Below are 56,011 nucleotides of genomic sequence, written 5' to 3'. Positions count from 1 at the left end.
TTCAGCTTGCGGCGGCTGTCCTGGTTCATTTTGCCGTCGCGCGTCAGGATGTGGAGCTCTTTCAGGAGTTCGACAGACTGGTTCGGACGGATTTCGTAAGTCTTGCTGGACATCGGCGTGGCTTGGAGAAAGGTGTCGAGTCGCGCGAAACGTGCGACAGGCGACAGAAGGGATCTGGAATATCTGTCATTTTACGAAAAAAGCTGGTCAAGGCCGTCGAACCCTGAAGAACGGCCCGTGTCGTAACTGCGTCCGGCACGCTGACCCACGTGCGGACAGGAGGGAGGGGTTGAATAGAAGAGACACGAGGATTTTCGTCCCCGATGCCCAAAAAGGACCAAAGCGTAGCGCTGCCGGCCGGCTATGTACCGGATGGCGCGCATTGGGAGGTCGTACCGGGTTCGCCGGTTGCGATAAATCAGGCTGGCGCAGCCCCCGCTGCGCGAAGAGCGCACGACGCTGTACGGCCTTGCATGGGGCATGCAATGAATACGATACCTGACGGCAACGCAGAACAAAAATTCCAGGAACTGCTTACGAAACTCGTCACGGTTCCCGACTGGACGGAAAAGCAGCAACTGGAGCTGGAAATGGCGCGCGACATCTCGGTGGAGATGCTGCGTGTTGCGGAAACCATGCGTGACGGGCCATCGGATCTCGAGACCTGCCTGATACTGCTGAAGTACGCGAAGGTTCTCGACTTCGTGATGTCGGCGCTCGCGTCGCGTCGCGACATCAAGCCGCAAACCCTGCGCGTGATCTTCAAGCTCGCGGGCCTCAAGGTCGACGAGGCCTATCCGGGGTGACGCCGAAGTGAAGCCGATGTAAAACCGATACAAAACCGATATAAAGCCGGATCGCCGGCGCGGCGGTTGCGCCGCCAGCGCCGACGATCGACACCGACACGGGCCGCCTGCGGCCTGCCCGCTTCTTTTTGCCGGCGCGTTCCCCTACCTCCGGCTCACTCGGGCCGCACCTTCAAACGCCATAGCGACGTCACTTCGGCTGCGCGCGCGCGGTAGAGCGGATCGTTGGGATCGGAGGCCTTGGGGTGCCGCGGCCGGATGTCCTCGCGCCCTACCACTTCCAGCCCGGCCTGCACGATCATCTCGACGAGCGCTTCGCGCGTGCGCAGCCCGAGATGCTCGGCGAAATCGGACAGGATCAACCAGCCCTCGCCGCGCGGTTCGAGGTGATCCTTGAGACCGCCAAGAAAGCCGCGCAGCATGCGGCTGTCCGGATCGAACACCGCGTATTCGATAGGCGACGCGGGCCGCGCCGGCACCCAGGGCGGATTGCAGACGACGAGCGGCGCGCGCCCCGGCGGGAACAGATCCGCCTCGACCACCTCGACCTGCGCCGCGTAGCCGAGGCGCTCGAGATTCTCGCGCGCGCAGGCCAGCGCGCGGGCGTCCTGATCGGTGGCGACCACATGCTTCACGCCACGCGAGGCGAGCACGGCGGCAAGCACGCCGGTGCCCGTGCCGATATCGAAAGCCTTTTCGAGCGAAGGCAGCGCCGTGCGCGCGACGAGATCGACATACTCGCCGCGCACCGGCGAGAACACGCCGTAGTACGGATGAATGCGCTCGCCGTCGAGCGCCGCGATTTCGACGCCCTTCTTGCGCCACTCATGCGCACCGATAAGGCCGAGGATCTCGCGCAGCGAAACGACCGAAGCCTCGCCATTGGGCGCGCCCCACGCCTCCTCACACGTGAGCCGCACGTCGGGCGCGCGGCGCAGGTTGATGCCGTAATCGCCTTCGAGCGGAATCAGCACCATGCCGAGCGTGCGCGCACGCTGGGCCTGTGCCTGGCGGTGCAGGTGAAACGCTTCGAGCGGCGTGGCGGGCGCCTTGGGCGCCGCCGCGGCCTTGCGCGGCTTGCGCTCCGCACGGCGCCCCATGGCCAGCAAGAGCTGACGCGCGTTTTGAAAGTCGCCCTGCCAGAGCAGCGCGGTGCCTTCACAGGCGAGACGATACGCCGCGTCGGCGGTCGTGCTGTCGTCGGCGAGCACCACGCGTTTGGGCGCGGGCACGCCGGCCTCGGAGCGCCAGCGCACCGTGCGCGGGCCTTCCGTGTCGGGCCAGGTGAGAGTGGGATGTTCGGTCATAGGTCGAATGTGCAATGCGGCGCCATCATATAGGAGAGCGACGCGGCGCGGTCCGCCGTATCGCCATTGCCGCGATCATCGCTCAGGCGGCCATGCGCGTCGACCCGGCCAAACGGCATAGGACGAAAGCGCACGCGAAAACACGAAGCATGCGGCAGTAAAATGGGCGCCGACCGGGCCTTCGCCCGCCCCCTGAAACCATGCCCGAAACGACCCAGCAGACGCGCCGCGCGCGCAAACCGCGCACCCGCCGCGCCCGGGCGGGCGCGGGGCTCGACGAAGGGTTTTACGCCGAGTTGCTGCATATCGTGGGGCTGTGCGAAAGCACGACGGGCGCGCGGTGCGCGGTTGCACGGCTCGCACCGCATGAGCGTTCGAACGGGTCGCTTATCGAACTCGCACTAGTGCGTCTCGCGCATGTGCGCCACGACGAGGCGGAACGTTTCGCGCTAGCGCTGCGGCTTTGCATCGCGTGGATCAGCCGGCTCGTGTTTCTCAAGGTGCTGGAAACGCGCCTGCTGACGCTGCATGACGGCGACCCGCTGTACGGCTTTCTGAACAGCGCGCAGATCCGCTCGTTCGCGGAACTCGACGCGCTATGCAACGACGTGCTCGGCGGCACGACCCAGGCGTCACGCTTCGCCCATCTCCCGCGCTTCGACGGCTCGCATTTCGAGCCGCGCGATCTCGACCGGCATCTGCTCGCCATGAGCGCGCTCGACGCAAGCGCAACCCTGCCGCTATACGCCCGGTCGGCGCTCGCGCCGGAAAGCGGCGAACGAAGCGTGCTGGCCTATCTGCTCGATTTTCTCGCGGCGTTCGAGTTTTCGGCGGGCGTGATCGGGCGAGACGCCGCCAGCCGACCTTGCCTCGACGCTTCCGCGCTCGGCCTCATTTTCGAGAAACTCAACGGCTACCGCGACGGCGCGTGGTACACGCCCGCCAGCGTCGCGATGCAACTCGCGCGCCCGGCGCTCACGCAGGCCGCGCTGACTCGCCTGAACCGCGCGAACGGCTGGTGCTGCGCCACCATCGATCAGCTATCCGAATCGATCGTGGACCACGACGAAGCCCGCATGGTGCTGGACGCGCTGCGCATCTGCGATCCGGCCGTGGGCTCGGGGCATCTGCTCGTCTGCGCGCTCAACGAACTGCTCGTACTGAAAGTGCGACTCGGCTTGCTGGACGCCTGCGACCGCGAAGCGCTCAACCCATACGCCATCACCGTGGCCGACGACCGCCTTTGCGTCACGCACGCGAATGGCGCGTCGCTCACGCGCGAACGCGACGGCGCGGCCATTCGCGAGATCGAAGCCGCATTGTTTCGTGTGAAGCGCGGCATCGTCGAGCACTCGCTGTTCGGGGTCGATATCAGCGCGGATTCGGTCGGCATGGCGCGTCTGCGGCTCTGGATCGAGTTGCTCGAACACGCGGATCTCACCGCCAGCGCGCCGCCCGTCGCCCTGCCGAATCTCGAAGCCAATCTCAAGCAAGGCAACGCGACCATCAGCCGATTCGCGTTCGACGCGCCGTTGCGCGACGCCGCGCACGCGGTGGCCGACTATCGCGCGATAACCGCCAGGCTGCGCGCCTCCACCACGCGCGCGCAAAACGCCGCCGAAGCGTCGCGGCTCGCGCAACAGCGCGACGCGTTGCTCGCTCGCGCCACACCCGGCGGCAACGCCACGCCCGCGGACGCCGCCGCGTTCGAATGGCGCGTCGAGTTCGCGGATCTTCTCGCCGACGACGGCCGCTTCGAAGGCTTCGACGCCGTGATCGCGAACCCGCCATACATCGACTCCGAGCGCATGATCAACGAAGGCCAGCGCGCCTTGCGCGAGCAACTCACGCGGCGCTGGCCGAGCGCGAAAGGCAACTGGGACCTGTACATCGTGTTCATGGAACTGGGCCTCGCGCTGCTGAGGCCGGGCGGCGCGATGGCGTACCTCACGCCGGACAAGTGGCTCTCGAAGCCGTTTGGCGAAGCGTTCCGCGCGCGACACATCGGCAAGATCAAGCGCATCGTCGCGCTGGGGCGGGACGTGTTCGAGCAGGCGCGCGTCGATTCGATCGTCACGCTCTATGGCGAAGCGGGCACGGACGTCGTCACGACGGCGCGCATCGACGCCACCGCTCTCACCGAACTCGCGCAAACCGGCAAGCGCACGCTCGAAGCGCCGTGGCGGCTCGATGCGCTGCTCTCGCCGCACCACGCATTCGCGCAACGCCTCGCCCGCTCGCACCCAACGCTCGGCTCGCTCTTGCCGTGCGAAAACGCCTGCGCGACCGCGGACGCCTACCGGCTCGCGCCGCTCGTCGAAGAAGCCGCCGGTCGCTACTCGCGCGAGCGCCACTATCGCGTGGTGAACACCGGCACACTCGGCCGCTATCGGTCGCGCTGGGGCACCAAGCCAATGACCTATCTCGGCAACGCTTACGCGGAGCCGGTGGTCGAGCGCGAACGCTTCGCAGCGACGTTCGCGAACGGATACCGCGCAAAAGCCGCCGCGAAAAAGGTGATCGTGAAAGGCCTCACGCGGCTCGACGCGGCGCTCGACCTGGCCGGCGACACGATTCCCGGCAAGACCACGCTGATCCTGCGCGCGCACGACGACGACCTGCTGATGTTCGCGGCCGCGCTGCTCAACTGCCCGCTCTCGCTTTTCCTGATCCGCGCGCGCTTCGGGGCGTCGAGCTACAACGGCGGCGTGGCGTTCACCAAGGCGATGATCGACACGTTGCCCGCACCCGCCGACGCCTCGGTGCGTCACGCGATCGCGGCGCGCGTGAGCGCACTGCTGCGGTGCCCGCACGAGGGGACCGGCGGCGAGCAGGCCGCCGCGATGGCGCGCGACATCAACGCCTGCCTGTACGCGGCATTCGGATTGACCGCACAGGAGATCGATCTCGTGGAAGGCCGCGCCGCCGCGAAGCCGCAACGCTGAACACACCGGCGAACGGACAGCCCGGCGACGGCGTCCCGGCGAGTCGGCTAGTCTTGCTCAACCCTTGCTCATACGCGCGGAGAGCAGACAGCATGAAATGGCCACGCTTGTTCGGCACCTCGGACGAAAGCAGCGTGCTGCGGCTTTCGATCGCCACGACGTTGCTGATCGCGATCTTCGGCGTCGTGTTCGGGCTGGTTTCGGGATCGTTCTCAATCGTGTTCGACGGCGTCTACTCGCTCATCGACGCGAGCATGAGCGCGCTGGCCCTCGCGGTCGTGCGCCTCATCACCTCCTACGCGGTCAACGTCGATCTGCCGCGCAAGTGGCGCGAGCGCTTCACCATGGGCTTCTGGCATCTCGAACCGATGGTGCTCGGGCTCAACAGCACGCTGCTGGTGGGCGTGGCCGTCTACGCGCTGATCAACGGCATCACGAACCTGCTGTCGGGCGGCCACGAACTGCACTTCGGCCCGGCGCTCGGCTATGCCGCGCTCACGGTGAGCGCCTGTCTTGCGATGGCCGTGGTGGAGTCGCGCGCGAATCGCCGCATCCGTTCGGATTTCCTGCGCCTCGACATCAAGTCGTGGATCATGTCCGCGGGCATCACGGCGGCCCTCCTGATCGCCTTCAGCGCGGGCTACGCGATCCAGGGAACGGCGTGGGAGCACCTCACGCCCTACGTCGACCCGGCGGCGCTCGTGGTGGTGTGCGTCGTGATCATTCCGATACCGCTCGCGGAAATCCGCCAGGCGCTGCTGGACGTGCTGCTCGTCGCGCCCCCCGACCTCAAGCGGCACGTCGATGCCATCGCGGCGCGGTTCGTGGAGCGCTACGGCTTCGAGTACTACCGCGCTTATGTCGCGAAGGTGGGGCGCTCCCGCGAAATCGAACTGTACTTCGTGGTGTCGCCGGACATGCCGCCCAAGCGCATCGCCGAATGGGACGCGATTCGCGACGAGATCGGCCGGGCCATCGGCGGCGACGAGTCGCACCGCTGGCTCACGATCATGTTCACGAGCGATCCGCAATGGGCGGAGTGAGATGCGGCGGCGTGCCGCCGCCGCGTGCCGCCACCGCGTGCCGCCACGTTAGGGCGCCCAGAAAGCACAAAGGGTTACGTGAACTTCACGTAACCCTTTGTCTTGTATATGGTGCCGGCTGCAGGACTCGAACCCGCCACCTGATGATTACAAATCAACTGCTCTACCAGATGAGCTAAGCCGGCGTAGCCCGCTATTCTACTTCATTTCACGATCTTGAGGTGGCCCTTGCCGCCCTTATTGCCACCGTCGTCGTCGCGCTCATCTTTCTGGACGGCGCGCGGCGCAACCGGGGCCGCGGGCGCTTCGGCAGGCTCGTCGCGCAGTTCGTGCGCCTCATGCGCGCCCGTGTCCGAATCTTCGTGATCTTCGGAGGACAGCACGTCGTCGGCGTCGCCCGGCGGCGACTCGACCGGAAACGCCATGCCTTGCCCGTTCTCGCGCGCGTAGATCGCGAGGACATTCGCAACGGGCACTTCGATCTTGTGCGACTTGCCGGAAAAACGGGCGTGGAACTCGATCATCTCATTGCCCATCTGCAACTGGCTCGTCGCCTCGAAGCTGATGTTCAGCACGATCTCGCCGTCGCGCACGAACTGGCGCGGCACACGCGTGCTGTTGTCGACCCGCACCGCGATATGCGGCGTGAAGCCGTTGTCGGTGCACCACTCATACAGCGCGCGCAGCAAATACGGCTTGGTGGAAATCTCTTGCATCAACAATCCTTTCGCGAGGCGGCGCTCACACCTACGCCGTGCACGCCGCCTCTGTTACCCGCAAACCACCGGGGTGCTGCTTAACGACGCATCACCTTTTCCGACGGCGTCAGCGCTTCGATGTACGCCGGACGGCTGAAAATGCGCTCGGCGTACTTCATCAGCGGTGCGGCGTTCTTCGACAGTTCGATGCCGTAGTGATCCAGACGCCACAGCAGCGGCGCAATCGCGACGTCGAGCATCGAGAACTCTTCGCCCAGCATGTACTTGTTCTTCAGGAAGATCGGCGCGAGCTGCGTGAGGCGGTCGCGGATCGCGAGGCGCGCCTTTTCGTGGTTCTTCTCGGCGGCCTTGCCCTTCTCGTTTTCGAGCGTGCTCACGTGCACGAACAGTTCCTTCTCGAAGTTGAGCAGGAACAGACGCGCGCGGGCGCGCTGAACCGGATCGGCCGGCATCAGCTGCGGATGCGGGAAGCGCTCGTCGATGTACTCATTGATGATGTTCGACTCGTACAGAATCAGGTCGCGCTCGACCAGAATCGGCACCTGACCGTACGGATTCATCACGGCGATGTCTTCCGGTTTGTTGAACAGGTCGACGTCGCGAATTTCGAAGTCCATGCCCTTTTCGAACAACACCAGCCGGCAGCGCTGGGAGAACGGGCAGGTAGTGCCGGAGTACAGAACCATCATGATTTACATTTCCTCAATAAACCCAAAAGGCCAGCAGGCGAAAAAACCGCCTGACGGTCCAGAACCGTCAGACGGCTTCTCGTCGCACCGGCCCCACGTCGGTCAGGACGTGCCTATTTGATATCTTTCCAGTACGCGGCGTTCAATCGCCACGCAAAAAAGCTCAGGACGCCAAGGAACAGGAGCACCCACACGCCAAGCTGCCTGCGGGTTTTCTGCTCGGGTTCGGCCATCCAGCCAAGGTAAGCCACCAGGTCGGCCACGTCGGCATCATAATCCACAGGCGACAGCGTACCGGGCGTGACCTGCTGGAACCCTGCGAAACGACGCACTTTTTCCCCGGTTTCCTCGTCCGTCGTGTCCTCGAACTTCGCCGTGCGGATGCCCTGCAACTGCCACAGCACGTGCGGCATGCTCACGTTCTCGAACACCAGGTTGTTCCAGCCAGTCGGCCGCGTGTCGTCGCGGTAGAAGCTGCGCAGGTACGTGTACAGCCAGTCACGCCCTTTCGCCCGCGCTTCCACGGAGAGGTCCGGCGGCGGCACGCCGAACCACGCTTTCGCGTCGTCCGGGCGCATCGCGATGGACATCGTGTTGCCGACCTTGTCGGTCGTAAACAGCAGATTATCTTCGATTTGCTTCTGTGGAATGCCAAGATCCTGCAACCGGCTGTAGCGCATCAAGTTCGCGCTATGGCAATTCAGGCAGTAGTTTACAAACAATTTGGCGCCGTGTTGCAGCGAAGCAAGATTTTCGCCGTTATCGGGAGCACGGTCGAGCGGAATATTTTCCTGCGCCGACGCGGACCCGACCCCAAATGCACAAGTGAGCGCCAAAGCGGCCAGGCTGGCGCGGACGCTCACCTTCGCGAGCGTCGAAAACAGAGATTGTCTCGTCATATCTTCCTCGCTCGTCAATTAATGGGGCTTGAACCGCACGCGCTCGGGCGGCTGCTTGAAGGTGCCAAGCGGCGTCCAGAACGGCATGCCGAGGAAGAAGGCGAAATAGACGAGCGCGCAGACCTGGGCGATCAGCGTGGCCGCCGGCGACGGCGGTTTCGTGCCGAGGAAGGCGAGCGTCAGGAACGCGAGCACGAAGATGCCGAGAAACACCTTGTGGAAGAACGGCCGGTAGCGGATCGACTTCACCGGCGAGCGGTCGAGCCACGGCAGGAAGAAGAGCGAGATCACCGCCGTGCCCATCACCACCACGCCCCAGAACTTCGACTCGGTGAAGTACATCGCGAGAATCACGAGCACGGCCAGCACCGGCAGCCCCGCGCGCCACTTGCCGCGCGCGCGCACGAGCGCGAGCACGCCGAGCAGCGCGATCACGATCATCAGCACGATCTTGAACGGGTCGGTGGTGGCGCGCAGCATCGCGTAGAACGCCGTGAAGTACCAGACCGGCGCAATTTCGGGCGGCGTTTGCAGCGGGTTGGCCGGCACGAAGTTATTCGACTCCAGGAAGTAGCCGCCCATTTCCGGCGCGAAGAACACGATCGCCGCGAAGATCATCAGGAAGATGCACACGCCCATGAAGTCGTGCACCGAGTAGTACGGATGGAACGGAATGCCGTCGAGCGGCACGCCGTTCGCGTCCTTTTTCTCTTTGATCTCGATACCGTCCGGGTTGTTCGAGCCCACTTCGTGCAGCGCGATGATGTGGCAGATCACGAGCCCGACCAGCACGAGCGGAATGGCGATCACGTGGAACGCGAAGAAGCGGTTGAGCGTGACGTCCGAGACCACATAGTCGCCGCGAATCCACAGCGACAGGTCCGGGCCGATGAAGGGAATCGCCGAGAACAGGTTCACGATCACCTGCGCGCCCCAGAACGACATCTGGCCCCACGGCAGCAGGTAGCCGAAGAACGCCTCGGCCATCAGGCACAGGAAAATCGCGCAGCCGAAGATCCACACGAGCTCGCGCGGCTTGCGGTACGAGCCGTACAGGAGGCCGCGGAACATGTGCAGATACACGACCACGAAGAACATCGACGCGCCCGTGGAGTGCATGTAGCGGATCAGCCAGCCCCACGGCACCTCGCGCATGATGTACTCGACCGATGCGAACGCGAGCGTCGCATCGGGCTTGTAGTTCATGGTGAGGAAAATGCCGGTGACGATCTGGTTCACCAGCACGAGCAGCGCGAGCGAGCCGAAGAAGTACCAGAAGTTGAAGTTCTTCGGCGCGTAGTACTCGGAAAGGTGCGCTTTCCACGTCGCCGTCATCGGAAAGCGCTTGTCGATCCAGCCTTGCAGTCCGGAAGCCGCGCCGGCCGTCTCCACCACATCCTTGTCGGTTCCCGTCGCCATCACGCTTCTCCTTTTTCGTCCTTGCCGATCACGATCTCCGTCGCGGACGTGAACATGTATCGGGGAATGTCGAGGTTTTGCGGCGCCGGCTTGTTCTTGAACACGCGGCCGGAAAGATCGTAGGTGGAGCCGTGGCACGGGCACAGGAAGCCGCCCGGCCAGCTGTCGGGCAGGTTCGGCTGCGGGCCTTCCTGGAAGCGCGGCGTAGGCGTGCAGCCCAGATGGGTGCAGACGGCCACGGCCACGAGAATGTTCTGATGCTCGGCGCGCGAGCGGAACTCGTTCATGCAGTATTCCGGCATCGGCAGCGAAAACGGATGCTCGGAGTTCGGGTCGGCCAGATCGGGATCGGCCTTCTTGACGTCGGCCATCATGCGGTCCGTGCGGTACAGGATCCACACGGGCTTGCCGCGCCACGCCACGGTCATCATCGAGCCGGGCTGGAGATTCGTGATGTCGACAGCGACAGGCGCGCCGGCGGCGCGGGCTTTTTCGGATGGTGCAAAGGAACCTACGAAGGGTACGACAGTGGCCACGCCTCCAATGCCACCTGCTACGGACGTCGCAATCAGCCAGGTTCGGCGGCTGCCGTCGACGCGGTCATTCTCTTTGTCTCGCATCACATCGCCCCACTTCTGAGTTGGATTTATCCGTCACGCCAGCTTACCCGCGGTGCTGCCGAACGCTAGTTTGCTCGAATGGAGTTGGCATTTACAAGGGGCGATCTCTAAAAAGCGTCCGAAGTCCTTGATATCTCGGGGTTTTCCCGCAGAAAAGAGGGCCACTTTCTTTTCGTTTTGTAAATGCCTCACGAATAAAATCATGCTGCACCACGACAATTCGCGCACTGCGCGCGGCGCAATGCGCGATATCGGGTCGACCCAGAATCAACCCGGAAACGACGCTGAAGCGCGATTAAACGCGATTAAACGGGATTGTCGATATCGATGAAAAGATGCTCGATGTCGAAGGCTTCCGAGAGATGCGCGCCCAACGCCTGAACGCCGTAGCGCTCGGTGGCGTGATGGCCGGCGGCAAGAAACGCCACGCCGCTTTCCGCCGAGGTGTGCGTGGTCGGCTCGGAAATTTCGCCGGTGAGAAAGACGTCGGCGCCGGCCTCGATCGCAGCGTCGAACAGACTTTGCGCCGCCCCCGTGCACCAGGCCACGCGGCGAATTTGCCAGTCGGGGTCACCGAGCACGAGCGGCGTACGGCCGAGTGTCTGCTCGACCTCAGCGGTGAAGTGCGCGAGCGTGATCGGCATGGGCAGCGTGGCCATCCAGCCCAGATCCTGTTCGCCGAAGAGTTGTTCGCCGATCCAGCCGAATCGGGCGGCCAACTGCGCGTTATTACCCAGTTCGGGATGGCAGTCGAGGGGCAGATGGTAGGCGAACAGGTTGATATCGTTCGCGAGCAGCGTCTTCAGGCGACGGTACTTGCGGCCCGTGATTTGCGGCGCTTCGTTCTTCCAGAAGTAGCCGTGGTGCACGAGCACGGCGTCGGCGCCCCATTCGTGCGCGGCTTCGAGGAAAGCGAGCGAGGCGGTCACGCCCGTGGCGATCTTCTGCACGCGCCGCCGCCCTTCGACTTGCAGGCCATTGGGGCAGTAGTCCTTGAACCGCGCGGATTCCAGAAGATTGTTCAGATACAATTCCAGTTCGATCCGATCCATATAATCCTCTAATCTTCAGATGCTTAGACGCTTTTGGCTGTTCTTCGCCCAGGCGGTGACGGTCCTGCTGGCGTTGATGTTCATCATCGCCACGCTCAAACCGCAGTGGCTGCAACACCAGGGGCAGTTCGGCAAGCAGCTTGCCGAGCCGATCGTCGCACTGCGGGAAGTGGCGCCGGGGATGGGCTCAGGCGCCGCCCAGGGCTCCTATGCGGACGCCGCCCAGAAGGCAATGCCCGCGGTCGTCAACGTGTTCTCGAGCAAGGATGGGTCGCTGCCGCCCGACCCTCGCCAGAACGATCCGCTATTTCGCTACTTCTTCGGCGATCGCAACAAAAACCAGAAGCAGCAGGAGCAGCCTGCCGCCAACCTCGGTTCGGGCGTCATTGTGAGTCCGGACGGTTACATTCTAACGAACCAGCACGTGATCGACGGCGCGGACCAGATCGAAATCGCGCTCTCCGACGGCCGCACCACGAATGCGAAGGTGATCGGCATCGACCCGGAAACCGATCTCGCCGTGCTCAAGATCAACCTGCCGAACCTGCCCACCATCACGCTCGGCCGCATGGACCAGACGCGCGTGGGCGACGTCGTGCTCGCCATCGGCAACCCGTTCGGGGTGGGACAAACGGTCACCATGGGCATCATCAGCGCGCTCGGCCGCAATCACCTCGGCATCAACACGTTCGAGAACTTCATCCAGACCGACGCGCCGATCAATCCGGGCAATTCAGGCGGCGCGCTCGTCGACGTAAACGGCAACCTGCTCGGCATCAACACGGCCATCTACTCGCGCTCGGGCGGCTCGCTCGGCATCGGCTTCGCGATTCCCGTCTCCACCGCGCGCAGCGTGCTGGAGAGCATCATCACCACGGGCTCGGTCACGCGCGGCTGGATCGGCGTCGAACCGCAGGACGTGACGCCGGAAATCGCGGATTCCTTCGGCCTGAAGGAGAAGTCGGGCGCGATCGTGGCGGGCGTGCTGCAAGGCGGCCCCGCCGACAAGGCCGGCATCAAGCCCGGCGACGTGCTCACCTCGGTAAACGGCGAGGCCATCACCGACACCACGCGCCTGCTCAACGTGATCGCGCAGATCAAGCCGGGCACCGACGCCAAAGTCCACCTCGTGCGCAAGAACAAGGATCTGGATATCGACGTGCTGATCGGCAAGCGCCCGCCGCCGCCGAAGCAGCCGGAGCAGGAAGACGGCGAAGGCGACGACGGCGGCTGACGAGGTTCGCGGCGCGTTCCGCTCCCCGGCCCGGCGCGCAACCCGCCAAGCGCGCAAACGAAAAAGGCCGCGAACCTGCTGGGTTCGCGGCCTTTTGCTTGGGTGAGCGCCCGGATGAGCGCTCCGCAATGGGCTTCGGTACGCCTGCGAGCGGCGTTAGCTCGCCGCCTGACTCTCGTCCGCGGCCTTCTTCTCGCCGTTGCCGATGAAGATGCGCGCCGCGATGATGCCCGCCTCGTAGAGAATGATGAGCGGCAGCGCGAGAATGAGCTGCGAGAACACATCGGGCGGCGTCACGACGGCTGCGACGATGAACGCGCCGACGATCACATACGGCCGGATTTCCTTGAGCTTCTTCACCGACACCACGCCCATGCGCACGAGCAGCACGACGATGATCGGCACCTCGAAGGTCACCCCGAACGCAATGAACATGGTGAGCACGAAGCTCAGGTAATTGTCGATGTCGGTGGTCATCTCCGCGCCGAGCGGCGCGTTGTAGTGCGCCATCACGCGGAAGATGGTCGGAAACACCACGAAATACGCGAACGCCATGCCGCAAAGAAAGAGCGTGTAGCTGCTCGCCACGAGCGGCGCCACGAGCTTCTTCTCGTGCTGATAGAGGCCCGGCGCGACGAACGCCCAGATCTGGTAGAGCACGACCGGCAGCGCGATCACGAAGGCCACGAGCATCGTGACCTTCATCGGCACGAAGAACGAGCCGGTCACGTCGGTGACGATCATCTTGCCGTCGCGTGGCAGGTTCTGCATGAGCGGACGCGCAAGCAGACGGAAGATGTCGGGCGCCCAGTACACGAGGCCGACGAATACGACGATCACGGCAATGCCCGCGCGGATGATGCGGTCGCGCAGTTCGACGAGATGGGAGATGAAGGTCTCTTCGGAGCCTTCTTCCTGAGTTTGCTGGGGGTCGCTCACGCCGGCCCTCGGTTGGAAATGAACGTGCCTGGATTGCTGAACATGCGCGAATGCGAACCTACTCGAAAGCGTCGCACGGCGTCAGAAGAAGCGTGTGGGCCGGCGCAGGCTGGCCGGCGTGTGCTGCGCGACGCGCGCCGCGCCCGACTGCACGCGCGTGCGGCGCAGCGTGGCGCGCTTGTACCACACGGGCGTTGCGTTCTGCTTCACGCGCCAGTTCTTGCGTTTGCGGGAGTCGGATGCCGCCGCGCCGGCGTTGCCGGAACGCCAGCCGGAAAGCGCCGAAGCGTCGCCCGACTGATCCGCCACCGCCCCTTCCACGCTCGCCGGATCGGCGCCGCCCGCAATGCTCGGCGAGACCGACGTGCCCTGGTTCCAGGCGTCGTTCAGCTCGTCTTCATGCTTGCGCAGATTGTCGTGGACGTTTTTCTCGACGTTCTGCGCGGCCGACTCGAACTCGGTCTTCATGCGGCGCAGCTCGTCGAGTTCGATCTCGCGCGTGACTTCCGCCTTGACGTCGTTGATGTAGCGCTGCGCGCGCCCGAACAGCGCGCCCGCCGTGCGCGCGACGCGCGGCAGTCGCTCCGGCCCGAGAACGACCAGTGCGACAACGCCGATCAGCGCCATCTTGGTTAAACCCAGATCGAGCATGAATGGAGTGTTCCGTCAGCCTTGGCTGCCTGATTGGGGATAGAAGGCGGGAAAGTCCGGCTGCCGCCCGATTAGCGGAGGTCGTTCGAGCGCGGCGTCTTGTCCTTCGCGTCGACGTCCACGGCGCCGCCGTTGGGCGGCAGTTCGCGCTTTTGCGCGTCGGCGGCATTGCCTTCGCCGTCGCGCATGCCTTCCTTGAAACCCTTCACGGCGCCACCCAGATCGCTACCGATATTGCGCAGCTTCTTCGTGCCGAAAACAAGCGCCACGATCAACAAGACGATCAGCCAGTGCCAGATGCTCAACGAACCCATGATTGACTCTCTCCTTAACCCCGTCACCGCGCACGCTGCGCAGCGATAAAAATCTTGCCTTAGTGATGTTGCACCGACGTGGCGTACGACCCTTTGACACTTTCGGCGACATCGACGCTCTCACCGCACCGAAGTGCCGGCTTCACCGTCCTCAGCCCATGCGGTGCCACGGACGCGGCCCGGCCAGCAAATGCGCGTGCAGATGATAGACCTCCTGGCCGCCGCCGGGTCCCGTGTTCACGACCGTGCGGAAACCGGTTTCGCCGCCCGTGTACGAAACGCCCAGTTGTTTGGCGAGGCGCGCGACCAGTACAAACATTCTACCAAGCAGCGGTGCATCGTTTTCACCGCAATCGGCGAGCGTAGGGATATGTTGGCGAGGGATCACGAGCACGTGGGTTTCAGCCGCCGGCCGAATGTCGCGGAAGGCGACGAATTCGTCATCCTCGTACACCCTCGTGCTGGGGATTTCGCCGTCGGCGATCTTGCAGAAGAGACAGGTACTGCGGTCGTGACTCATGGTGCTCCTGGTGAGCGACTAAACGTGCACCGGAGGTGCAATCGGGCAAACCCAACCGGGAAAACCCAATCGGGCAAACCGTGCCGGACCCGCGCCGCTCAGAACCAGGCGCGCGGATTGAGCAGCGGCTTGTTGTCGTACAAATACAGCCAGCCTTTGATGATACGGTACAACGTCCAGATTGCGACAGCCCACAAAATTGGAATGCCGATCAGCACGAAGATGAGCACGCCGCCGATCAGATGCCCCGCGAGCCCGAGCCAGAACGTGCGGATCTGCCACGTGAAGTGCTGCTCGTAGGGCGTGCCCACGGCCTCGTCGCGCTTCAGGTAGTTGAGGATGATGGCGACCAGCACGGAGATGCCGCCGGTCAGCCAGTAGACCGCATACAGCGCGTAGAGCACGTGCGTGAAAGTGCGCAGGCTGCGCAGACGGTCCGCGTCGACGCCGTTGCGGTACGAAGGGGGCGGGTAATCGCCGGACATGGACATGCCGTTCGTCTCCTGTCGACCGGAGTTAGCGCTTTAGCGCTTACTTCGGTCCCATGCAGAGCTGTCGATCCGGAGTTGGCGCTTTAGCGCTTACTCCGGTCCCATGCAGAGCAGTCGTGCTCGATCCGGTTGCGCCAGGCCGCGCGCAACCCTCAGTCGCCGTTCGCTTCGCGCTCGCGCGTCTTGCGCAGCGCCTTTTCCTCGAGGCCCGACAGGCCTTCGCGGCGTTCCAGCTCCGCGAGCACGTCGGCGGGGCTCAGGTCGAAATGCGAGAGCGTCACGAGGCAATGAAACCACAGATCGGCCATCTCGCCCACGAGCGCCTTCGGCGCGCCGCCCTGGCGCACGTCCTTCGCGGCCAGCACGACTTCGGTCGCCTCTTCGCCAACCTTCTTGAGCACCGCGTCGTCGCCCTTGTGGAAAAGCCGCGCGACATAGGACGCGTCTGGGTCGCCGCCCTTGCGGCTGTCGATCACCGCCGCGAGGCGCAGCAGGGTGTCGTTGGTGTTCAGTTGCGTCATTTGTAGATGTGTTCGGGGTCTTTCAGCACGGGATCGACGGCGACCCAGCGGCCTTCGTCGACGGTGCCTTCGAATTGCTGGAAAAAGCACGAGTGGCGGCCCGTGTGGCACGCGATGCCCGAAACCTGCTCGATCTTGAGCAGCACGACGTCTTCGTCGCAATCGAGGCGGATCTCGCTCACATGCTGCACGTGGCCCGACTCCTCGCCCTTGAACCACAGGCGCTGGCGCGAGCGCGAGAAGTACACCGCGCGGCGCAGCTCGACCGTCTTGGCGAGCGCTTCGCGGTTCATCCACGCGAACATCAGCACGTCGCCCGTGGCGGCTTCCTGTGCGATCACGGGCACGAGGCCGTTGGCGTCCCAGTTGACCTTGTCGAGCCAGTTCGCTTTGGCGAGGTCTTGCGTCTGTGCGTTGCTCATGGCGTCACATCCTCACCGAAATGCCCTGGTCGGCCATGAAGCGCTTCGCCTCGCCCACCGTGTGCTCGCCGTAGTGAAAAATGCTCGCCGCCAGCACCGCGTCGGCGTGGCCCTTGACGATGCCGTCCGCCAGATCCTGCAAGCCGCCCACGCCGCCCGAGGCGATCACGGGAATCGGCACCGCGTCGGACACGGCGCACGTGAGGTCGAGGTCGAAACCGCTCTTGGTGCCGTCGCGGTCCATGCTCGTGAGCAGGATTTCGCCCGCGCCGAGTTCGGCCATCTTGCGCGCCCATTCCACGGCGTCGATGCCGGTGGCCTTGCGCCCGCCGTGCGTGAAGACTTCCCAGCGCGAGGGCTCGCCCGGCGCCGATACGCGCTTGGCGTCGATGGCGACGACAATGCACTGCGAACCGTATTTGTCGGCGGAGTCGCGCACGAGCTGCGGATTGGCGACAGCCGACGAGTTCATGCTGACCTTGTCGGCGCCCGCGTTGAGCAGGCGCCGCACGTCCGCCACGGCGCGCACGCCGCCGCCGACCGTCAGTGGAATGAAGACCTGCGAAGCCACCGCCTCGATGATCGGCAGGATCAGGTCGCGCTGGTCGGAGGTCGCGGTGATGTCGAGGAACGTCAGTTCGTCGGCGCCCTGGTCGTCGTAGCGGCGCGCGATTTCGACGGGGTCGCCCGCGTCGCGCAGTTCGACGAAGTTGACACCCTTCACGACGCGCCCGGCGGTCACGTCGAGGCAGGGGATGATGCGTTTGGGTAGAGCCATGATCTTGCCGAATTTACGGATCGGTTGATACGTGAAGCCGTGCCGAGGCAGGCCCGTCTGGAGCACGGCCGGAGCACGACAGGTCCGGAATCGGACCAGAGTCGGACTGCGACCGGGCCGTTGTCGCGCGCTTCACCCACGCCCGACGCGCTTCGAAAAATTATCGCGAAATTTTCGCGAGTGCCGCCTCACGTGAAGCGGCGCGGCTGCATGCCAAAAACGGCACAAGGCAGCACAAGGCAGCAAAAAGCCTCCGCTAACGGAGGCCCGGCGTTCGCGCCTTAAGCGTCGTCCGACTCGCGCAGGCTGTCCGCGCGCGTTTGCGCCGCGGCGAAATCGAGGTCGCCCGAGTAGATCGCGCGCCCGCAGATCACGCCTTCCACGCCTTCGTCCTCGACTTCGCAAAGCGCGTCGATGTCGGCGAGGTTCGAGAGGCCGCCGCTCGCGATCACCGGAATCTTCACCGCGCGCGCGAGGCGCACCGTGGCTTCGATGTTGATGCCCTGGAGCATGCCGTCGCGCCCGATGTCGGTGTAGATGATCGATTCGACGCCGTAGTCCTCGAACTTGCGCGCGAGATCCACGACTTCGTGGCCCGTGAGCTTGCTCCAGCCGTCGGTCGCGACCTTGCCGTCCTTCGCGTCGAGGCCAACGATGATATGGCCCCCGAACGCCGTGCAGGCTTCTTGCAGGAAGCCCGGATTTTTCACGGCGGCGGTGCCGATAATCACATAGGAGAGGCCGTCGTCGAGATAACGCTCGATGGTGTCGAGATCGCGAATACCGCCGCCGAGCTGCACGGGGATCTGATCGCCGACTTCGCGGATGATCTCGCGAATCGCGTCTTCGTTCTTCGGCTTGCCTGCGAACGCGCCGTTCAGGTCGACGAGGTGCAGGCGCCGGGCGCCGCGCTCGACCCAGTGTCGGGCCATGGCCGCCGGTTCCTCGGAGAAAATCGTCGCCTGGTCCATATCGCCTTGTTTCAGGCGTACGCAGTGACCGTCTTTGAGATCGATGGCCGGAATCAGCAGCATAGCTTCGGGTGTGTCTGGGAATGAGGTTGAAATCTGCCGGCGCCGGTGGAGAAAAGACCCGATCCGACGCCGTTTCGCTAGTTTAGTACAACTCTTACGGCGGCCTTGCTGACGCAAGTTGAATGCCCGCGCGCTGGTGCGCGAAGGCGGCTGCGAGTGTCAGCGCCGCCGGGCAATCAGGGGTTCCAGTGGACGAAGTTGCGATAGACGCGCAAGCCCGCCGCGGCGCTCTTTTCCGGGTGGAATTGGGTGGCGAAGATGTTATCCCGCGCCACTGCCGAGGTAAAGGCCGCACCGTAAGGCGTTTCGCCCACGGTGTGCGACGCGTCCGCCGGCACCACGTAATAGCTGTGCACGAAGTAGAAAAAGCTCTCGTCGGGCACGCCGTCCCAGAGGGCGTGCGCGCGTGCCTGGCGCACACGGTTCCAGCCCATTTGCGGGACCTTGAAGCGCGAGCCGTCGTCCTGAAGCCGGCCTTCCAGATCGAAGCGCACGACCTTGCCGGGCAAGAGGCCCAAGCCCTTCGTGTCGCCTTCGGCGCTCCAGTCGAACAGCATCTGCTCGCCCACGCATACGCCCATGAGCGGCTTGGTGCGCGAGGCTTCGAGCACGGCGTCCTGCAAGCCCGACTCGGCCAGGCTGCGCATGCAGTCGGGCATCGCGCCCTGCCCCGGCAGCACCACGCGGTCAGCCGCGCGGATAGCCTCCGGACGCTCGACGATGGCCACGTCGGCTTCCGGCGCGGCCTGCCTCAGCGCCTGGGCCACCGAACGCAGGTTGCCCATCCCATAATCCACAATCGCAATTGAAGTTTTCATCTCGAATCCGGCCTGCTCACCAGGCCCTGCCCTTGGCCGTACGTGCCGCGCGTGCGCCACGCCATGCCCTGATCTGCCCTCAAAGCCGTCAATGTACGCCAGTCAGCGTGCGCAAGCCCATAAGCCGAAAGGCCAACGTTGCGCGCATGCCGCATGCGAACCTCCGCTTCGGCGCGCTCCGGTTCACGCCCGGTCGCACGCCTTGCGCTCGCGCAATGACAGCGCTCAGAGGCTGCCCTTCGTCGACGGAATCTTGCCCGCCTGACGTTCGTCCAGTTCGGCGGCCTGACGCAGCGCGCGGCCGAATGCCTTGAACACGGTTTCCATCTGATGGTGCGCATTCAGGCCGCGCAGGTTGTCGATGTGCAGCGTCACGCCGGCGTGGTTCACGAAGCCTCGGAAGAATTCGATCGACAGGTCGACGTCGAACGTGCCGATGCGCGCACGCGTGAACGGCACGTGGAATTCGAGGCCCGGGCGGCCCGAGAAGTCGATCACGACGCGCGAGAGCGCTTCGTCGAGCGGCACGTAGGCGTGGCCGTAACGGCGAATGCCCTTCTTGTCGCCGATGGCCTGCGCCACCGCCTGGCCGAGCGTGATGCCGACGTCTTCGACCGTATGGTGGTCGTCGATATGCGTGTCGCCATGCGCCTCGATATCCAGATCGATCAGACCGTGTCGTGCGATCTGGTCGAGCATGTGGTCGAGAAACGGCACGCCGGTCGCGAGCTTTTGCTCGCCTGTGCCGTCCAGATTGAGTTTCACGCGGATTTGCGTTTCGCTGGTGTTGCGAACGACTTGCGCGACGCGCATGGCAATTTCCTTCAAACAGCCCGTAACAGGAGAATGGGAGAACGAAGCATCGGCCTTAACGGAGCACGAGCTTCAGGGCAGCGAGCAGTTGCGCGTTTTCGTCGGGGGTCCCGACGGTCAGGCGTACGCAATTCGCCAGCAATGGGTGCATTTTACCCACGTTTTTGATCAGGATCCGGGCGGACAGCAGTGTATCGAACACCGCGGCCGCGTCGGGCACGCGCACGAGCAGGAAATTGCCCGCGCTTTCGAACACCTGCGCGCCCGGCAGCTTCGCCACTTCGGCGGCCAGCGTCGTGCGTTCGACACGCAGTTGCGCGGCCTGCGCGTCGAGCACGTCGACGTGGTCGAGCAGCAGATCGGCCGCCGCCTGGGTGAGCACATTCACGTTGTACGGCGGGCGCACCTTGTCGAATTCGTTGAGCCACGCCGGGCGCCCGGCCAGATAGCCGAGGCGAATGCCCGCGAGCCCGAGCTTCGACATCGTGCGCATCACGACCACGTTGTCGAACTCGCCCGCGCGCGGCATCCAGCTTTGCATCGCGAACGGCTGGTAGGCCTCGTCGATCACCACGAGGCTTTTCACCGCCGCAGCCGCCGCGATCACGCGCTCGATGTCCGCGTCGTCGAACAGCGTGCCCGTGGGGTTGTTCGGGTACGCCAGCCAGATCACGGCGGGCGTGTGCTCGGCGATGGCCGCGAGCGTCGCGTCGATATCGAGCGTGAAATCGGCCTTCAGCGACACGCCGACGAACTCCACCTGCGCGAGCTTCGCCGACATCGCGTACATGACGAAGCCCGGCACCGGCGCGAGCACCTTGGCGCCCGGCTTCGCGCACGCCATCGTGATCATGCTGATGATTTCGTCCGAGCCGTTGCCGAGCAGCACGTCGCACTCGGCCGGCACATGCATCGCCTTCTTGAGCTTCGCGATCAGCGCCTCGGGGCGCGGTGCGGGATAGCGGTTGAGCGCGACCGCCGCGAGGCGCTCGGCCAGCAGCGCCGCGAGATCCGCCGGCAGCGCGAACGGATTTTCCATGGCGTCGAGCTTCACGAAACCGGATGCGTCGGGCACCGGGTAGCTCGTCATCGCGAGCACGTCGCGACGGATGATGTCTTGTGGTGTTGTCATGTCAAAAGGCGGCGCGCGCGAGCGGACCGCCAGCACGGGCTGCTCGGCAAGCCGGCCGCCCTGGTTATCGTCGTGGTCTCTGCTGCGTGTGGCTCGGACTACGGTTCACACTGCGGTTCACCCGGATACGCCCCGCACACGCGCGCGGGGATTTGCCGCTGCACACTGTCTCCATGCTGCGCGGCGGCGACGTTCAGCCTCTCATCACCCCCTCGTTGCAGGCCGCGCGACGCACTGGCGAGGCGCGCCGCAGCGAAGCATCAGAGCGACTTCATGCGGAATTCGGCGCTGCGCGCGTGCGCTTGCAGGCCTTCGCCATACGCCAGCTCCGCCGCGATCTCGCCGAGCGTTTGCGCGCCTTCCGCGCTCACCTCGATCAGGCTCGAACGCTTGATGAAATCATAGACGCCGAGCGGCGACGAAAAACGTGCGGTACGAGACGTAGGCAGCACGTGATTCGGCCCCGCGCAGTAGTCGCCGAGGCTCTCGCTCGTGTAGCGGCCAAGGAAGATCGCGCCCGCGTGGCGGATTTCGGCGCCCCACTTCTGCGGCTCCAGCGCCGAGATTTCGAGGTGCTCCGGCGCGATCTCGTTGGCGATGGCGCAGGCTTCGGCCATGTCGCGCACCTTCACGAGCGCGCCGCGGTTCGTGAGCGACGTGGCGATGACTTCGGCGCGCGGCATGCTGGGCAGCAGTTCGCCGATGGCGTCTTCCACGCGCTTGATGAAGCCTTCGTCCGGGCACAGCAGGATCGACTGAGCCAGTTCGTCGTGCTCGGCCTGCGAGAAGAGATCCATGGCGACCCAGCGCGGGTCGGTCGTGCCGTCGCAGATCACGAGGATTTCCGAGGGCCCGGCGATCATGTCAATGCCGACCGTGCCGAACACGCGGCGTTTGGCCGAGGCCACATACGCGTTGCCCGGCCCGCAGATCTTGTCGACGGCCGGAATTGTGTCCGTGCCGTAGGCGAGCGCGGCCACCGCCTGCGCGCCGCCGATCGTGAACACGCGGTCGACGCCGCCCAGCAGCGCCGCCGCCAGCACGAGCGGGTTCTTCACGCCGTCGGGCGTGGGCACGACCATGATGATTTCGCGCACGCCCGCCACCCGCGCGGGAATGGCGTTCATCAGCACGGAAGACGGATACGCCGCCTTGCCGCCGGGCACATACAGGCCCACGCGATCGAGCGGCGTGACCTTCTGGCCGAGCACCGTGCCGTCGGATTCGGTGTACTGCCAGCTATGCGAGCCGCACTCGATGCGCTGCTTCTCGTGGTAGCCGCGCACGCGCGCCGCCGCCGCTTCGAGCGCCGCGCGCTGCTTGGGTTCGAGGCTCTCCAGCGCGGCTTCGAGCTCGGCGAACGGGAGTTCGAGCGCCGCGACGCTCGTGGCCGTGAGGCGGTCGAAGCGGTTCGTGTAGTCGAGCACGGCGGCGTCGCCGCGCGTCTTCACGTCGGCGAGAATCTGCGCGACGGAGCGCTCGATGGCCTCGTCCTCGCTCGCCTCGAAGGCGAGCACCGCGTGCAGCGCCTTCTTGAAGCCTGCGGCGCTGGAATCGAGTTTGCGCATCGTGATAGCCATGCTGGTATCCATCCGTATCGGTTGTGCGGGCGCGCTCATGCTGCCCGCTTTTGCTGCTCGCTGCGGTTGTCTGCCGCTAGCGTTTGCCGCTAGCGTTTGCCGCTATTGTCCGCCGCTGTTGCCGCTTACGCTGCCTGCTCGCGGCGCGACGCGCGTTCGAACGCGTCGATGATCGGTCGCAGCGCGGCGCGCTTGAGCTTCAGCGCCGCCTGATTCACGACGAGGCGCGACGAGATCTCCATGATCTCCTCGACCTCGACCAGATTGTTCGCGCGCAGCGTGCCGCCCGTGCTCACGAGGTCGACGATCGCGTCGGCGAGACCGACCAGCGGCGCGAGTTCCATCGAGCCGTACAGCTTGATCAGGTCGACGTGCACGCCCTTGGCCGCGAAGTGCTGGCGCGCGGCTTCGGTGTACTTGGTGGCCACGCGCAGGCGTGCGCCCTGGCGCACCGCATTCGCGTAATCGAAACCGCCCTTCACTGCCACCGAAAGGCGGCAGCGCGCGATGTCGAGATCGATCGGCTGATACAGGCCGCCGCCGCCGTGCTCGTTGAGCACGTCCTTGCCCGCCACGCCGAAGTCGGCCGCGCCGTACTCCACGTAGGTGGGCACGTCGGTCGCGCGCACGATGATGACGCTCAGGTTCGGGTCCGTGGTCGGCAGGATCAGCTTGCGCGAGGTTTCCGGGTCCTCGGTCACCTGAATGCCCGCGGCGGCGAGGAGCGGCATCGTCTCTTCGAAGATGCGGCCCTTCGAAAGCGCGAGCGTGAGCGGCGCGCCGGCGGCGGCCGCCGGCGTGGGCTTGGACTCGACCGTGCTCATGCCGCGTTCCCCTTGATGCGCTTCACGTTCGCGCCGATCTTCGTGAGCTTCTCTTCCATGCGGTCGTAGCCGCGGTCGAGGTGATAAATGCGGTCGATCAGCGTTTCGCCGTCGGCGCACAGGCCCGCGATCACGAGGCTGGCCGACGCGCGCAGGTCGGTTGCCATCACTTTCGCGCCGGAGAGCTTTTCCACGCCCGCGACCAGCGCGGTCTTGCCGTCGATCGTGATGTGCGCGCCCAGGCGGTTCAGTTCCTGCACGTGCATGAAGCGGTTTTCGAAGATCGTTTCAACCACTTGCGAGGTGCCGTCCGCGATCGTGTTGAGCGCCATGAACTGCGCCTGCATGTCGGTCGGGAACGCCGGGTATTCGGAGGTGCGCACGTTCACGGCGCGCGCGCGCTCCTGCATGCGCACGCGCATCCAGTCGTCGCCCTCTTCGATCGTCACGCCCGCTTCGCGCAGCTTGTCGGTGACGGCGTCGAGCGTGTGCGGACGCACGTGGCGCAGCGTGACGTCGCCGCCCGCGGCCGCGACCGCGCACAGGAACGTGCCCGCTTCGATACGGTCGGGAATGACGGTGTGCTTCGCGCCGTGCAGCTTGTCCACGCCTTGAATCACGAGGCGGTCGGTGCCGATGCCCTCGATCTTCGCGCCCATCGCGACGAGCAGGTGCGCGAGATCGCCCACTTCGGGCTCGCGCGCGGCGTTCTCGATCACCGTTTCGCCGTCGGCGAGGACGGCTGCCATCAGCAGGTTTTCCGTGCCGGTGACCGTGATCATGTCGGTGACGATGCGCGCGCCCTTCAGGCGCTTCGCGCGCGCCTCGATGAAGCCGTGCTCGATGTTGATCTCGGCGCCCATGGCCTGAAGGCCCTTGATGTGCTGATCCACGGGGCGCGCGCCGATCGCGCAGCCGCCGGGCAGCGACACCTTCGCCTCGCCGAAGCGCGCGACGAGCGGCCCGAGCACGAGGATCGAGGCCCGCATGGTCTTGACCAGTTCATACGGCGCGACGAGGTTGTCCACCTTCGAGGCGTCGAGCTGCACGCGCGCGCCGTCCTGCTCGGTGCGCACGCCCATCTGGCGCAGCAGCTTGAGCGTGGTGCGCACGTCCTGGAGGTCGGGCACGTTATCGAGATGAACGGGTTCCGCGCTCAAAAGGCCGGCGCAGAGAATGGGCAACGCGGCGTTCTTCGCACCCGAAACAGCCACTTCCCCTGCGAGCTTCCGCCCGCCGACGATGACGAGTTTATCCATGCCTGAGGTTTCCTGATCGGTGCGGCCGGCTTGCGGGGTCGCTTCGAGTTGAGCTGCGCCGCTGGCTGCGGCGCCTTTATCCTGGGTAATTCGCACTGAGATTCCAGATTATGCGTTCTGCCATTCGGCGGGCGTGAGCGTCTTCATGCTGAGCGCGTGGATTTCCTCGCGCATGCGCTCGCCGAGCGCCGCGTAGACGAGCTGATGGCGCTGGATCAAGCGCTTGCCGTCGAATGCTGAGGAAACGATCGTCGCGAAGAAGTGCTGGCCATCGCCTTCGACTTCGAGGTGCTCGCACGCGAGCCCTGCCGAGATGTACTGCTTGACCTGTTCCGGAGTCGGCAACATGAGTATGGCTCCTGCCTGATATTGCGTCTGGTGATCAGTGGCGCAGCTTGTACCCGCTCGCGAGCAGACGCATGGCGAGCGTGGCGAGCGCCACGAAAAACACGAAAACGATCGACAGGCTCACGAACGGGTTGATGTCGGACAGGCCGAAAAACCCATAGCGGAAGCCATCGATCATGTAGAAGAACGGGTTCAGCCGCGACACCTCGCGCCACAGGGGCGGCAGCGTATGCGTCGAGTAAAACACGCCCGAAAGAAACGTGAGCGGCATGATGAGAAAGTTCTGAAACGCCGCGAGCTGGTCGAACTTCTCCGCCCAGATCCCGGCGATCAGGCCGAGCGTGCCGAGGATCGCCGAGCCGAGCACCGCGAAAGCGATGATGTAAAGCGGCGCGGCGAAGCTCATCGGAATGAACCAGATCGTCACGACGAACACGCCCGCGCCAACGGCGAGGCCGCGCACGATCGAGGCGAGCACGTAGGCTCCAAACATCTCCCATGCGGCGAGCGGCGGCAATAGAACGAATACGAGATTGCCCGTGATCTTCGACTGGATCAAGGACGACGAGCTATTCGCGAAGGCATTCTGCAACACGCTCATCATCACGAGGCCGGGAATCAGGAAGCTCGTGTACTCCACGCCCGGATACACCTCCACGTGACCGCGCAGCGCGTGGCCGAAGATCGTGAGATACAGCAGCGCCGTGATGACGGGGGCGAGCACGGTCTGGAAAGCAACCTTCCAGAAACGCAGCACTTCCTTGTAGAACAGCGTACGGAAACCGCTCATGCGAGACCCTCGACCACTTCAGGACCGTTCATCACCTGCACGAAGACATCTTCCAGATCGGCCTTGCGCACTTCCACCTCTTCGAGCTTGCAGCCGTTCGCACGGCATTTCGCGAGAATGCGCTCCACTTCGTCGTAGCTCGACAGGCGCAGCAGATGCTGATGCGCGCTGGCGTTCGACGGATCGACTTCGAGCGCGCGCAGCTCGCCCGGCAGCACGCCTTCCGAGAAGCGCAGGAACAGCTGCGTGCCCGCAAAGCGTTGCAGCAGCGTGCTCGTGCGTTCGAGCGCGACCATCTCGCCGCGCCGCAGCATGGCGATGCGGTCGCACAGTTGCTCGGCTTCTTCGAGATAGTGCGTGGTGAGCACGATGGTGTGCCCTTCGCGGTTCAGGCGCGCGATGAACTTCCAGAGCGTCTGGCGCAGTTCCACGTCCACGCCGGCGGTGGGCTCGTCGAGCACGATCACGGGCGGACGGTGCACGAGCGCCTGCGCGACCAGCACGCGGCGCTTCATGCCGCCCGAGAGCGCGCGCATGTTCACGTCGGCTTTCTCGGTGAGGTCGAGATTGGCCATCACTTCGTCGATCCACGCGTCGTTGTTGCGCAGACCGAAGTAGCCGGACTGGATGCGCAGCGTTTCGCGCACGGTGAAGAACGGATCGAACACCAGTTCCTGCGGCACGACGCCCAGGTTGCGGCGCGCGTTGCGGTAGTCGGAGACGACATCATGGCCGCGCACGGCGATCGAGCCCTCGTCCGCGCGGGCGAGGCCGGCCAGTATGCTGATGAGCGTCGTCTTGCCCGCGCCGTTCGGGCCGAGCAGCCCGAAGAACTCGCCGTCTTCGACCGTGAAGCTGACGCCCTTGAGCGCCTGAAGCGACTTGTAGCGCTTCTTGACGTTGCGGATTTCTATGGCTGGCATGACTAATACGCCGCCCGTTTGCGAACGGCGCGGCTCATGAATGCATCAATGCTGCGGGGAAGACCGGAATTGGGGACGGCTTACAAGCCGACCCGGCTGTCTCTGCGCACGCTTCTTAACCACCAAGCGATGCTTTTGCGCCGAGGCAGCGCCCAAAAAACGGTTGATTATAGGCCAAGTCGGAAAGCCCGGCCTGGCCCTGGGATGAAGAGCGTCGACCTGGTCATGCGGCGGCGTGCCGCTCGAACGCGAAGGTTCGGCCAGGTGACGCGCGTCAATGTCGCTCGTGCAGGAGCGTATCGACGCCGTAGGCGCGCGCGAGAGAAGCGAGCGCGGGAGGCAGATTGAGCACAGCGAGGGATGTACCGCGTTCGCGCGCGGCGCGCTGCCAGGCGATCAGCACGGCGAGCGCCGACGAATCGAACTGGGTGAGCGCGGCGCAGTCCACGGCGGTTGCGCCCGCCGAGATCTGCGCGAACCCGGCCGAGAGCGCGGCCTTCGCGCTCTCGTGGGTCAGGTTGGCGCCGGTGGCGAAGCGCTCGCTCACGAGGTCGCCTTGCCCGATGCGAGTTGCTGGTTGCGCTGCGTGAGGAACTGGATCAGGCCGTCCACGCCGCCCTGCTGGATCTTTTCCTGGAACTGCTGCTGGTACGCCTGGATCAGCCACGCGCCGAGCACGTTGATGTCATACACGCGCCAGCCTTGCGGCGTCTTGTACAGGCGGTAGTCGAGCTCGATCGGCTGGCCGTTGTTCAGCACCGTCGAACGGACCACGACGTCGGTGTCGTCCGGGTTCGCGCGGAACGGCTTGTACTGGATCTGCTGGTCGCGCACCTGGGCGAGCGCGCCCGAGTACGTGCGGATCAGCAGCGTCTTGAACTGCTCGATGACCTGTTGCTGCTGCTCCGGCGTAGCCGTGCGCCAGTTGCGGCCCATCGCGAGCTGCGTGGTGCGGCGGAAGTCGGTGTACGGCAGGATCTTTTCGTTCACGAGCTGCGTGATCTTGCCGATGTCGCCGCCCTGGATCGACTTGTCACCCTTGATCTGATCCATGACCTGCGTCGTGATCGTCTTGACCATGGCGTCGGGGTTGCTGGTGTCTACCGTCTGAGCGAACGCGCCGCTGGCAAACGAAAGAAACATGGCGAAAAACGGGTACAGAAAGAATTTTTTCATATCGAGTCCTGCAAGTTGGAGACATACGCCCCGTTGGAGCCAACGATATCACGCGAGTTCTATCTCGCTATGTCAAAAACTGCCAGCAAAGTGCGACAAGCGTTTCTGCTTGTTACGTCAGACATTTATGTCGGACGTTGATGCCGAATGCATGGCCGGCGAGGCGCTGACACCCGCCGGACGTGACCTCAATGCAGGCGCAGCATGCCCGGGAAGCCGATGCGTGCGGGCGGAATCATCTGGTCGCCGGGCACGGTGGTTTGCGAGGCGCCTTCCGGTGCGCTGGCGCCGGCGGGGCCTTGCAGCGTGGCCGGAGCGGTTGCTTCGCCGTTGGGATACGCGGACGGCATGCTCGCCGCGCCCGGCACGGCCGCACGCGCCGCACCCGAAGCCGGGACAGCCGCGCCGGCCGCCGCCGATGCGGGCGCGGCCGCACCTGCCGCGCCTTCGTCGACGTCGTCGTACTTCGGCAGCGGTGCGCCATCGCCGTAATCGGGCAGGTTGCTGTCCGATGCGTGGCCGTCCGAAAGCAGATAGTGGCGGCGTTGCAGGTAGGCGTTACGAATGAACGAGTAGCGGTCGATCGCCGCGCCTTCGAGCAGGTCGCTCGCGCCCAGCAGGTTCGCGCGCGTGCTCACCACGTTCAGGCCGTAGAGGCCCCACGACAGCGCAGCCGGGTCCACATAGGTGAGCGGATTGATGAAGTAGTTGGGCACGAGGGCCACGCCGTCACGCACCGTGCTCGGGCCGAACAGCGGCAGCACGAGGTACGGACCGGCCGGCACGCCGTAGTGGCCGAGCGTGAGGCCGAAGTCCTGGTTGTGCTTGGGCAGCTTCGCGAGCGTCGCGACGTCGAACAGACCGCCCACGCCGAAGACCGTGTTGATCACGATCCGCATGATGTCCGAAACGCCGTCGGCGATCTTCAGTTGCAGGAAGTTGTTCGCGGCGTTGTAGACGTCGCCGATGTTCGCGAAGAAGTTCGTCACGCTGTCGCGCACGGGCTGCGGCGTCACCTTCACGTAGCCCTGCGCCACCGGCTTGAGCGCGTACTGGTCAACCTTGTCGTTGAACGTGTACACCGTGCGGTTGAAGCCTTCCCACGGGTCGTCCTTCGAGGGCGTCTGCACCGTCGAGCACCCTGCGAGTGCGAGCGCCGCGACCCCGATCGTGATGGCGCGCATGCGTATGGTCGTCATTGTTATTTCTCCTTATTTGGCCGCCGGGGCTGCCGAAGCCACCGGGGCCGGCGCCGCTGCGGGCGCGGCCGGCGCGGAGTCGGCGTTCGCGCCACTGGACGATTTTGCGGCGCCCGAGTCGGCCGCCTTGCTATAGAGGAACTGGCCGATGAGGTTTTCGAGCACGATGGCCGATTGCGTCATCGAGATGGTGTCGCCCGCCTTGAGCATTTCCGAGTCGCCGCCCGGCTCGAGACCGATGTACTGCTCGCCGAGCAGGCCCGACGTCAGGATCTTGGCCGACGTGTCCTTCGGGAACTGGTACTGCTGGTCGAGGTTGATCGTCACCAGCGCCTGATAGGTGTTGGAGTCGAAGCCGATCGAGGCCACCCGGCCCACGGTCACGCCCGCGCTTTTCACCGGCGCGCGCGGCTTGAGCCCGCCGATATTGTCGAACTTGAGCTTCACCGGGTAGGTGGGCTGGAACGACAGCGAGCTCATGTTGCCGGCCTTCAGCGCAAGGAACAGCAGCGCGATAAAGCCCAGCACCACGAACAGGCCGACCCAGAAGTCGAGAGCATTCTTTTTCATCGTCATCCCAATGAGAATCCGTTGCGGCGGCGCTCACGCGAGCGCCACGCCGCGAGAGGGCCGGGTCACTGCCCGGCTCTTCTAGCTGATCTGTTAGCTGAACATCAGCGCGGTAAGCAGGAAGTCGAGGCCGAGCACCGCAAGCGACGCGTACACGACCGTCTTGGTGGTCGCGCGCGACACGCCCTCGGGCGTGGGCTTGGCTTCGTAACCCTGGTACAGCGCGGTAAACGTCACGGCGAAACCGAACACGACGCTCTTCATCACGCCGTTGCCCACGTCCGCCCAGACGTCCACGCCGCCCTGCATTTGCGACCAGAAGGCGCCTGCGTCCACGCCGATCAGCAGCACGCCCACCACATAGCCGCCCAGAATGCCGACCGCACTGAAGATCGCCGCGAGGATCGGCATGGCGATCACGCCCGCCCACATGCGCGGCGCGACCACGATGCGCACGGGGTCCACCGCCATCATCTCCATGGCGGTGAGCTGCTCGCCCGCCTTCATGAGCCCGATCTCGGCCGTGAGCGAAGTGCCCGCGCGGCCCGCGAACAGGAGCGCCGTGACGACCGGCCCGAGCTCCCGCACGAGCGAGAGCGCCACCAGCAGCCCGAGCGCCTGCTCGGAGCCGTAGCGGTTGAGCGTGTAATACCCCTGCAAGCCGAGCACGAAGCCCACGAACAGGCCCGACACCGCGATGATCAACAGCGAATAATTACCGACGAAGTGGATCTGCTTCGTGACAAGACGCGGGCGGCGCAGCAGCGGGAAGAATTCGAGCACGAGACGCACGAAAAAGCGCGTGGCGTGCCCCGCGCGCGCGATCGAGTCGAGCACGCTGCGCCCGATCGAGCTGATGGCGCCGATCATGAGCGTCCTCCGCCAATGCCGAAGTCCGCTTCGAGCGGCACGTTCGTCGGGTAGTGAAAACGGAACGGGCCGTCCGGCGCGCCGTCGATGAACTGGCGCACGATCGGATCGGTCGACGCGCGCAGCTCGGCGGGCGTGCCTTGTGCCTGCACGCGGCCGTTCGCGACGAAGTAGACGTAGTCGGCGATCGCGAACGATTCCGGCACGTCGTGCGTTACGAGGATCGAGGTCGCGCCGAGCGCGTCGTTGAGCGTGCGGATGAGGTTCGCGGTGATGCCGAGCGAAATGGGGTCGAGGCCCGCGAACGGCTCGTCGTACATCATCAGCTCGGGGTCGAGCGCGATGGCGCGGGCGAGCGCCACGCGGCGCGCCATGCCGCCCGAGATTTCCGAGGGCGCCAGGTCGCGTGCGCCGCGCAGACCGACCGCGTTGAGCTTCATGAGCACGAGGTCGCGGATCAGTTCTTCGGGCAAATCGGTGTGCTCGCGCAGGGCGAAGGCAACGTTCTCGAACACCGACATGTCGGTGAAAAGCGCGCCGAACTGGAACAGCATGCCCATCTTGCGGCGCAGGGCGTAGAGGCCCTCGCGCGATTGCGCGCCGACGTCCTGGCCGCCGAACAGCACCTGGCCGCGCTGCGCGCGCACGAGGCCGCCGATCAGGCGCAAAACCGTCGTTTTTCCGCCACCGGAACCGCCCATGACCGCCACCACCTTACCGCGCCCAAAGCGCATGTTCAGGCCGGACAGGACGAGGCGCTCGCCGTAGCCGAAGTCGACGTCGCGCAGCTCCAGCAGGGTCTCAGAGGATGAGGGCACGTGGCAGACAGTCCATTTACACGAAGGCGGGATTATAGGGCCATCGTGGAAAACCTGCCGTGACGCACCCTGGCCCATTGATGTAAGCCGCAATCGCCCGCTGCTGCGGGTTGCGGCCCCCCAAAGCCCGGGGTCCGCGCACGCGGCGCGCCCCCCGGCCAGGGTGGACCATTATTGCGTAAACGCGTTGCGCAATGCAGCAACGGCGGCAGCCGGGTCGGCCGCCTCGGTCACGGCGCGCACCACCGCCGCGCTGCCCGCGCCCGTGGCGAGCACCGCGGGCAAGATGTTGCCGTCGATCCCGCCGATGGCCACCATCGGCACGACGCCGTCCAGCAGCTTCACGTAGCGCGCGAGGCGCGCCAGGCCCTGGGGCGCCGTGGGCATGGTCTTCGTCGTGGTGGCGAAGACCGCGCCGCAGGCCAGATAGCTCGGGCGGAAATGCAGCGCCGTCAGCATCTCGAAGTAGCCGTGCGTGGACAGGCCCAGGCGCACGCCCGCTGCCGCGATCGCGCCGAGGTCGGCTTCGCGCAGGTCTTCCTGGCCGAGATGCACGCCGTACGCGCCGACGGCGACGGCTTCCTGCCAGTGATCGTTGATGAAAAGCTGTGCGTCGTGCTTGCGGCCCGCCGCGACACAGCGCTCGATCTCCTGCGTGAGCGCCGCCGACTTCGGCTGCTTGCTGCGCAACTGCACCGTCTTCACGCCGTAGTCGAGCACGCGCTCGACCCAGTCCGCCGTCGGCAGCACCGGATACAGGCCGAGCTTCGCCGGGCACGGCGCGAACGGCTGCGCGGGCGCGGCGGGCAGGCCGAGCACGCGCGGAAAGCGCTTGAAGTCGACGGGCCAGGCGTCGGCCTGCTGCTCGTCACCGTCGCGCCAGGCGAGCGCAAGCACGAGTGCGTCGTGCGGATCGAACCCGCAGTCGAGAAACGCCGCCAGCGCGGCAATCCAGTCTTCCGCCAGTTCGCCTTCGAGCGCGTAACGCTCGCCGCCCAGGTGCAGCGTGACACGGGCCGCCTTCGGGCTCTCGCCCGCGGCTTCGATCACGCCCGCGCCCTCGGTCATCCAGCGCGCGATGCTGGCGAGATGCGGCGCCGCGTCGGTCACGACGATGAGGTCGCCGCCGTTGGGCGCGTCGGGCGGCGTGAGACAGATGCGCCACGGCGCATGCGTGGGCGGCCAGTCGCCCAGGCGTGCGCGGATGCGCTCGGCCGTTTCGGTGAGCTTGTCGGCGGGCGGCCAGAACAGCTCGCGGTCTTGCAGTCGCAGTGTTTCGGTCATCGCTTGTCTCCATCCTGGTGCCAGAACGGCATGCCCACCACGGGCGTGCTCGCCACCGCCGCATCGCGTTCGGCCATCGGCCCGGCGAGATACGCGGCGCGGCCCGCCTCGACGCCCAGCGCGAACGCGCGCGCCATCGCGTCGGGGTGCGTGGCCTGCGAAACGGCCGTGTTGAGCAGCACGCCGTCGAAGCCCCACTCCATCACCTGGCAGGCGTGGGAGGGCACGCCCAGACCCGCATCGACGATGAGCGGCACATCGGGCAGGCGCTCGCGCAACACGCGCAGGCCGTACGGATTGATCACGCCCTTGCCGGTGCCGATCGGCGCGCCCCACGGCATGAGCGCCTCGCAGCCCGCGTCCAGCAGACGGCGGCCGATCACGAGGTCCTCGGTGCAATACGGCAGCACCTTGAAGCCGTCCTTCACGAGCCGCGCGGCGGCTTCGATCAGGCCGACCGGGTCGGGTTGCAGCGTGTAGTCGTCGCCGATCAGTTCGAGCTTGATCCAGTCGGTTTCGAAGACTTCGCGGGCCATGTGCGCCGTCGTGACGGCTTCGTTGACGGTGAGGCAGCCGGCCGTGTTCGGCAGCAGCGGCACGCCGTGGCGCTTGAGCAGGTCGAAGAAGCCCGCTTCGGCGGTGCCCTCGTTCATCTGGCGGCGCAGCGCGACGGTGATCATGCCGGGGCGCGCGGCGGCCATCGAATCGGCGAGCGATTGCAGCGACGGATAACGCGAGGTGCCGAGCAGCACGCGGCTCGCGAAGGTTTCGCCGTAGAGCGTGAGCGCGTCGGCGGTGGGAGTGGTGGTCATGGCGTGGAATCCTTGGGCGGTGTCGTGGATGCGGCGGCGCGGTGCGCGCACGAATGCGCGCGGCTCAGCCGCCGGCCACGGGGCTCACGACGTCGAGGCGGTCGCCCGCCTGGAGCGCGCGCGCGCCGTGCTGGGCGCGCGCCACGAAGTCGCCGTTCAGGGCCACGGCGAACGGCGGACGCGCGCCAAACGCGGTAAGCGCATCGGCGACGGTCGCGCCCTCGGGCAGCGTGAGCGGCTTCTGGTTGATATGAATGTCCATGGCAAATACGTTCTCAGACTACGGTTTGATTCGGGTGGCGCTTCACGCCTCAGGCCGGCTCATGCGCGCCCTGCGCGTGCAGCATCTCGCCCCAGCGCGACGCGCGGCGCAGCGCCTCGAACGAGTCGGCGTCGCTCACGCGGGCGTCGAGGAGCGCCTGCGCGACACGCGCGGCTTCGTCGGCGACTTCCGGCGCGATCATGAAGCCGTGCCGGTAGAGGCCGTTCACGCGCAGCGTGGCCTTGCCGTCCCAAATGAGCGCCGGGCGATGGTCGGGCAGCGTCGGGCGGCACTGCGAATTCAGTTCGAGAATGCGCGCCTCGCCGAACGCCGGATGCACGGCGAACGCCGCGCTCAGCAATTCGAGCGCCGAGCGCACGCTCACGGGCGAGCGGTCCTCGCCCTCGATCTCGGTCGCGCCGATCACGTAGAGATCGTTCTCCTTCGGCGCGATATAGAGCGGATAGCGCGGATGCAGCAGCCGCACCGGACGCGTCAAGCCGATGCCCGGCGCATGCACGCGGGCGACTTCGCCGCGTATGCCGCGCAGCCCCGGCAGCACGGGTTTTGCACCCAGGCCGCGGCAGTCGATCGTCACGCGCGCGCGCGGCGGGTTCGCTTCGTCGACGGTGGTGTGCCAGTGCGTTTCCACACCACGCGCGGCGAGGCCGGCCGCAAGCGCGGCGAGCGCCTGGCGGTTGTCGAGCTGCCCTTCACCGTTCAGAAGCCAGCCGCGCGCGAAGCGCCCGGCGAGCGCCGGTTCGGCCGCGTCGAGCTGTGCGCCGGCGAGCGCGACGAAGTTCGCATCGGCAAGCGCGCGCGGCGCGTTCGCGCGCACGCGGCGCTCGAAGAGCGGCGCCTCGGTGCGATCGGCGCTATGCCAGACCACGAGCGTACCGTTGCGCTGGAAGAACACGGGCGCAGGTAATTCGGCAAGGATGCGCGGCCAGGCTTCGAGCGACGCCACGCCAAGCTCGGTGATGAGCAGTTCGGCAACGGCAGCTTCAGCGAGCGGCGCGAGCATGGCCGCCGCGACCCAGGCCGCGGCCTCGCCGCCTTCGGGGCCGCCACGCTCGTAGAGCGCGACGCGATGGCCCTCGCCGGCCAGACGCCATGCGACGAGCCGGCCGCACAGGCCGCCGCCGAGCACGGCGAAGTCGGGCGTGCCGCCCACGCTATGGTGATGGACGCGGCTCATGACGACGCTCCGTCATGCAAGGCGTGCGCAGTGAAAAACGGGGAACAAGCAAGAGAATAGGCGGTCATCGTATCCTTTCCGTACGGCAGCAGCAGACGTACCCAAGGACGAAACCGGCTGGCAAGGCCGACCGTGGAGGCTATGCGGCGCAGACGGCCCGATACGGAAATCGTATGGACCCGAGCGCCGAACGCGCGGCCCGGCGGGAAACCTGGCGCCCCTGCAAAGGCCAGGGCGCTCCGGCAAGACTTTCTGGAAACTTCCCGCGCCGGTATTACCCGGATCGGGTGCGAAGGGTCTCTCTCAGCCTCAGTACGGCATGCCCGGCATACCGGTGAAGCACCCCTGTTTCGTCACCGTCGATTAGACCACAAAACGCGCGGCGCCCGCAAACCTCGACGGAATGGCACGGCTCGTCTGGCACAATGCCTTGGACCCGCTCCTTTCGCCTCGCGAGCCCGCGCGGTGAGACAATGAGCGCCACGCTACGGCGGCGCGGCGCGGGCATTTGCCTCAGCGTTTCGCCAGGCACTTGCCCCGGCATTTACCCCGTCAAGTCTCGTTAAGTCTCACTTAAGCGGTTGCCGACAGAATCCGTGCACAGCGGCCGCCGCGCGGCGCGCGGCATATGGCGAAAGCGGCCCGAGCGGGCCGGCACAAAACATCAGGACGCACATGACCAACCAATCTTCCCGCGCCACGCCCGATCAGAACGAGCATCAGAAGATCACCGCGTGGAGCCTGATCAAACCCTACTGGGTTTCCGAGGAACGCTGGATCGCCTGGGGGCTGCTCGTCGCGATCATCGTGATGAACCTGCTCGTCGTGTGGATCAACGTGCGGCTGAACGGCTGGAGCGCGGAGTTCTACAACGCATTGCAGGCCAAGGACGTCAAACGCTTCCCGCCGCTCTTGATGACCTTCACCGAGCTGGCGTTCGGCTTCATCATCCTCGCGGTGTACGGCCGCTATCTGCGCCAGATGCTCGGCTTTCGCTGGCGCCAGTGGCTCACCAACCGCTTCCTGAGCGAGTGGCTCGGCAAGGGCGCGTTCTACCGCATCGAGCGCGACCGCCTCGCCGACAACCCCGACCAGCGGATCAGCGACGACCTCCAGTCGTTCGCCACGACCACGCTCTCGCTCACGCTCGACCTGCTCTCCACGGTCGTCACGCTGATCTCGTTCATCACGATCCTGTGGACGCTCGCGGGCGCGCTCACGGTCACGCTGGGCGGGCAGCCGCTCGCGATTCCGGGTTACATGGTCTGGGCCGCCGCGCTCTACGCCGTGTTCGGCTCGCTCGTGATCCAGAAGGTCGGCCACCCGCTCGTGTCGATCAACTACCAGCAACAAAAGGTGGAGGCGGACTTCCGCTTCGGCCTGATCCGCCTGCGCGAAAACGCCGAGCAGATCGCGCTGTACGACGGCATGGACACCGAGCGCGGCAACGCACAAGGTCTCTTCCAGCACATCCGCGAAAACTGGTGGCGCGTGATGAAGTACACGAAGCGCCTCACCTTCGTGCTGAGCTTCTACGGCCAGATCGCCATCATCTTCCCGCTCGTGGTCGCCGCGCCGCGCTACTTCGCGGGCGCGTTCACGTTCGGCGTGCTGATGCAGATCTCGCAGGCGTTCGGCACCGTGAGCGATTCGTTCTCGTGGTTCATCAACAGTTACGCCACGCTGGTTGAATGGCGCGCTACCGTGAACCGTCTGCGCGAATTCGTGCGCGTGGTGCACTCGCCGCGCCTGAAGGAAACGGTCTCGCCCGCCACCGAGCACGGCGGCATCAACCTGCACTACATCGACAACAACGAACTCGCGACCGAGCATCTCAAGCTCTCGCTGCCCAACGGCACGCCGCTGTCGGAAGTGCGCGACATCGCCATCAAGCCGGGCTCGCGCTGGCTCGTGCGCGGCCCCTCGGGCGCGGGCAAGAGCACGCTGATGCGCGCGCTCGCGGGCCTCTGGCCGTTCGGCGAAGGCTCGATCGACGCGCCGGTGGATGCGCGCATGATGTTCATCCCGCAACAGAGCTACCTGCCCATCGGCACGCTCAAGGCCGCGCTCACCTACCCCTCGCCCGCCGACGACTACAGCGACGAAGACTGCCGCGAAGCGCTGCGCGCCTGCCGCCTGGAAGACTACGCGGACCGGCTCGGCGAGTCGGCGCACTGGACGCGCGTGCTCTCGCCGGGCGAACAGCAACGCCTCGCGGGCGCTCGCGTGCTGCTGCACAAGCCCGACTATCTGTTCCTCGACGAAGCGACGAGCGCGCTCGACCCCGACAACGAAGGCCGTCTCTACAAGCTCTTCATGGAGCGCCTGCCGAAGGCGGCGATCGTGAGCGTGGCGCACCGCGAGTCGCTTGCGGCGTATCACCACGAAACGCTCGAAATCGAGCGCATGCCTGAAGAGCGGGTCGCGGCGTGAGCGCGGCCGGCGCAGGCTTCGAGCGCGTCGTGCTGATCACGGGCGCGGGCTCGGGCATTGGCGCGGCGCTCGCGCGGCGCATCGCGGCATCGGGTGTCGCGCTCATGCTGCACGCGCGCGGCGCGGACGAAGCGGCGCGCGCGCGGCTCGTCGCGGTCGCCGCCGAATGCGAGCGGCGCGGCGCAACCTGCGCCACCACCTACAGCGATCTCGCCGTGCCGGGCAATGCCGCCGCGACCGTGGAGGCGACGCTCGCGCACTTCGGCACGCTCGACCAGATCGTGGCCAACGCCGGGCACGCGCAGCGCCAGTCGCTCGCCGCGCTCGACGCCGGTTCGCTCGAAGGCGCGTTCGCCGCCATGCCCGCCGCGTTCGCGGCGCTCATGCAGCGCGCCCGGCCCGCGCTGGAGCGCTCGGCGCGCGCCCGCGTGGTCGCGCTCAGTTCGTTTGTCGCGCACCGTTATCGCGCCGACGCGCCGTTCGCCGCCACCGCCGCCGCCAAGGCCGCGCTCGAATCGCTCGCCAAAACCGCCGCCGCGGAGCTGGCGCCGCACGGCGTGACGGTGAATTGCGTCGCGCCCGGCTACACGCGCAAGGACAAGGGCCCCACGCCCGAAAACGCGCCGGTGTGGGAGCGTGCGGCGCAGGAAACGCCGCTCGGCCACGTGGCCGACCCCGCCGATATCGCCGAGCTCATCGGCTTTTTGCTCAGCGACGCGGCGCGCCACATTACGGGCCAGGTGATCCACGTCGACGGCGGGTTGACGCTCGGCTGACCGGCCCGGCACGCGTGCGCCGTCATTCGCTTGCTATCGAATGAAGGTGCGCAATGAAAGCGCGCAATGAACCGGCAGCGGCCTGAGCGCCGCCTGCCGCAACCCCGCTGCGCAGCGCGCCAGCATTCTCCCCCTCGCCTCAGCGTGCTTTCACACCGTAAAATACGCCACCAGCACACCGGAAACGGGGCGGCGCCACCCAGGACGCCGTCTCCTGTCGTGTCGCTTGCGCCGCGCGCGCCGCTCACCCGGCTCGTTGCGCGCACAACAAGAATGGGGGAAGACACACGATGGGCTACTTTCAATGGTTCACGGAGCTGAACGCGCGTGAGCGGCGCACGCTTTACGCGGGCTTCGGCGGCTATGCCGTCGACGCGTTCGACTTCATGATTTACTCGTTCCTGATCCCGACGCTCATCGCCACCTGGGGCATGACCAAGAGCGAGGCCGGGATGATCGCCACGAGCTCGCTGATCTCCTCGGCGGTGGGCGGCTGGCTCGCGGGCATCCTCGCCGACCGCTACGGCCGCGTGCGCGTGCTCCAGTGGACCATCGCCACTTTCGCCCTTTTCACCTGCCTCTCCGGCTTCACGCATTCGTTCTGGCAACTGCTCGCCACGCGCACGCTGCAAGGCATCGGCTTTGGCGGCGAATGGACGGTCGTCACGATGATGATGGCCGAAACGATCCGCTCCCCGCAGCATCGCGCGAAGGCCGTGGGCACCGTGCAGAGCAGCTGGTCGTTCGGCTGGGGCGCGGCCGCCATTCTCTACTGGGCCTTTTTCGCGCTGCTGCCCGAGGAATACGCGTGGCGCGCGTGCTTCTGGATCGGCATCCTGCCCGCGCTCTGGATTCTCTATGTGCGCCGCAACGTGAGCGACCCCGAGGTGTTCGTCGCCACCCGCCGCGCGCGCGAAAGCGGCGCGGTGCAAGGCAGCTTCCTGCAAATCTTCGCGCCCGCGCATCTGACCACCACGGTGCTCGGCAGCGTGCTGTGCACGGGCATGCTCGGCGGCTATTACGCGATCACCACCTGGCTGCCCACTTACCTCAAGACGGTGCGCCACCTCTCGGTGTTCAACACGAGCGGCTATCTGATCGTGCTGATCGTCGGCTCGTTCACGGGCTATATCGTCGGCGCGATCCTCTGCGACAAGATCGGGCGGCGCGCTTCGTTCATCCTGTTCGCCATCGGCTCGTTCGTGCTCGGCATGGCCTACACGATGTTGCCCATCACCGACGCCGCCATGCTCCTGCTCGGCTTTCCGCTCGGCATCGTCGTGCAGGGCATCTTCGCGGGCGTGGGAGCGTATCTCTCCGAGCTCTATCCGAACGCGATTCGCGGCTCGGGCCAGGGCTTCTGCTACAACCTCGGGCGCGGTCTCGGCTCGTTCTTCCCGATTCTCGTGGGCACGTTCGCGCAAACCACCTCGCTCGTGAAAGCGATCGGCGCGGTGGCGGGCGCGGGCTACCTGCTCGTGATCGTCGCGGCGCTGTGCCTGCCCGAAACGAAGGGCAAGGTGCTCACCGAAGAAACGCCCACTGATGCGGCCGAGCGCCCGTCTGCTCGATCCACTGCACGATGAGCACGAACGTGCTGCAATACCCACCGTCCCTTCCTGTTGTCCTCCCGGCATGAAAACGATCGTCCTCGGCGCCGGTGTGATCGGCGTCGCCACTGCGTACTATCTGAGCGAACGAGGCTGCGACGTCACGGTCATCGAACGAGAACCGGGAGTCGCGCTCGGCACGAGCTTCGGCAACGCCGGCGTGATCGCGCCCGGCTACGTCACGCCGTGGGCCGCGCCTGGCATGCCCGCGAAGCTCATCAAGTACCTGCTCAAGCCCACCTCGCCGCTGATCTTCCGGCCCACGCTCGACACCGCGCAGTGGCGCTGGATCGCGCGCTGGCTGCGCGAATGCGATCTCGCGCGCTTTCGCGTGAACAAGCAACGCATGCAGCGCATCGCCTATTACAGCCGCGAATGCCTGCACGCGTTTCGCGCCACGCACGCGTTCGAGTACGGGCGCAGCCAGGGGTATCTCCAGCTCTTTCGCAGCGACTACGACCTCGAACTCGCGCAGCCGGCGCTCGGCGTGCTGCGCGACGCGGGCATCGCCTATCGCGAGCTCGATTCCGCCGCATGCGCGCAGGTCGAGCCGGGCCTCGCCTGGTCGCGCGTGAAGCCGGTGGCGGGCGTGTATCTGCCCGATGACGAAGCCGGCGACTGCGCGCGCTTCACGCGCGAACTGCGCGCCGTGTGCGAGGCGAAAGGCGTGACGTTCCTGTTCGATACCGAAGTGCTCGCGCTCGAAGCCGCGGGCGGCAAGGTGAGCGGCGTGCGCGTGCGCGCCGTGCCCGGCCGCCGCAAGGCGAACAACCGCAAGGACCGGCGCGAGCAGCGCCGCGCGCCGGCGGAAGTGCTGCGCCCGGCCGAGCGCAGCGAACCGGCCGACGCCACACCGCAAACGCTCGCCGCCGACGCCGTGGTGGTCGCGCTGGGCGTGGAGAGCGCGGCGCTCGTCGCGCCGCTCGGCGTGCGGGTGCCGCTGTATCCGGTGAAGGGCTATTCGGCCACGCTGCCCGTGGTCGACGAGCAGAAGGCCCCGCGCGCCGCGCTCATGGACGAGTCGCTCAAAACGGCGATCACGCGCTTCGGGCCTTACCTGCGCGTGGCGGGAACGGCGGAACTCGGCGACCATCGCTCGACGCTGCGCGAGCAGGCGCTGCAAACGCTCATGAAGGTGCTCGACGACTGGTTCCCGCACGCGGCGACGCCCTCTTCGGCGCAATTCTGGGTCGGACGCCGCCCCATGGTGCCGGACGGCGCGCCGCTGCTGGGCGGCTCCGGCGTGGACGGACTGTGGCTGAACGTCGGGCACGGCTCCACTGGCTGGGCGATGTCGATGGGCTCGGGCCGCGTGCTCGCGGACCTCGTCACGCAACACAAGCCGGAAATCGACCTCAACGGTTTGACGCTGGCACGCTACGAACGCTGAACGACGGCGAGGGACACTGAGAAGCGCGCCCCGGTGCCTCAACCGAGCGCGACGCTCGTCAAGGCTTCATAGCGCGCGCCCTGCTTCGCCAGCGTGCTCGAATACAGCACCAGCGACTCGAAGCGCAGCGGCGGCAACGCTTCACCGTCGGCCGTCGCTGGCGCGCCCACGGCGTCGCGCGCGAACCGCGCGAGCGTCACATGCGGACGGAACGCCCGTGCGTCGAGCGGCAAGCCCACATCGCCCATCAGCGAGCGCACGCGCCAGTCGAGCGCCGTGAACGCATCCGACATCGCCAGCACGGCCACCATCAGCCGCGGATGCGCGCGTCCCGGCCAGCTCTCGATATGCGTGACCTGCGAGGGCGGAATGCGCGGCGCGTGCTCGGCGAGCCGCCGCGACAGCGCGTCCCCCTGGTCGAATGACATCGCGCCGATGAACGCCACCGTCAGATGCAGTTGCGGGGACGGCACGCGCCGCGCGTTGGCCGGCACGGCGAGCGCGGCCAGCGCGTCGCGTGTCGCCGGATCTGGCGAGAGCGCGACGAAGCAGCGCCGCCATTGCTGCGTCTCTCGATCGGTCTCGCGGGCTTCGGACATGATCGGCAGGCCTCGATTGGTCGGGCAATCGCGACATGGTAATCCTGTCCCGTGCGCCGCGCGCCCATGCAAACCCGCAGCACGGACGTAAAAAAACCGGGTCACCCTTGCGGGTGCCCGGTTTCTGTCGTTTCGTCTCCTGCCGTCTCCCGTGCGTCCTGTCATGACGACGGACACACCGGATTTAGCGCGGCAGCTCCGAGCTGCCCATCAGGTACGCGTCGACGGAGCGTGCGCATTGACGGCCCTCACGTGTCGACCAGAGTTAGCGCTTTAGCGCTTACTCTGGTCCCAGATCCGGCCTTAACGCGGCAGCTCCGAGCTGCCCATCAGGTACGCGTCGACGGAGCGTGCGCACTGGCGGCCCTCACGGATCGCCCACACCACCAGCGACTGGCCACGGCGCATGTCGCCTGCCGTGAACACCTTGTCGACCGACGTGTAGTACGCCTTGTCGCCTTCGGTCGAGGCACGCACGTTGCCGCGCGCATCCTTCTCGACGCCGAACGCTTCGAGCACCGGCGAAACCGGTTGCGTGAAGCCCATGGCGAGCAGCACGAGGTCGGCCTTCATTTCGAATTCCGAACCCGGCACTTCGACCATCTTGCCGTCCTTCCACTCCACGCGCGCGGCGATGAGCTTCTCGACCTTGCCGTTCTTGCCTTCCAGACGCTTCGTGGCGACCGCCCAGTCACGCGAGCAGCCTTCTTCGTGCGACGACGACGTGCGCAGCTTGATCGGCCAGTACGGCCACACGAGCGGCTTGTTCTCTTCCTCGGGCGGCTGCGGCAGCAGTTCGAACTGCGTGACGCTCTTCGCGCCGTGGCGGTTCGAGGTGCCCACGCAGTCGGAGCCCGTATCGCCGCCGCCGATCACCACCACGTGCTTGCCCTTGGCGAGCAACTGGTTCGACAGCTTGTCGCCGGCGTTGACCTTGTTCTGCTGCGGCAGGAACTCCATGGCGTAGTAGATGCCTTCGAGCTCGCGGCCCGGCACCGGCAGGTCACGCGGCGTTTCCGAACCGCCTGCGATCACCACGGCGTCGAACTGTTCCTTCAGTTCTTCCGGCGAAATGGTTTCCTTCGCCGTGTTGCCGATGTACGCGGGCAGTTCACCCTTGCCAATGAACACGTTGGTGCGGAACGTCACGCCTTCGGCTTCCATCTGGCGCATGCGGCGGTCGATCAGCCACTTTTCCAGCTTGAAGTCGGGGATGCCGTAGCGCAGCAGGCCGCCCACGCGGTCGTTCTTCTCGAACACCGTCACGTCGTGACCGGCGCGCGCGAGTTGCTGCGCCGTGGCCAGACCCGCGGGGCCCGAACCGACGACGGCAACCTTCTTGCCCGTCTTGTGCTTCGCGACTTGCGGCGCGACCCAGCCTTCGGCCCAGGCCTTGTCGATGATCGCGTGCTCGATCGACTTGATGCCTACGGGATCGTTGTTGATGCCGAGCGTACACGCCGATTCGCAGGGCGCCGGGCAGATACGGCCCGTGAACTCGGGGAAGTTGTTGGTCGAGTGCAGGACTTCGATCGCGCTCTTCCAGTCCTGGCGGAACACGAGGTCGTTGAAGTCCGGAATGATGTTGTTGACCGGGCAGCCGTTGTTGCAGAACGGGATGCCACAGTCCATGCAGCGTGCGCCCTGGACCTTCGCGTCGGCGTCGGAGAGCGCCGCCACGAATTCCTTGTAGTGCTTCACGCGCGTGAGCGGTGCTTCGTACGCCTCATGCTGGCGCTCGAACTCGAGAAAACCGGTTGCCTTACCCATTTGGTTCTCGTCTATCTATCTATTCAGTGAGGGGGACCGCGCCCGCCGCCGCGTATCTAGTCGCGCGGCGGGCGCTTCGTCTTTAAGTCGTCAGTGCTGGAATCAGACGGGATTCAAGCGGCCAGCTCTTCCTGGTTCGCCTTCTTCGCGCCGATTTCGCCCAGTGCGCGCTTGTATTCCGTCGGGAACACCTTCACGAACTGGCGGCGTGCCGCGTCCCAGTTTTCCAGCAGCGCCTTCGCACGCGGCGAGCCGGTGAACTGGAAGTGACGCTCGACGAGTCCCTTGAGCAGCGCTTCGTCGGTCTGGCCTGCGTGCCACAGTGCGCGGTCCACGGTGCGCTCCTGTTCGGCTTGTTGCAGCACCGGATCGAGCGTAACCATCGACTTGTTGCACTTGCCGGCGAACGTGCCTTCCGGGTCGTACACGTAGGCGATACCGCCCGACATGCCCGCCGCGAAGTTACGGCCCGTTTCGCCGAGCACCACCACCGTGCCGCCCGTCATGTATTCGCAGCCGTGGTCGCCCGTGCCTTCGACGATCGCCGTCGCGCCCGAGTTACGCACCGCGAAGCGCTCGCCCGCCACGCCGCGCAGGAAGGCTTCGCCTTCGAGTGCGCCGTACATCACCGTGTTGCCGCAGATGATGTTTTCTTCGGACTTGCCGCGGAAGTCGTTGGTCGGACGGATGATGATGCGGCCGCCCGAGAGGCCCTTGCCCACGTAGTCGTTGCCGTCGCCAACCAGATCCAGCGTGATGCCGCGAGCGAGGAACGCGCCGAAGCTCTGACCTGCCGTGCCCTTCAACTGAATGTGGATCGAGTCTTCCGGCAGACCGTCGTGGCCGTACTTCTTCGCGACGACGCCCGAGAGCATCGCGCCGACCGTGCGGTTCACGTTGCGCACCGGCTGGATGAACGAGACGTGCTCACCCGTTTCGATCGCAGCCTTTGCCTTCTCGATCAGCGTGTGATCGAGCGCGCGCTCAAGACCGTGGTCTTGCGTACCCACGTGCTTGTGTGCGACTTCCTCGCCAACCGTCGGCTGGTAGAACACGCGCGAGAAGTCGAGACCCTTCGCCTTCCAGTGTTCCACGCCACGGCGCGTGTCGAGCAGATCCGCGCGGCCGATCAGATCGTCGAACTTGCGGATACCCAGTTGCGCCATGATTTCGCGCACTTCTTCAGCGATGAAGAAGAAGAAGTTGACGACGTGCTCGGGCTGGCCCGAGAACTTCGCGCGCAGCACCGGATCTTGCGTCGCAACGCCGACCGGGCAGGTGTTCAGGTGGCACTTGCGCATCATGATGCAGCCCTGCACGACGAGCGGTGCCGTCGCAAAGCCGAATTCGTCCGCGCCGAGCAGCGCGCCGATCACCACGTCGCGGCCCGTCTTCATCTGGCCGTCGGCCTGCACGCGGATACGGCCGCGCAACTGGTTCAGCACCAGCGTTTGCTGCGTTTCCGCGAGACCGAGTTCCCACGGCGTGCCAGCGTGCTTGAGCGACGAGAGCGGCGACGCGCCCGTGCCGCCGTCGTGACCGGCGATCACGACGTGGTCGGCCTTGGCCTTCGCCACACCGGCTGCCACCGTGCCCACGCCCACTTCCGACACCAGCTTCACCGAGATCGACGACACCGGGTTCACGTTCTTCAGATCGTGAATGAGCTGCGCCAGATCTTCGATCGAGTAGATGTCGTGGTGCGGCGGCGGCGAGATGAGGCCCACGCCCGGCACCGAGTAACGCAGCTTGCCGATGTACTCCGAAACCTTGTGGCCCGGCAGCTGACCGCCTTCGCCCGGCTTCGCGCCCTGCGCCATCTTGATCTGGATCTGGTCAGCCGACGACAGGTACTCCGCCGACACGCCGAAGCGGCCGGAAGCCACCTGCTTGATCTTCGAGCGCAGCGAGTCGCCATCCTTCAGGGGGATGTCCTTGACGACTTCTTCGCCGATGATCGAACGCATCGTGTCGCCGTTCTTGATCGGAATGCCGCGCAGCTCGTTGCGGTAGCGCTTCTCGTCTTCGCCGCCTTCACCCGTGTTCGACTTGCCGCCGATGCGGTTCATCGCGACGGCCAGCGTAGCGTGCGCTTCGGTCGAAATCGAGCCGAGCGACATCGCGCCAGTCGCAAAGCGCTTGACGATTTCCTTGGCCGGCTCGACGTCGTCGATCGAGATCGCGCGCGCCGGGTCGAGGCGGAATTCGAACAGACCACGGAACGTCATATGGCGCTTGGTCTGATCGTTGATCAGGTGCGCGTATTCCTTGTACGTCTGGTACGAGTTGCTGCGTGCCGAGTGCTGGAGCTTGGCGATCGCGTCCGGCGTCCACATGTGGTCTTCGCCGCGCACGCGGTACGCGTACTCGCCGCCCGCGTCGAGCATGTTGGCGAGAACCGGGTTGTCGCCGAATGCGTCGTGGTGCATGCGGATCGCTTCGTCCGCGACGTCGAACAGGCCGATGCCGCCGACCTTCGATGCCGTGCCCTTGAAGTACTTGGCGATGAGTTCGTCAGCGAGACCCACCGCTTCGAAAATCTGCGCGCCCGTGTACGACATGTACGTGGAGATGCCCATCTTCGACATCACCTTGAGCAGGCCCTTGCCCACTGCCTTGGTGAAGTTGTAGACGGCCTTCTCGCCCGACAGATCGCCCTTCAGGCCCTGCGCCATTTGCGCGAGCGTTTCCATCGCGAGGTACGGGTGCACGGCTTCCGCGCCGAAACCGGCGAGCAGCGCGAAGTGGTGCGTTTCACGCGCCGAACCCGTTTCCACGACGAGACCCGTGCTCGTGCGCAGACCGTGCTGCACGAGATGCGAGTGGATCGCCGAGGTGGCGAGCAGCGCCGGGATCGCGACGTTGTCGCGGTCCGCGCGGCGGTCCGACACGATCAGGATGTTGTAGCCCGACTTGACCGCATCGACGGCTTCCGCGCACAGCGACGCGAGACGCGCTTCGATGCCTTCCTTGCCCCAGGCCACCGGATAGCAGATGTTCAGCTCGTAGCTGCTGAACTTGCCGCCCGTGTACTGCTCGATCGCGCGGATCTTCGCGATGTCCTTGAAGTCGAGCACCGGCTGCGACACTTCGAGGCGCATCGGCGGGTTGATGTTGTTCGTGTCGAGCAGGTTCGGCTTCGGGCCGATGAACGAGACGAGCGACATCACCATGTTTTCACGGATCGGGTCGATCGGCGGGTTCGTGACCTGCGCGAACAGCTGCTTGAAGTAGTTGTAGAGCGTCTTGTTCTTGTTGGACATGACCGCCAGCGGCGAGTCGTTGCCCATCGAACCGACGGCCTCTTCACCCGACATCGCCATCGGCGCCATCAGGAACTTGAGGTCTTCCTGCGTATAGCCGAACGCCTGCTGACGGTCGAGCAGCGCGGCGGCTTCTGCGCGCGCGGTCGCGACGTCTTCCGCCTTCGGCTCGATCTCGTCGAGCTTGATGCGCACGGCGTCGATCCAGCTCTTGTACGGCTTGGCGTTGGCGAGGTTGTCCTTGAGTTCCTTGTCGTCGATGATGCGGCCGTGCTCCATGTCGATCAGGAACATCTTGCCCGGCTGGAGACGCCACTTCTTGACGATCTTCGACTCAGGGATAGGCAGCGTGCCGGCTTCCGACGCCATGATGACCAGATCGTCGTCCGTGACGATGTAGCGCGCCGGACGCAGACCGTTACGGTCGAGCGTAGCGCCAATCTGGCGGCCGTCGGTGAACGCGATCGCGGCGGGGCCGTCCCACGGCTCCATCATCGCAGCGTGGTATTCGTAGAACGCCTTGCGGTTCTCGTCCATCAGCGTGTGCTGTTCCCAGGCTTCCGGGATCATCATCATCATCGCGTGGACGAGCGGGTAGCCTGCCATCACCAGCAGTTCGAGACAGTTGTCGAACGAAGCGGTATCGGACTGGCCCGGGTAGATCAGCGGCCACAGCTTGGGCAGGTCGTCGCCGAGCACGTGCGAGGCGATCGCGCCGGTACGGGCGTTCAGCCAGTTCACGTTGCCCTTCACGGTGTTGATTTCACCGTTGTGGGCGATCATGCGGTACGGGTGAGCCAGTTCCCACGCCGGGAACGTGTTGGTCGAGAAGCGCTGGTGCACGAGCGCCAGAGCCGACACGACGCGCTCGTCTTGCAGGTCGCGGTAGTACACGCCGACCTGGCCCGCCAGCAGCAGACCCTTGTAGACGACCGTGCGCGCCGAGCACGACGGCACGAAGTATTCCTTGCCGTGCTTGAGCTTGAGCGCCTGGATGCGGTGGCTCGCGGTCTTGCGGATGATGTACAGCTTGCGCTCGAGCGCGTCCGTGACCATCACGTCCTTGCCGCGGCCAATGAAGATCTGGCGGATCAGCGGCTCGCTAGCCTTCACCGTGGGCGAGATCGGCATGGCGTGGTCGACCGGCACGTCGCGCCAGCCCAGCACGACCTGGCCTTCGGCGCGCACCGTGCGCTCGAGTTCCTGCTCGCATGCGAGACGCGACGCGTGTTCCTTCGGCAGGAAGATCATGCCGACGCCGTACTCGCCGAACGGCGGCAGCGTGACGCCCTGCTTGGCCATTTCTTCGCGATAGAACGCGTCCGGAATCTGGATCAGGATGCCCGCGCCGTCGCCCATCAGCGGATCGGCGCCCACGGCGCCCCGGTGGTCGAGGTTTTCGAGAATCTTCAGGCCTTGCTGAATGATTTCGTGGCTCTTCTTGCCCTTGATATGGGCGACGAAGCCGACGCCACAGGCGTCGTGTTCGTTTTGCGGGTCATAGAGACCTTGCGCTGCGGGCACCGCGGCGCGCTGCTGGTGATCAGTCATGGGGACACCGTCAGAGTGGGGGGCCGTTGCCGACCGTTGAATCCGTGTTCTTTGTTTCCCGCCGCTCGCGTGACCGCTGTACGGCGTTGCGCGGGGTGTTACGTGCTTCCCGCGTTATGCGCCCAGGAGAGCCGAAAGGCGAATATACGCGACGAATCAAGGGCATGCAAATAAAACGTGATGTTCGAACCCTAATTATCGTGTTGGTGCATTCGCACATTATTTTATTAGTGCCACATCATTTTCGGGCAAAAGAAAACGGCACCCGTAGATGCCGTTTATCTCGTAAACCCTTGACCCGAAAGACGATCAGTGCGTGCCGGTGCCGGGCTTGCGTTCATCGTGCCCCGAAGCCGGGCTGCCCTGGCCGCCGCCGCCGGAACCCTGTGAACCACCAGAATGGCCCGTTGTGGGATTCGGATTCACACCAGGTGTTGTAGCGGAACCACTCCCCTGATGGCTTTGATGACCGGCTCCATGGGTCGCGCCGGCGCCACCCGGATTGGCCGCAGGTTGAGACCCGGAATGGGGGGCGGATTGCCCCGTCCCGGAGCCGCCGACATGCCCGCCTGCCGGGTTCACCGCCGTGGCAGGCGTGGCAGCGGCGCTTGCGGTGGCCGCTGCACCGAGGGCGCCCGGAGCGGCCGCGGGCGTGCCCGGCGCCTCGCGCACCTTGCGCGGCCGCCCGCGCGGCAGCGGCGAGACGCGCCGGTTCGCGCTGCGCGACGCCCAGTCGCGATAGGTGTCGCTGCCGAGCACCCAGCCCTTGAGCGTGGCCTGCATGAGCTGCGTGGTTTCGCGCTCGTCGAGCGGCAGCTCGCACAGCTCCCGGTACGCGCGCTGACGCTCGAACGGCGTATTGCCGAGCGCCCAGTAGAGCGGGTGATCGGTGATGAGGCTGTCGACCGTGAGACCGATGTGATGGCGATAGCTCGACCATCGGTAGTCCTCGGGCGCCGTCACGAGGTGGCTGCGCACCGGCGCGAGCTCGACCACCCGGCTCGCGAGCAGGAAGAAGCGCTCACCCTCGATGACCGTTGCCCGGTAACGCCCCTCCCAGAGCGTGCCGCGCCGCGCATAGCGCCGGTTGAAATGCGCTACGTAGCGCCGGCCGACCGCCTGCATTGCCTTGGGAAGGCTGGATTCGTCGGAGGGCGTGACGAGCAGTTGCACCGCGCCGGGCATCAAAACCCACGCATGAACCGCCAGATGATGATCGCGCGCCGCGGCCTTCAGGCAGTCGATGAACAGTTCGTAGTCCTGGTCATCGACGAACGCGGGCTGCTGATCGAGTCCGCGCAGGATCACGTGCTGCGGCTGATCGGGAACATAAAGACGTGCAAGCCGTGCCATGCTCGATTTTCCTGGTTCCGTTGGTGAATACCCGCAGACCCGCCAGGCCGCTCCAGCGCTAGTTCTCGCCGGAATGCGGCTTAAGCGGAAAGCTCGCGGCGCTTAGTAAAAAAGCTCTAACGGTCGCGTATGGTTTGTTGCAAACGTTGTGTTCATAATGGGCGGGCCTTTCATGGAGGAGCATTAATATGAAATTAAAACAGGCGCTGGCAGGGGTAGCCGCGCTCGCCAGTTTCACGGCAGCACACGCACAGACAGCCAACACGTTCTACGTCACCACCGGCTGGTTCCGCTTCATGCCCCAGGACAGCAGCGACCCGCTCAAGATCATCAGTTCAGGTGGCACGCCGGTTAACATGGCCATTCCGAACACTGGCGCCAATATCAGTTCCGCAGACACCCTGGGGCTTTCCCTCGGCTACTACATCACCGACCACTTCGCTGCCGAAGCCGAACTGGGCATTCCGCCGAAGTTCGACCTTTCCGGCGGCGGCAGTTTCAGCACGTTCGGCAAGGTCGGCGAGGCGAAGCTCTGGAGCCCGGCCCTGTTGCTCAAGTACTACTTCAACAAGCCTGAAGCAAAATTCCGGCCCTACCTCGGCATCGGCTTCACCTACGCCTGGTTCACCGACGCGCACATCACGAACGCCGCCTTCGAACAAGGTGTACTTGGGGGTCCGACCAGTGTTTCGACGGATCGTTCCTGGGCCCCCGTGTTTAACCTGGGCTTCAACTACAACTTCACGAAGCACTGGTTCGCCGGCTTCTCGCTTTCGTACATCCCGATCAGCGTGATCGCCTCGTTCGACACCACGGTCAACAACCAGCTCAGCACGGTGCGTCGTTCGGAAGCCAAGATCCACCTGAACCCGCTCGTGACCTATCTGAAGGTCGGTTACAACTTCTAGGCCGCGCTGCGCGCCATTTCGCCCGCCCTTCGCCTCACCCCAGCGGTGTCCGGCGAAGAGCGGCGATCCCCCTCCCTGCCGTCCCCTCCAGTCTCACGCTTCACCAGATTTTCCCGACAATCGCATGGGCTTATCCTGATTCTATGCCTCTGCGAAAAAGCGTGCTGTCCCCGTAATCATTTGTTTTGTCACCGGACGGGGGAGCCCCATCCGGCGGGCGTTTGCGCCGTTCGCGCTGCGCGGTTTCAAAGCCCGGGCACTGGAATTGCGCAATACTCGCACTCCGGTCCTCGCCTTGACGCGCCCTTTTTCGCGCGCGCTGCGGCGAGCCTTTTACCTGTGCTTTTTCAACGACGGAGCCATACATGAGCGCCTTTCCGAACACGCGAGAAGCCCTCGGAGATTCCTGGACGCGCACGGGCCGCCGCGCGCGGCGCATTGCGCGTCGCGGCCGCAGCGCCGCCGCCGATATCGCCGACGAGTTGCGTGATCTGCTAGCCGAACTGGAAACCACGCTGGGCGAGGGAACCCAGGCCGATGCCACGGCATTGCGCGCCGACATCCGCAAACGCCTCGACGCCGCCCGTGAACGCCTCGAAGTGGCGCGGGCGAGCGCGCGCGAACACACCGACGCGGCCATCGCCGGCGCCGACGACTATGTGCATCGCAACCCGTGGCAAGCCGTGGCGATTGTCGGCGGCGTGGCGCTGGTAGCGGGCGCGCTGCTCGCGCGCTGCCGCTAGACGCAACCTCGCGGCGTCAGCCGCTCGCCGCGCTTCAGGCGTCGAGCGCGCGCGGCCCGATCAGGTCGATGCGGTCGGTGCAGACCGTATCGACGCCCCAACGCACGAGTTCGCGCGCCCGCTCGAGATCGTTGACCGTGTAAGCGAGCATGAAAAGCCCCGCGGCCTTGATACGCCCGACAAGCGCCTCGTCGAGGTGGCGATGGCTCGCGTGGAGCGAGACGCAGCCGAGCGCGGCGGTTTGCTCGCGCCAGTCGGTCGGCACACGCTCGAACAGCAGGCCGCGCGGCAGATCCGGCGCAGCGTCTCGCGCCGCTTCCAGCGCCGCGTAGGAGAAGGATGAGAGCAACGGCGACACGCCTTGCGCGCCTTCTGCTTCCCCTGACCACAGCCGCGCTGTTTCCGCGGCGACGATGCGCCCTGTCTCCACGTCACGGCCCGTACAGGGCTTGATCTCCACATTCGCCGCGAGGCCCAGTTCTCGGCAACTGGCTGCGACTTCGGCGAGCGTGGGCATGCGTTCGCCGGCGAAGCGCGCGTCCCGCCAGCTGCCGGCGTCGAGCGCGGCCAGCTCCGCGTAGCGCATGCATGCGGCCGCGCCGTGCCCGTTCGAGGTCCGGTCCACAGTGTCGTCGTGCAGCAGGAACGCGATGTTGTCGGTGGACAGCTTGGCGTCGAACTCGACCATCGTGTGGCCGTAGCTCGCGCCGATGCGCAAGGCGGCCAGCGTATTTTCGGGCGCGAGCGTGCCGCCCCCACGGTGCGCGGCGACGCGCGGATACGGCCAGGACTTCATCGGATGGACTCCCGGAATCGGCAGGGCGCGCGCCGCGCTCACGCGTCGTCGTCGACGACGAAGAGCCGGCGATACTCCTTCAGGGCATACCGGTCGGTCATGCCCGCGATGTAGTGCGAAATGAGGCGAGGCTGGAGCGCGGCGTCGGGCGTCTGGTACGCGGGCGGCAAGAGGCGCGGGTCTTCGCTGAACGCTTCGAACAAGCCCTTCACCACACGCCGCGCCTTGTTGGCCATGCGCATCACGCGATAGTGGCGGTACAGGTTGCGGTACAGAAAACGCTTGAGCGCGGCCGCCTGCGCCGCCACGCGCTCGCTGTGCGCGACGAGGGGCGGCGCCGCGCGCACATCGTCGAGCGACTGCGGCGCGCGCTCGGCGAGGTTGCGCCGCGTTTGCCCGATCAGGTCGACGATGAGCGTATTGATGATGCGCCGCACGGTCTCGTGGATCAGCCGGCGCCCCTCGATCTGCGGATACTCGGCCCGCGCGGCGTCGTAATGCATCTGCCAGAGCTCGACTTCGGCGAGCTGCTCGATGGTGAGGAGGCCTGAGCGCAGGCCGTCGTCGACGTCGTGGTTGTTGTAGGCGATCTCGTCGGCGATGTTGGCGATCTGCGCCTCGATCGAAGGCTGCCGGCCGAGCAGGAAGCGCTCGCCCAGATCGCCCAGACGCCGTGCGTGCTCGCGCGAGCAGTGCTTGAGGATGCCCTCGCGCGTCTCGAAACACAGGTTCAGGCCGTCGAACGCGCCGTAGTGCTCCTCGAGCTCGTCGACCACGGCGAGGCTTTGCAGGTTGTGCTCGAAGCCGCCGTGCTCGCGCATGCACTCGTTGAGCGCGTCCTGGCCCGCATGGCCGAACGGCGTATGACCGAGGTCGTGCGCGAGCGAGATCGCCTCGACGAGATCCTCGTTCACACGCAGATTGCGCGCGACCGAGCGCGCGATCTGCGCGACTTCGAGGCTGTGCGTGAGCCGCGTACGAAAGAGATCGCCCTCGTGGTTCACGAAGACCTGGGTCTTGTATTCGAGGCGGCGAAACGCGGTGGAGTGGACGATGCGGTCGCGGTCGCGCTGGAATTCGCTGCGCGCGGCCGGTGGCGGCTCCGGGTAGCGCCGCCCGCGCGAATGCGAAGCGTGTGCCGCATAAGGCGCGAGCCCCGCCTCGAAGGAGGCGAGGAGCGCCGCATTGGCGTCGGCTGCGGGCGCCGCGCCGCGTACTTCACGGCTGAGATCAATACGGGGATCACTACGGATATCGCTGCGGGTATCGCTCACCGTTCCTCCGCGAGGGGTTATGGCCGGCGGCGCGTCAGCCTTGCGTCGTGGCCGCGAGCGTGGCCTGCACGGCTTCGTCGGGCGCACGGCCGATGTGCGTCTCGCCGAAGCGCTTGAGCAGGATGAACTTGATCGCCCCGCCCTCGGCCTTCTTGTCGACCTGCATCAGCTCGACATAGCGATCCGCGCCGAGCGCGGGCGCTTGCACGGGCAGCCTGGCGGCCTGCACCAGGCGCACGAGCCGCGCGCGCGAAGCGTCGTCCAGCATGCCCACGCGCACCGAAAGATCGGCCGCCATCACCATGCCGCACCCCACGGCCTCGCCGTGCAGCCATTCGCCGTAGCCCAGCCCGGCCTCGATCGCGTGGCCGAACGTGTGGCCGAAGTTGAGAATGGCGCGCAGGCCGCCTTCGCGTTCGTCGGCGGCCACGACCGAAGCCTTGATCTCGCACGAGCGCTTGACCGCGTGCACGAGCGCTTCGGGTTCGCAGCGGTTGAGCGCTTCGACGTTGGCTTCGATCCAGTCGAAGAATTCGGCGTCGGCGATGGCGCCCGTCTTGATGACCTCGGCAATGCCCGCCGCGAGTTCGCGCTCCGGCAGCGTACGCAGCGCGCCGATGTCGGCGATCACGGCCTGCGGCTGGTAGAACGCGCCGATCATGTTCTTGCCGAGCGGATGATTGATGCCGGTCTTGCCGCCCACCGACGAATCGACCTGCGAAAGCAGCGTGGTCGGCACCTGGATGAACGGCACGCCGCGCATGTAGCAGGCGGCCGCGAAGCCGGTCATGTCGCCCGTCACGCCGCCGCCCAACGCGATGAGCGTAGTCTTGCGGTCGGCGCGCGCGGTGAGCAGCGCGTCGAAAATCTCGTTGAGCGTTTCCCAGTTCTTGTGCGCCTCGCCATCGGGCAGCACGACGGTGTTGACGTCCTTGCCGAGCGGCGCGAGCGCGGCGCGCAGCGCCTCGCCGTAGAGCGGATCGACGACGGTGTTCGTCACGATCGTCACCGACTTGCCGGCGATATGGGGCGCGAAGAGCGCCGTCTGGCCGATCAGGCCGGAGCCGATATGGATGGGGTAGGCTCGATCGCCCAGTTCGACGTTGACGGTAATCATGCTCTGAAGTGTGAGAGTTGCTGGTGCACTACCTGACGCTTCGACCGGGGCGTGGCTCGCACCCTGTTCGGACCCTACTCGCGCGCGATGGCCCGCGCGACCCCGGCCATGTCGAGCTGCATCAGCACCATGTTGACGAGCCCGTTGACCGAGGGCCGGCCCGTTTCGATCACGAAGTCGGCGACCTCGCGATAGAGCGGGTCGCGTGCTTCGTAGAGGGCTTCGAGCCTCCCCTTGGGGTCTTCGGTCTGCAAAAGCGGACGGTTCTTGTCGCGCCGCGTGCGCAGCCACAGGTCGTGCGGATGCGCGCGCAGATACACGACGAAGCCGCGCGCCTTGAGCGCCGCGCGGTTCTCGGGCCGCAGCACCGCGCCGCCGCCGGTGGCGAGGACGATGCCTTCGCGCCCCGTCAGCTCCTCGATCGCCTGGGCCTCGCGCTCGCGAAAGCCCGCTTCGCCTTCCAGTTCGAAGATCACCGGGATGCGCGCGCCGGTGCGCGCCTCGATCTCGTGATCGGAGTCGAAAAACGGACGCTCCAGCCGGCGCGCGACCGCCCGGCCCACGGTCGTCTTGCCGGCGCCCATGAGCCCTACGAAAAATACATTGGCGTTTGCGTCCCGCACTTGCAGCGATTCCTACGAAAGGTTGGTGTGGCAGCTTACTGGCAAAGCGGCGGCGTTGTCGAGCCTGCGGCCTGGGCGTTCCGGCCCCGGCGCGCCGCTTGCGGCCAACCAGGGTCAGTTCGACTCCACGACACGCGGCGTGATGAAAACCACCAGTTCGCTGCGTTGGTCCCGATGCGCGCGATGCGAAAAAAGCGCGCCCAAAAACGGTATTTTGCCCAGGAGCGGCACACGCGTCACATCATCCCGATCATCGCTTGCGTCGATCCCCCCAATCGACACCGTGCCGCCGTCCTCGATTTCCACGCGGGTCCGCACGTGCTTGGTGTTGATCGCGGGCCCGGCGGCGGTCTGTTCGCCCACGCTGTCCTTGGCCACGTCGAGGTCCAGAATGACACGGCCGTCGGGTGTGATCTGCGGCTCCACCTCCAGTTTCAGGCTGGCGCGCCGGAATTGCACGCCCGAAACGCCCTGCCCGACCTTGGCCTGATACGGCAGCTCCGTGCCCTGCTCCACGACCGCCTTCACGCGGTCGGCCGTGACGACGCGTGGACTCGACACCACCCGCCCGCGCCCCTCGGCCTCCAGCGCGCTCAACTGGATGTCGAGCAGGCGCGTGGCGCGCGCGGCCAGCAGCGTGAGGCCCAGGCCCGCAGCCTCGAAACCCGAAAGCGGTCCGGCCGCAAGGTCGTAGACGGTGCCGTCCGCGCCCGTGCCCAGGCCGCG

53 protein-coding genes, 1 tRNA gene, 3 pseudogenes and 1 riboswitch (2 of these 58 cut by a window edge) are annotated in these 56,011 nt (G+C 65.9%); of the genes and pseudogenes, 10 read left to right on the top strand and 47 right to left on the bottom strand.

All coding sequences use genetic code 11. From position 1 onward, the window contains the following. Positions 1 to 113, bottom strand: partial view of a class I SAM-dependent methyltransferase gene (locus C7401_RS29255; RefSeq protein WP_112174884.1) — the start only. The gene continues 751 nt to the left of window position 1, outside the view; only the first 113 of its 864 coding nucleotides appear in the window; its start codon is at positions 111 to 113; the stop codon falls past the left edge of the window. 372 nt (positions 114 to 485) lie between these two features. On the opposite strand from C7401_RS29255, the gene C7401_RS29250 reads away from it, so the two are divergent. Continuing rightward, positions 486 to 806: a type II toxin-antitoxin system HicA family toxin gene (locus tag C7401_RS29250; protein WP_112174883.1), complete on the top strand. Its 321-nt coding sequence runs from the start codon at positions 486 to 488 to the stop codon at positions 804 to 806. Between the two features lie 155 nt (positions 807 to 961). Here the strand turns inward: C7401_RS29250 and C7401_RS29245 are convergent, their stop codons facing one another. Further along, a complete protein-coding gene (locus tag C7401_RS29245) occupies positions 962 to 2,113 on the bottom strand; it encodes a methyltransferase (protein WP_112174882.1) in 1,152 nt (383 codons plus the stop codon). Between the two features lie 200 nt (positions 2,114 to 2,313). Between C7401_RS29245 and C7401_RS29240 the strand changes: the two genes are divergently transcribed. Next, positions 2,314 to 5,058 carry a type IIG restriction enzyme/methyltransferase gene (locus tag C7401_RS29240; protein ID WP_112174881.1) on the top strand — a complete coding sequence of 915 codons (2,745 nt, stop codon included), beginning with the start codon at positions 2,314 to 2,316 and terminating at the stop codon, positions 5,056 to 5,058. 92 nt (positions 5,059 to 5,150) lie between these two features. Beyond that, entirely contained in the window at positions 5,151 to 6,101 is a 951-nt protein-coding gene (locus C7401_RS29235; protein ID WP_112174880.1) for a cation diffusion facilitator family transporter, read from the top strand. A 109-nt stretch (positions 6,102 to 6,210) separates the two neighbouring features. Here the strand turns inward: C7401_RS29235 and C7401_RS29230 are convergent. The 7 genes from C7401_RS29230 to C7401_RS29200 all read right to left on the bottom strand — a co-directional run bounded on the left by C7401_RS29230 (position 6,211) and on the right by C7401_RS29200 (position 11,499). Then, a tRNA-Thr gene (locus C7401_RS29230) sits at positions 6,211 to 6,286 on the bottom strand. Positions 6,287 to 6,304: 18 nt separating this feature from the next. Continuing rightward, a complete protein-coding gene (locus C7401_RS29225) occupies positions 6,305 to 6,817 on the bottom strand; it encodes a ClpXP protease specificity-enhancing factor (protein WP_112174879.1) in 513 nt (170 codons plus the stop codon). 80 nt (positions 6,818 to 6,897) lie between these two features. Then, positions 6,898 to 7,509 (bottom strand): glutathione S-transferase N-terminal domain-containing protein, encoded by a 612-nt coding sequence (locus C7401_RS29220; protein ID WP_027797364.1) that lies wholly within the window; start codon positions 7,507 to 7,509, stop codon positions 6,898 to 6,900. A 113-nt stretch (positions 7,510 to 7,622) separates the two neighbouring features. After that, a complete protein-coding gene (locus tag C7401_RS29215) occupies positions 7,623 to 8,408 on the bottom strand; it encodes a cytochrome c1 (protein WP_112174878.1) in 786 nt (261 codons plus the stop codon). Positions 8,409 to 8,426: 18 nt separating this feature from the next. After that, positions 8,427 to 9,827, bottom strand: coding sequence for a cytochrome b (locus C7401_RS29210; RefSeq protein ID WP_112174877.1), 1,401 nt, complete (start codon positions 9,825 to 9,827; stop codon positions 8,427 to 8,429). Then, on the bottom strand, positions 9,827 to 10,447 hold the full coding sequence (gene petA / locus C7401_RS29205; protein WP_112174876.1) for a ubiquinol-cytochrome c reductase iron-sulfur subunit: 621 nt from the start codon (positions 10,445 to 10,447) through the stop codon (positions 9,827 to 9,829). The genes C7401_RS29210 and petA overlap by 1 nt, the downstream gene beginning before the upstream one ends. 305 nt (positions 10,448 to 10,752) lie before the next feature. After that, positions 10,753 to 11,499, bottom strand: a complete 747-nt coding sequence (locus C7401_RS29200; protein WP_112174875.1) for a Nif3-like dinuclear metal center hexameric protein — start codon at positions 11,497 to 11,499, stop codon at positions 10,753 to 10,755. A 19-nt stretch (positions 11,500 to 11,518) separates the two neighbouring features. On the opposite strand from C7401_RS29200, the gene C7401_RS29195 reads away from it, so the two are divergent. Beyond that, complete coding sequence (locus C7401_RS29195) at positions 11,519 to 12,733, top strand: Do family serine endopeptidase (protein ID WP_112174874.1); 1,215 nt, start codon at positions 11,519 to 11,521, stop codon at positions 12,731 to 12,733. A gap of 156 nt (positions 12,734 to 12,889) precedes the next feature. Here the strand turns inward: C7401_RS29195 and tatC are convergent, their stop codons facing one another. From tatC to C7401_RS29055, 29 genes and pseudogenes are all read right to left on the bottom strand, one after another. Continuing rightward, positions 12,890 to 13,672, bottom strand: a complete 783-nt coding sequence (gene tatC / locus C7401_RS29190) for a twin-arginine translocase subunit TatC (RefSeq protein WP_112174873.1) — start codon at positions 13,670 to 13,672, stop codon at positions 12,890 to 12,892. Between the two features lie 81 nt (positions 13,673 to 13,753). Continuing rightward, positions 13,754 to 13,900: pseudogene (tatB, locus tag C7401_RS46150) on the bottom strand (Sec-independent protein translocase protein TatB); the annotation flags it as partial. Between the two features lie 95 nt (positions 13,901 to 13,995). Beyond that, positions 13,996 to 14,323, bottom strand: a pseudogene (tatB, locus tag C7401_RS46145) (Sec-independent protein translocase protein TatB); the annotation flags it as partial. Between the two features lie 71 nt (positions 14,324 to 14,394). Continuing rightward, positions 14,395 to 14,637: a Sec-independent protein translocase subunit TatA gene (tatA, locus tag C7401_RS29180; RefSeq protein ID WP_112174871.1), complete on the bottom strand. Its 243-nt coding sequence runs from the start codon at positions 14,635 to 14,637 to the stop codon at positions 14,395 to 14,397. 151 nt (positions 14,638 to 14,788) lie between these two features. After that, a complete protein-coding gene (locus C7401_RS29175) occupies positions 14,789 to 15,157 on the bottom strand; it encodes a histidine triad nucleotide-binding protein (protein WP_112174870.1) in 369 nt (122 codons plus the stop codon). A 98-nt stretch (positions 15,158 to 15,255) separates the two neighbouring features. Continuing rightward, positions 15,256 to 15,648 (bottom strand): DUF4870 family protein, encoded by a 393-nt coding sequence (locus tag C7401_RS29170; RefSeq protein ID WP_112174869.1) that lies wholly within the window; start codon positions 15,646 to 15,648, stop codon positions 15,256 to 15,258. 152 nt (positions 15,649 to 15,800) lie between these two features. Continuing rightward, a complete protein-coding gene (locus C7401_RS29165; RefSeq protein ID WP_112174868.1) occupies positions 15,801 to 16,169 on the bottom strand; it encodes a phosphoribosyl-ATP diphosphatase in 369 nt (122 codons plus the stop codon). Next, the gene (hisI, locus tag C7401_RS29160; protein ID WP_112174867.1) at positions 16,166 to 16,591 is read right to left on the bottom strand and encodes a phosphoribosyl-AMP cyclohydrolase; all 426 of its coding nucleotides are present in this window, start codon (positions 16,589 to 16,591) and stop codon (positions 16,166 to 16,168) included. The genes C7401_RS29165 and hisI overlap by 4 nt, the downstream gene beginning before the upstream one ends. 4 nt (positions 16,592 to 16,595) lie before the next feature. After that, positions 16,596 to 17,369: an imidazole glycerol phosphate synthase subunit HisF gene (gene hisF, locus C7401_RS29155; protein WP_112174926.1), complete on the bottom strand. Its 774-nt coding sequence runs from the start codon at positions 17,367 to 17,369 to the stop codon at positions 16,596 to 16,598. Between the two features lie 281 nt (positions 17,370 to 17,650). Beyond that, entirely contained in the window at positions 17,651 to 18,403 is a 753-nt protein-coding gene (hisA, locus tag C7401_RS29150) for a 1-(5-phosphoribosyl)-5-[(5-phosphoribosylamino)methylideneamino]imidazole-4-carboxamide isomerase (protein WP_112174866.1), read from the bottom strand. 176 nt (positions 18,404 to 18,579) lie between these two features. Continuing rightward, on the bottom strand, positions 18,580 to 19,221 hold the full coding sequence (gene hisH, locus C7401_RS29145; protein ID WP_112174865.1) for an imidazole glycerol phosphate synthase subunit HisH: 642 nt from the start codon (positions 19,219 to 19,221) through the stop codon (positions 18,580 to 18,582). Between the two features lie 225 nt (positions 19,222 to 19,446). Continuing rightward, complete coding sequence (gene hisB, locus C7401_RS29140) at positions 19,447 to 20,034, bottom strand: imidazoleglycerol-phosphate dehydratase HisB (RefSeq protein WP_028206573.1); 588 nt, start codon at positions 20,032 to 20,034, stop codon at positions 19,447 to 19,449. A 55-nt stretch (positions 20,035 to 20,089) separates the two neighbouring features. Further along, complete coding sequence (hisC, locus tag C7401_RS29135; protein ID WP_112174925.1) at positions 20,090 to 21,166, bottom strand: histidinol-phosphate transaminase; 1,077 nt, start codon at positions 21,164 to 21,166, stop codon at positions 20,090 to 20,092. 260 nt (positions 21,167 to 21,426) lie between these two features. Further along, on the bottom strand, positions 21,427 to 22,746 hold the full coding sequence (hisD, locus tag C7401_RS29130) for a histidinol dehydrogenase (protein WP_112174924.1): 1,320 nt from the start codon (positions 22,744 to 22,746) through the stop codon (positions 21,427 to 21,429). A 125-nt stretch (positions 22,747 to 22,871) separates the two neighbouring features. After that, entirely contained in the window at positions 22,872 to 23,570 is a 699-nt protein-coding gene (gene hisG / locus C7401_RS29125; protein WP_112174864.1) for an ATP phosphoribosyltransferase, read from the bottom strand. After that, the gene (gene murA / locus C7401_RS29120) at positions 23,567 to 24,829 is read right to left on the bottom strand and encodes a UDP-N-acetylglucosamine 1-carboxyvinyltransferase (protein ID WP_112174863.1); all 1,263 of its coding nucleotides are present in this window, start codon (positions 24,827 to 24,829) and stop codon (positions 23,567 to 23,569) included. Before murA ends, hisG begins: the two co-directional genes overlap by 4 nt. A gap of 108 nt (positions 24,830 to 24,937) precedes the next feature. Next, the gene (locus C7401_RS29115; RefSeq protein ID WP_028213298.1) at positions 24,938 to 25,177 is read right to left on the bottom strand and encodes a BolA family protein; all 240 of its coding nucleotides are present in this window, start codon (positions 25,175 to 25,177) and stop codon (positions 24,938 to 24,940) included. Between the two features lie 34 nt (positions 25,178 to 25,211). Further along, positions 25,212 to 25,967: an ABC transporter permease gene (locus C7401_RS29110; RefSeq protein WP_112174862.1), complete on the bottom strand. Its 756-nt coding sequence runs from the start codon at positions 25,965 to 25,967 to the stop codon at positions 25,212 to 25,214. Further along, positions 25,964 to 26,890: an ABC transporter ATP-binding protein gene (locus tag C7401_RS29105; protein WP_112174861.1), complete on the bottom strand. Its 927-nt coding sequence runs from the start codon at positions 26,888 to 26,890 to the stop codon at positions 25,964 to 25,966. The genes C7401_RS29110 and C7401_RS29105 overlap by 4 nt, the downstream gene beginning before the upstream one ends. A gap of 274 nt (positions 26,891 to 27,164) precedes the next feature. After that, positions 27,165 to 27,437 carry an STAS domain-containing protein gene (locus C7401_RS29100; RefSeq protein ID WP_112174860.1) on the bottom strand — a complete coding sequence of 91 codons (273 nt, stop codon included), beginning with the start codon at positions 27,435 to 27,437 and terminating at the stop codon, positions 27,165 to 27,167. Next, positions 27,434 to 28,066 carry an MlaC/ttg2D family ABC transporter substrate-binding protein gene (locus C7401_RS29095; RefSeq protein ID WP_112174859.1) on the bottom strand — a complete coding sequence of 211 codons (633 nt, stop codon included), beginning with the start codon at positions 28,064 to 28,066 and terminating at the stop codon, positions 27,434 to 27,436. Before C7401_RS29095 ends, C7401_RS29100 begins: the two co-directional genes overlap by 4 nt. A 188-nt stretch (positions 28,067 to 28,254) precedes the next feature. Next, positions 28,255 to 29,265, bottom strand: coding sequence for an MlaA family lipoprotein (locus tag C7401_RS29090; protein WP_112174858.1), 1,011 nt, complete (start codon positions 29,263 to 29,265; stop codon positions 28,255 to 28,257). A 12-nt stretch (positions 29,266 to 29,277) separates the two neighbouring features. Further along, positions 29,278 to 29,835, bottom strand: a complete 558-nt coding sequence (gene mlaD / locus C7401_RS29085) for an outer membrane lipid asymmetry maintenance protein MlaD (RefSeq protein ID WP_112174923.1) — start codon at positions 29,833 to 29,835, stop codon at positions 29,278 to 29,280. A 93-nt stretch (positions 29,836 to 29,928) separates the two neighbouring features. Beyond that, positions 29,929 to 30,705: a lipid asymmetry maintenance ABC transporter permease subunit MlaE gene (gene mlaE, locus C7401_RS29080; RefSeq protein ID WP_112174857.1), complete on the bottom strand. Its 777-nt coding sequence runs from the start codon at positions 30,703 to 30,705 to the stop codon at positions 29,929 to 29,931. Then, positions 30,702 to 31,523: an ABC transporter ATP-binding protein gene (locus C7401_RS29075; protein WP_112174856.1), complete on the bottom strand. Its 822-nt coding sequence runs from the start codon at positions 31,521 to 31,523 to the stop codon at positions 30,702 to 30,704. Before C7401_RS29075 ends, mlaE begins: the two co-directional genes overlap by 4 nt. 171 nt (positions 31,524 to 31,694) lie before the next feature. Next, positions 31,695 to 32,807, bottom strand: a complete 1,113-nt coding sequence (gene thiE, locus C7401_RS29070; RefSeq protein WP_112174855.1) for a thiamine phosphate synthase — start codon at positions 32,805 to 32,807, stop codon at positions 31,695 to 31,697. Further along, positions 32,804 to 33,619, bottom strand: a complete 816-nt coding sequence (locus tag C7401_RS29065) for a thiazole synthase (RefSeq protein ID WP_112174854.1) — start codon at positions 33,617 to 33,619, stop codon at positions 32,804 to 32,806. The genes thiE and C7401_RS29065 overlap by 4 nt, the downstream gene beginning before the upstream one ends. Before the next feature lie 64 nt (positions 33,620 to 33,683). After that, complete coding sequence (gene thiS, locus C7401_RS29060; RefSeq protein ID WP_112174853.1) at positions 33,684 to 33,881, bottom strand: sulfur carrier protein ThiS; 198 nt, start codon at positions 33,879 to 33,881, stop codon at positions 33,684 to 33,686. 49 nt (positions 33,882 to 33,930) lie between these two features. Then, positions 33,931 to 35,079: an FAD-dependent oxidoreductase gene (locus C7401_RS29055; protein ID WP_112174852.1), complete on the bottom strand. Its 1,149-nt coding sequence runs from the start codon at positions 35,077 to 35,079 to the stop codon at positions 33,931 to 33,933. A gap of 243 nt (positions 35,080 to 35,322) precedes the next feature. Further along, positions 35,323 to 35,436, bottom strand: a riboswitch (TPP riboswitch). Between the two features lie 318 nt (positions 35,437 to 35,754). Between C7401_RS29055 and C7401_RS29050 the strand changes: the two genes are divergently transcribed. From C7401_RS29050 to C7401_RS29035, 4 genes are all read left to right on the top strand, one after another. Further along, positions 35,755 to 37,512, top strand: a complete 1,758-nt coding sequence (locus tag C7401_RS29050; RefSeq protein WP_112174851.1) for an ABC transporter ATP-binding protein/permease — start codon at positions 35,755 to 35,757, stop codon at positions 37,510 to 37,512. Further along, positions 37,509 to 38,288 carry an SDR family NAD(P)-dependent oxidoreductase gene (locus C7401_RS29045; RefSeq protein ID WP_112174850.1) on the top strand — a complete coding sequence of 260 codons (780 nt, stop codon included), beginning with the start codon at positions 37,509 to 37,511 and terminating at the stop codon, positions 38,286 to 38,288. The genes C7401_RS29050 and C7401_RS29045 overlap by 4 nt, the downstream gene beginning before the upstream one ends. A 290-nt stretch (positions 38,289 to 38,578) precedes the next feature. Further along, positions 38,579 to 39,874: an MFS transporter gene (locus C7401_RS29040; RefSeq protein ID WP_112174849.1), complete on the top strand. Its 1,296-nt coding sequence runs from the start codon at positions 38,579 to 38,581 to the stop codon at positions 39,872 to 39,874. Between the two features lie 49 nt (positions 39,875 to 39,923). Next, complete coding sequence (locus C7401_RS29035) at positions 39,924 to 41,288, top strand: D-amino acid dehydrogenase (RefSeq protein WP_112174848.1); 1,365 nt, start codon at positions 39,924 to 39,926, stop codon at positions 41,286 to 41,288. Between the two features lie 38 nt (positions 41,289 to 41,326). Here C7401_RS29035 and thpR read toward each other — a convergent pair whose 3' ends face one another. The 4 genes and pseudogenes from thpR to C7401_RS29015 form a co-directional block, all read right to left on the bottom strand. Then, entirely contained in the window at positions 41,327 to 41,887 is a 561-nt protein-coding gene (gene thpR, locus C7401_RS29030; protein WP_112174847.1) for an RNA 2',3'-cyclic phosphodiesterase, read from the bottom strand. Between the two features lie 303 nt (positions 41,888 to 42,190). Continuing rightward, positions 42,191 to 43,657, bottom strand: a complete 1,467-nt coding sequence (locus C7401_RS29025; RefSeq protein ID WP_112174846.1) for a glutamate synthase subunit beta — start codon at positions 43,655 to 43,657, stop codon at positions 42,191 to 42,193. Positions 43,658 to 43,770: 113 nt separating this feature from the next. Further along, complete coding sequence (locus tag C7401_RS29020) at positions 43,771 to 48,471, bottom strand: glutamate synthase-related protein (RefSeq protein WP_112174845.1); 4,701 nt, start codon at positions 48,469 to 48,471, stop codon at positions 43,771 to 43,773. Between the two features lie 663 nt (positions 48,472 to 49,134). Beyond that, positions 49,135 to 49,824: pseudogene (locus C7401_RS29015) on the bottom strand (transposase); the annotation flags it as partial. 188 nt (positions 49,825 to 50,012) lie between these two features. Between C7401_RS29015 and C7401_RS29010 the strand changes: the two are divergent. Both C7401_RS29010 and C7401_RS29005 read left to right on the top strand, forming a co-directional pair. Then, positions 50,013 to 50,732: an OmpW/AlkL family protein gene (locus C7401_RS29010; protein ID WP_112174844.1), complete on the top strand. Its 720-nt coding sequence runs from the start codon at positions 50,013 to 50,015 to the stop codon at positions 50,730 to 50,732. 365 nt (positions 50,733 to 51,097) lie between these two features. Beyond that, on the top strand, positions 51,098 to 51,475 hold the full coding sequence (locus C7401_RS29005) for an ElaB/YgaM/YqjD family protein (RefSeq protein WP_112174843.1): 378 nt from the start codon (positions 51,098 to 51,100) through the stop codon (positions 51,473 to 51,475). 34 nt (positions 51,476 to 51,509) lie between these two features. Here C7401_RS29005 and ugpQ read toward each other — a convergent pair whose 3' ends face one another. The 5 genes from ugpQ to C7401_RS28980 form a co-directional block, all read right to left on the bottom strand. After that, positions 51,510 to 52,271, bottom strand: a complete 762-nt coding sequence (gene ugpQ, locus C7401_RS29000) for a glycerophosphodiester phosphodiesterase (protein ID WP_112174922.1) — start codon at positions 52,269 to 52,271, stop codon at positions 51,510 to 51,512. Between the two features lie 38 nt (positions 52,272 to 52,309). Then, positions 52,310 to 53,545 carry a deoxyguanosinetriphosphate triphosphohydrolase gene (locus C7401_RS28995; RefSeq protein WP_112174842.1) on the bottom strand — a complete coding sequence of 412 codons (1,236 nt, stop codon included), beginning with the start codon at positions 53,543 to 53,545 and terminating at the stop codon, positions 52,310 to 52,312. Between the two features lie 34 nt (positions 53,546 to 53,579). Next, positions 53,580 to 54,662 carry a 3-dehydroquinate synthase gene (gene aroB, locus C7401_RS28990; protein ID WP_112174841.1) on the bottom strand — a complete coding sequence of 361 codons (1,083 nt, stop codon included), beginning with the start codon at positions 54,660 to 54,662 and terminating at the stop codon, positions 53,580 to 53,582. A 74-nt stretch (positions 54,663 to 54,736) separates the two neighbouring features. Next, positions 54,737 to 55,291, bottom strand: coding sequence for a shikimate kinase AroK (gene aroK, locus C7401_RS28985; protein ID WP_112174840.1), 555 nt, complete (start codon positions 55,289 to 55,291; stop codon positions 54,737 to 54,739). A gap of 108 nt (positions 55,292 to 55,399) precedes the next feature. Further along, positions 55,400 to 56,011, bottom strand: partial view of a type IV pilus secretin PilQ gene (locus C7401_RS28980; protein ID WP_112174839.1) — the final stretch only. The gene runs 996 nt beyond the window's last position; only the last 612 of its 1,608 coding nucleotides appear in the window; its start codon lies off the right edge, out of view; the stop codon is at positions 55,400 to 55,402.

It is taken from the genome of Paraburkholderia unamae (assembly GCF_003268775.1).
Classification (GTDB): Bacteria; Pseudomonadota; Gammaproteobacteria; order Burkholderiales; family Burkholderiaceae; genus Paraburkholderia; species Paraburkholderia unamae.
Note: the sequence above shows the minus strand (reverse complement) of the source record. Positions and strands in the feature narration are given on the sequence as shown.

What these genes read in the sequence shown, in the direction of transcription:
- C7401_RS29195 (WP_112174874.1), top strand. Translation starts at nt 11,519, where the DNA reads ATGCTTAGACGCTTTTGGCTGTTCTTCGCCCAGGCGGTGACGGTCCTG.
- thiS (WP_112174853.1), bottom strand. Translation starts at nt 33,881, where the DNA reads ATGGACATTCATATCAACCAGAAGCCGCTCACGCTGCCCGAGGGCGCG.
- hisI (WP_112174867.1), bottom strand. Translation starts at nt 16,591, where the DNA reads ATGAGCAACGCACAGACGCAAGACCTCGCCAAAGCGAACTGGCTCGAC.
- C7401_RS29115 (WP_028213298.1), bottom strand. Translation starts at nt 25,177, where the DNA reads ATGTTGCCGACTCCGGAACAGGTCAAGCAGTACATCTCGGCAGGGCTC.
- C7401_RS29165 (WP_112174868.1), bottom strand. Translation starts at nt 16,169, where the DNA reads ATGACGCAACTGAACACCAACGACACCCTGCTGCGCCTCGCGGCGGTG.
- C7401_RS29225 (WP_112174879.1), bottom strand. Translation starts at nt 6,817, where the DNA reads ATGCAAGAGATTTCCACCAAGCCGTATTTGCTGCGCGCGCTGTATGAG.
- C7401_RS29005 (WP_112174843.1), top strand. Translation starts at nt 51,098, where the DNA reads ATGAGCGCCTTTCCGAACACGCGAGAAGCCCTCGGAGATTCCTGGACG.
- C7401_RS29110 (WP_112174862.1), bottom strand. Translation starts at nt 25,967, where the DNA reads ATGAGCGGTTTCCGTACGCTGTTCTACAAGGAAGTGCTGCGTTTCTGG.
- mlaE (WP_112174857.1), bottom strand. Translation starts at nt 30,705, where the DNA reads ATGATCGGCGCCATCAGCTCGATCGGGCGCAGCGTGCTCGACTCGATC.
- tatA (WP_112174871.1), bottom strand. Translation starts at nt 14,637, where the DNA reads ATGGGTTCGTTGAGCATCTGGCACTGGCTGATCGTCTTGTTGATCGTG.
- hisH (WP_112174865.1), bottom strand. Translation starts at nt 19,221, where the DNA reads ATGAAAACTTCAATTGCGATTGTGGATTATGGGATGGGCAACCTGCGT.
- C7401_RS29175 (WP_112174870.1), bottom strand. Translation starts at nt 15,157, where the DNA reads ATGAGTCACGACCGCAGTACCTGTCTCTTCTGCAAGATCGCCGACGGC.
- C7401_RS29220 (WP_027797364.1), bottom strand. Translation starts at nt 7,509, where the DNA reads ATGATGGTTCTGTACTCCGGCACTACCTGCCCGTTCTCCCAGCGCTGC.
- petA (WP_112174876.1), bottom strand. Translation starts at nt 10,447, where the DNA reads ATGCGAGACAAAGAGAATGACCGCGTCGACGGCAGCCGCCGAACCTGG.
- aroB (WP_112174841.1), bottom strand. Translation starts at nt 54,662, where the DNA reads ATGATTACCGTCAACGTCGAACTGGGCGATCGAGCCTACCCCATCCAT.
- C7401_RS29200 (WP_112174875.1), bottom strand. Translation starts at nt 11,499, where the DNA reads ATGGATCGGATCGAACTGGAATTGTATCTGAACAATCTTCTGGAATCC.
- hisD (WP_112174924.1), bottom strand. Translation starts at nt 22,746, where the DNA reads ATGGCTATCACGATGCGCAAACTCGATTCCAGCGCCGCAGGCTTCAAG.
- thiE (WP_112174855.1), bottom strand. Translation starts at nt 32,807, where the DNA reads ATGACCGAAACACTGCGACTGCAAGACCGCGAGCTGTTCTGGCCGCCC.
- C7401_RS29055 (WP_112174852.1), bottom strand. Translation starts at nt 35,079, where the DNA reads ATGAGCCGCGTCCATCACCATAGCGTGGGCGGCACGCCCGACTTCGCC.
- C7401_RS29050 (WP_112174851.1), top strand. Translation starts at nt 35,755, where the DNA reads ATGACCAACCAATCTTCCCGCGCCACGCCCGATCAGAACGAGCATCAG.
- murA (WP_112174863.1), bottom strand. Translation starts at nt 24,829, where the DNA reads ATGGATAAACTCGTCATCGTCGGCGGGCGGAAGCTCGCAGGGGAAGTG.
- C7401_RS29210 (WP_112174877.1), bottom strand. Translation starts at nt 9,827, where the DNA reads ATGGCGACGGGAACCGACAAGGATGTGGTGGAGACGGCCGGCGCGGCT.
- C7401_RS29020 (WP_112174845.1), bottom strand. Translation starts at nt 48,471, where the DNA reads ATGACTGATCACCAGCAGCGCGCCGCGGTGCCCGCAGCGCAAGGTCTC.
- C7401_RS29170 (WP_112174869.1), bottom strand. Translation starts at nt 15,648, where the DNA reads ATGTCCATGTCCGGCGATTACCCGCCCCCTTCGTACCGCAACGGCGTC.
- ugpQ (WP_112174922.1), bottom strand. Translation starts at nt 52,271, where the DNA reads ATGAAGTCCTGGCCGTATCCGCGCGTCGCCGCGCACCGTGGGGGCGGC.
- hisA (WP_112174866.1), bottom strand. Translation starts at nt 18,403, where the DNA reads ATGCTGCTGATTCCGGCCATCGATCTCAAAGACGGTCACTGCGTACGC.
- C7401_RS29090 (WP_112174858.1), bottom strand. Translation starts at nt 29,265, where the DNA reads ATGACGACCATACGCATGCGCGCCATCACGATCGGGGTCGCGGCGCTC.
- hisC (WP_112174925.1), bottom strand. Translation starts at nt 21,166, where the DNA reads ATGACAACACCACAAGACATCATCCGTCGCGACGTGCTCGCGATGACG.
- C7401_RS29235 (WP_112174880.1), top strand. Translation starts at nt 5,151, where the DNA reads ATGAAATGGCCACGCTTGTTCGGCACCTCGGACGAAAGCAGCGTGCTG.
- C7401_RS29040 (WP_112174849.1), top strand. Translation starts at nt 38,579, where the DNA reads ATGGGCTACTTTCAATGGTTCACGGAGCTGAACGCGCGTGAGCGGCGC.
- hisF (WP_112174926.1), bottom strand. Translation starts at nt 17,369, where the DNA reads ATGGCTCTACCCAAACGCATCATCCCCTGCCTCGACGTGACCGCCGGG.
- hisG (WP_112174864.1), bottom strand. Translation starts at nt 23,570, where the DNA reads ATGAGCACGGTCGAGTCCAAGCCCACGCCGGCGGCCGCCGCCGGCGCG.
- C7401_RS29035 (WP_112174848.1), top strand. Translation starts at nt 39,924, where the DNA reads ATGAAAACGATCGTCCTCGGCGCCGGTGTGATCGGCGTCGCCACTGCG.
- C7401_RS29025 (WP_112174846.1), bottom strand. Translation starts at nt 43,657, where the DNA reads ATGGGTAAGGCAACCGGTTTTCTCGAGTTCGAGCGCCAGCATGAGGCG.
- hisB (WP_028206573.1), bottom strand. Translation starts at nt 20,034, where the DNA reads ATGCGCGTCGCGCAAGTCGTTCGCAACACCAGCGAAACGCAAATCCGC.
- C7401_RS29065 (WP_112174854.1), bottom strand. Translation starts at nt 33,619, where the DNA reads ATGACCACCACTCCCACCGCCGACGCGCTCACGCTCTACGGCGAAACC.
- C7401_RS29245 (WP_112174882.1), bottom strand. Translation starts at nt 2,113, where the DNA reads ATGACCGAACATCCCACTCTCACCTGGCCCGACACGGAAGGCCCGCGC.
- C7401_RS29250 (WP_112174883.1), top strand. Translation starts at nt 486, where the DNA reads ATGAATACGATACCTGACGGCAACGCAGAACAAAAATTCCAGGAACTG.
- C7401_RS29240 (WP_112174881.1), top strand. Translation starts at nt 2,314, where the DNA reads ATGCCCGAAACGACCCAGCAGACGCGCCGCGCGCGCAAACCGCGCACC.
- thpR (WP_112174847.1), bottom strand. Translation starts at nt 41,887, where the DNA reads ATGTCCGAAGCCCGCGAGACCGATCGAGAGACGCAGCAATGGCGGCGC.
- C7401_RS29105 (WP_112174861.1), bottom strand. Translation starts at nt 26,890, where the DNA reads ATGCCAGCCATAGAAATCCGCAACGTCAAGAAGCGCTACAAGTCGCTT.
- C7401_RS29215 (WP_112174878.1), bottom strand. Translation starts at nt 8,408, where the DNA reads ATGACGAGACAATCTCTGTTTTCGACGCTCGCGAAGGTGAGCGTCCGC.
- C7401_RS29010 (WP_112174844.1), top strand. Translation starts at nt 50,013, where the DNA reads ATGAAATTAAAACAGGCGCTGGCAGGGGTAGCCGCGCTCGCCAGTTTC.
- C7401_RS29095 (WP_112174859.1), bottom strand. Translation starts at nt 28,066, where the DNA reads ATGAAAAAATTCTTTCTGTACCCGTTTTTCGCCATGTTTCTTTCGTTT.
- mlaD (WP_112174923.1), bottom strand. Translation starts at nt 29,835, where the DNA reads ATGAAAAAGAATGCTCTCGACTTCTGGGTCGGCCTGTTCGTGGTGCTG.